General features: G+C 47.5%; 54 protein-coding genes, 3 pseudogenes and 1 riboswitch. Of the genes and pseudogenes, 16 read left to right on the top strand and 41 right to left on the bottom strand.

Annotated elements, in window-relative coordinates; genetic code table 11:
* Window positions 1–21: 21 nt before the first annotated feature.
* Entirely contained in the window at window positions 22–828 is an 807-nt protein-coding gene (locus ACNFN4_RS21295) for an EcsC family protein (RefSeq protein WP_012116852.1), read from the bottom strand.
* A 166-nt stretch (window positions 829–994) separates the two neighbouring features.
* Between ACNFN4_RS21295 and ACNFN4_RS21290 the strand changes: the two genes are divergently transcribed.
* The 3 genes and pseudogenes from ACNFN4_RS21290 to ACNFN4_RS21280 form a co-directional block, all read left to right on the top strand.
* On the top strand, window positions 995–1,360 hold the full coding sequence (locus tag ACNFN4_RS21290) for a DMT family transporter (RefSeq protein WP_017419236.1): 366 nt from the start codon (window positions 995–997) through the stop codon (window positions 1,358–1,360).
* Window positions 1,357–1,764 (top strand): DUF5360 family protein, encoded by a 408-nt coding sequence (locus ACNFN4_RS21285; RefSeq protein WP_014720748.1) that lies wholly within the window; start codon window positions 1,357–1,359, stop codon window positions 1,762–1,764. The genes ACNFN4_RS21290 and ACNFN4_RS21285 overlap by 4 nt, the downstream gene beginning before the upstream one ends.
* A 57-nt stretch (window positions 1,765–1,821) precedes the next feature.
* Window positions 1,822–2,037 (top strand): annotated as a pseudogene (locus ACNFN4_RS21280) (DUF2188 domain-containing protein); the annotation flags it as partial.
* Window positions 2,038–2,095: 58 nt separating this feature from the next.
* Here ACNFN4_RS21280 and ACNFN4_RS21275 read toward each other — a convergent pair.
* Complete coding sequence (locus tag ACNFN4_RS21275; protein WP_007410203.1) at window positions 2,096–2,449, bottom strand: hypothetical protein; 354 nt, start codon at window positions 2,447–2,449, stop codon at window positions 2,096–2,098.
* Window positions 2,450–3,104: 655 nt separating this feature from the next.
* On the opposite strand from ACNFN4_RS21275, the gene ACNFN4_RS21270 reads away from it, so the two are divergent.
* The 5 genes from ACNFN4_RS21270 (at window position 3,105) to ACNFN4_RS21250 (ending at window position 6,820) form a co-directional block, all read left to right on the top strand.
* Complete coding sequence (locus ACNFN4_RS21270; protein ID WP_088056325.1) at window positions 3,105–4,382, top strand: Nramp family divalent metal transporter; 1,278 nt, start codon at window positions 3,105–3,107, stop codon at window positions 4,380–4,382.
* A 105-nt stretch (window positions 4,383–4,487) separates the two neighbouring features.
* Window positions 4,488–4,754: a hypothetical protein gene (locus ACNFN4_RS21265; protein WP_014416946.1), complete on the top strand. Its 267-nt coding sequence runs from the start codon at window positions 4,488–4,490 to the stop codon at window positions 4,752–4,754.
* Between the two features lie 183 nt (window positions 4,755–4,937).
* Window positions 4,938–5,555, top strand: coding sequence for a hypothetical protein (locus ACNFN4_RS21260; RefSeq protein ID WP_021495090.1), 618 nt, complete (start codon window positions 4,938–4,940; stop codon window positions 5,553–5,555).
* 96 nt (window positions 5,556–5,651) lie between these two features.
* Window positions 5,652–6,209, top strand: coding sequence for a hypothetical protein (locus ACNFN4_RS21255; RefSeq protein ID WP_156240259.1), 558 nt, complete (start codon window positions 5,652–5,654; stop codon window positions 6,207–6,209).
* Window positions 6,210–6,589: 380 nt separating this feature from the next.
* On the top strand, window positions 6,590–6,820 hold the full coding sequence (locus ACNFN4_RS21250) for a hypothetical protein (RefSeq protein WP_242523510.1): 231 nt from the start codon (window positions 6,590–6,592) through the stop codon (window positions 6,818–6,820).
* Window positions 6,821–7,214: 394 nt separating this feature from the next.
* Here the strand turns inward: ACNFN4_RS21250 and ACNFN4_RS21245 are convergent, their stop codons facing one another.
* The 3 genes and pseudogenes from ACNFN4_RS21245 to ACNFN4_RS21235 all read right to left on the bottom strand — a co-directional run.
* The gene (locus ACNFN4_RS21245) at window positions 7,215–7,349 is read right to left on the bottom strand and encodes a hypothetical protein (RefSeq protein ID WP_254926347.1); all 135 of its coding nucleotides are present in this window, start codon (window positions 7,347–7,349) and stop codon (window positions 7,215–7,217) included.
* Window positions 7,349–7,579: a hypothetical protein gene (locus ACNFN4_RS21240; protein WP_224462987.1), complete on the bottom strand. Its 231-nt coding sequence runs from the start codon at window positions 7,577–7,579 to the stop codon at window positions 7,349–7,351. The genes ACNFN4_RS21245 and ACNFN4_RS21240 overlap by 1 nt, the downstream gene beginning before the upstream one ends.
* Window positions 7,580–7,938: 359 nt before the next feature.
* Window positions 7,939–8,395, bottom strand: a pseudogene (locus tag ACNFN4_RS21235) (response regulator aspartate phosphatase); the annotation flags it as partial.
* 660 nt (window positions 8,396–9,055) lie between these two features.
* Here ACNFN4_RS21235 and ACNFN4_RS21230 point away from each other — a divergent pair.
* Together ACNFN4_RS21230 and ACNFN4_RS21225 are read left to right on the top strand one after the other, a co-directional pair.
* Window positions 9,056–9,505, top strand: coding sequence for a hypothetical protein (locus tag ACNFN4_RS21230; RefSeq protein ID WP_025649977.1), 450 nt, complete (start codon window positions 9,056–9,058; stop codon window positions 9,503–9,505).
* Between the two features lie 63 nt (window positions 9,506–9,568).
* Window positions 9,569–10,126, top strand: a complete 558-nt coding sequence (locus ACNFN4_RS21225; RefSeq protein ID WP_025649978.1) for a hypothetical protein — start codon at window positions 9,569–9,571, stop codon at window positions 10,124–10,126.
* Between the two features lie 35 nt (window positions 10,127–10,161).
* Here ACNFN4_RS21225 and ACNFN4_RS21220 read toward each other — a convergent pair.
* The 11 genes and pseudogenes from ACNFN4_RS21220 to ACNFN4_RS21170 all read right to left on the bottom strand — a co-directional run.
* Window positions 10,162–10,425 (bottom strand): annotated as a pseudogene (locus tag ACNFN4_RS21220) (peptidoglycan-binding domain-containing protein); the annotation flags it as partial.
* A 504-nt stretch (window positions 10,426–10,929) separates the two neighbouring features.
* Window positions 10,930–12,651, bottom strand: a complete 1,722-nt coding sequence (locus ACNFN4_RS21215; protein ID WP_017419241.1) for a pyruvate oxidase — start codon at window positions 12,649–12,651, stop codon at window positions 10,930–10,932.
* A 57-nt stretch (window positions 12,652–12,708) separates the two neighbouring features.
* Entirely contained in the window at window positions 12,709–13,155 is a 447-nt protein-coding gene (locus ACNFN4_RS21210; protein ID WP_109566708.1) for an NUDIX hydrolase, read from the bottom strand.
* 53 nt (window positions 13,156–13,208) lie between these two features.
* Window positions 13,209–15,029 carry an APC family permease gene (locus ACNFN4_RS21205; RefSeq protein ID WP_014416941.1) on the bottom strand — a complete coding sequence of 607 codons (1,821 nt, stop codon included), beginning with the start codon at window positions 15,027–15,029 and terminating at the stop codon, window positions 13,209–13,211.
* A 156-nt stretch (window positions 15,030–15,185) separates the two neighbouring features.
* Window positions 15,186–15,332: riboswitch (cyclic di-AMP (ydaO/yuaA leader) on the bottom strand.
* A 134-nt stretch (window positions 15,333–15,466) separates the two neighbouring features.
* Entirely contained in the window at window positions 15,467–17,572 is a 2,106-nt protein-coding gene (locus ACNFN4_RS21200; RefSeq protein ID WP_115940453.1) for a cellulose biosynthesis cyclic di-GMP-binding regulatory protein BcsB, read from the bottom strand.
* 5 nt (window positions 17,573–17,577) lie between these two features.
* On the bottom strand, window positions 17,578–18,840 hold the full coding sequence (locus ACNFN4_RS21195) for a glycosyltransferase family 2 protein (protein WP_017419244.1): 1,263 nt from the start codon (window positions 18,838–18,840) through the stop codon (window positions 17,578–17,580).
* The gene (locus ACNFN4_RS21190) at window positions 18,833–20,560 is read right to left on the bottom strand and encodes a DUF2334 domain-containing protein (protein WP_065180963.1); all 1,728 of its coding nucleotides are present in this window, start codon (window positions 20,558–20,560) and stop codon (window positions 18,833–18,835) included. Before ACNFN4_RS21190 ends, ACNFN4_RS21195 begins: the two co-directional genes overlap by 8 nt.
* Entirely contained in the window at window positions 20,550–21,398 is an 849-nt protein-coding gene (locus tag ACNFN4_RS21185; RefSeq protein ID WP_014416937.1) for a diguanylate cyclase domain-containing protein, read from the bottom strand. Before ACNFN4_RS21185 ends, ACNFN4_RS21190 begins: the two co-directional genes overlap by 11 nt.
* Window positions 21,379–22,455 (bottom strand): lipoprotein YdaJ, encoded by a 1,077-nt coding sequence (locus ACNFN4_RS21180; protein ID WP_448200463.1) that lies wholly within the window; start codon window positions 22,453–22,455, stop codon window positions 21,379–21,381. The genes ACNFN4_RS21185 and ACNFN4_RS21180 overlap by 20 nt, the downstream gene beginning before the upstream one ends.
* A gap of 233 nt (window positions 22,456–22,688) precedes the next feature.
* A complete protein-coding gene (locus ACNFN4_RS21175; protein ID WP_215797307.1) occupies window positions 22,689–24,875 on the bottom strand; it encodes a DNA topoisomerase III in 2,187 nt (728 codons plus the stop codon).
* A gap of 63 nt (window positions 24,876–24,938) precedes the next feature.
* Window positions 24,939–25,373 carry an Lrp/AsnC family transcriptional regulator gene (locus ACNFN4_RS21170; protein WP_007410180.1) on the bottom strand — a complete coding sequence of 145 codons (435 nt, stop codon included), beginning with the start codon at window positions 25,371–25,373 and terminating at the stop codon, window positions 24,939–24,941.
* A 175-nt stretch (window positions 25,374–25,548) separates the two neighbouring features.
* Here ACNFN4_RS21170 and ACNFN4_RS21165 point away from each other — a divergent pair, with 175 nt between their 5' ends.
* Entirely contained in the window at window positions 25,549–25,839 is a 291-nt protein-coding gene (locus tag ACNFN4_RS21165; RefSeq protein WP_007410179.1) for a DUF3817 domain-containing protein, read from the top strand.
* Window positions 25,840–25,876: 37 nt separating this feature from the next.
* Here ACNFN4_RS21165 and ACNFN4_RS21160 read toward each other — a convergent pair whose 3' ends face one another.
* The 9 genes from ACNFN4_RS21160 to ACNFN4_RS21120 form a co-directional block, all read right to left on the bottom strand.
* Window positions 25,877–26,686: a lipid II flippase Amj family protein gene (locus ACNFN4_RS21160; protein ID WP_014416933.1), complete on the bottom strand. Its 810-nt coding sequence runs from the start codon at window positions 26,684–26,686 to the stop codon at window positions 25,877–25,879.
* 495 nt (window positions 26,687–27,181) lie between these two features.
* Window positions 27,182–27,604 carry a pyridoxamine 5'-phosphate oxidase family protein gene (locus tag ACNFN4_RS21155; RefSeq protein WP_003156270.1) on the bottom strand — a complete coding sequence of 141 codons (423 nt, stop codon included), beginning with the start codon at window positions 27,602–27,604 and terminating at the stop codon, window positions 27,182–27,184.
* 6 nt (window positions 27,605–27,610) lie between these two features.
* Window positions 27,611–28,234 carry a GNAT family N-acetyltransferase gene (locus tag ACNFN4_RS21150; RefSeq protein ID WP_115940450.1) on the bottom strand — a complete coding sequence of 208 codons (624 nt, stop codon included), beginning with the start codon at window positions 28,232–28,234 and terminating at the stop codon, window positions 27,611–27,613.
* Window positions 28,235–28,321: 87 nt separating this feature from the next.
* Window positions 28,322–28,825 (bottom strand): D-lyxose/D-mannose family sugar isomerase, encoded by a 504-nt coding sequence (locus ACNFN4_RS21145; protein ID WP_115940449.1) that lies wholly within the window; start codon window positions 28,823–28,825, stop codon window positions 28,322–28,324.
* A gap of 12 nt (window positions 28,826–28,837) precedes the next feature.
* Window positions 28,838–29,698 carry an SDR family oxidoreductase gene (locus ACNFN4_RS21140; protein WP_007410307.1) on the bottom strand — a complete coding sequence of 287 codons (861 nt, stop codon included), beginning with the start codon at window positions 29,696–29,698 and terminating at the stop codon, window positions 28,838–28,840.
* Between the two features lie 158 nt (window positions 29,699–29,856).
* On the bottom strand, window positions 29,857–31,371 hold the full coding sequence (locus ACNFN4_RS21135) for a class I adenylate-forming enzyme family protein (protein ID WP_014416929.1): 1,515 nt from the start codon (window positions 31,369–31,371) through the stop codon (window positions 29,857–29,859).
* A gap of 222 nt (window positions 31,372–31,593) precedes the next feature.
* The gene (locus ACNFN4_RS21130) at window positions 31,594–33,678 is read right to left on the bottom strand and encodes a BglG family transcription antiterminator (RefSeq protein WP_094296384.1); all 2,085 of its coding nucleotides are present in this window, start codon (window positions 33,676–33,678) and stop codon (window positions 31,594–31,596) included.
* A 299-nt stretch (window positions 33,679–33,977) separates the two neighbouring features.
* Window positions 33,978–34,880, bottom strand: a complete 903-nt coding sequence (locus tag ACNFN4_RS21125; RefSeq protein ID WP_021495104.1) for an aldo/keto reductase — start codon at window positions 34,878–34,880, stop codon at window positions 33,978–33,980.
* Window positions 34,881–34,994: 114 nt separating this feature from the next.
* Window positions 34,995–36,998, bottom strand: a complete 2,004-nt coding sequence (locus tag ACNFN4_RS21120; RefSeq protein WP_020955335.1) for a penicillin-binding transpeptidase domain-containing protein — start codon at window positions 36,996–36,998, stop codon at window positions 34,995–34,997.
* 156 nt (window positions 36,999–37,154) lie between these two features.
* Here ACNFN4_RS21120 and ACNFN4_RS21115 point away from each other — a divergent pair, with 156 nt between their 5' ends.
* Window positions 37,155–37,475, top strand: coding sequence for an antibiotic biosynthesis monooxygenase family protein (locus ACNFN4_RS21115; RefSeq protein ID WP_007410301.1), 321 nt, complete (start codon window positions 37,155–37,157; stop codon window positions 37,473–37,475).
* Here ACNFN4_RS21115 and ACNFN4_RS21110 read toward each other — a convergent pair.
* The 9 genes from ACNFN4_RS21110 to ACNFN4_RS21070 all read right to left on the bottom strand — a co-directional run bounded on the left by ACNFN4_RS21110 (window position 37,446) and on the right by ACNFN4_RS21070 (window position 44,857).
* The gene (locus ACNFN4_RS21110; RefSeq protein ID WP_369719110.1) at window positions 37,446–37,661 is read right to left on the bottom strand and encodes a YczI family protein; all 216 of its coding nucleotides are present in this window, start codon (window positions 37,659–37,661) and stop codon (window positions 37,446–37,448) included. The two genes, ACNFN4_RS21115 and ACNFN4_RS21110, sit on opposite strands and share 30 nt — an antisense overlap.
* Before the next feature lie 195 nt (window positions 37,662–37,856).
* Window positions 37,857–38,498 (bottom strand): GDSL-type esterase/lipase family protein, encoded by a 642-nt coding sequence (locus ACNFN4_RS21105; RefSeq protein WP_007609458.1) that lies wholly within the window; start codon window positions 38,496–38,498, stop codon window positions 37,857–37,859.
* Window positions 38,499–38,562: 64 nt separating this feature from the next.
* Entirely contained in the window at window positions 38,563–39,312 is a 750-nt protein-coding gene (locus ACNFN4_RS21100; protein ID WP_007410299.1) for an IclR family transcriptional regulator, read from the bottom strand.
* Between the two features lie 17 nt (window positions 39,313–39,329).
* Window positions 39,330–40,337 (bottom strand): 5-oxoprolinase subunit C family protein, encoded by a 1,008-nt coding sequence (locus ACNFN4_RS21095; protein ID WP_014720726.1) that lies wholly within the window; start codon window positions 40,335–40,337, stop codon window positions 39,330–39,332.
* A 2-nt stretch (window positions 40,338–40,339) separates the two neighbouring features.
* Complete coding sequence (pxpB, locus tag ACNFN4_RS21090) at window positions 40,340–41,071, bottom strand: 5-oxoprolinase subunit PxpB (RefSeq protein WP_014416921.1); 732 nt, start codon at window positions 41,069–41,071, stop codon at window positions 40,340–40,342.
* A gap of 29 nt (window positions 41,072–41,100) precedes the next feature.
* Window positions 41,101–41,895, bottom strand: a complete 795-nt coding sequence (locus ACNFN4_RS21085; protein WP_448200462.1) for a putative hydro-lyase — start codon at window positions 41,893–41,895, stop codon at window positions 41,101–41,103.
* Between the two features lie 4 nt (window positions 41,896–41,899).
* Window positions 41,900–43,114 (bottom strand): NRAMP family divalent metal transporter, encoded by a 1,215-nt coding sequence (locus tag ACNFN4_RS21080; RefSeq protein ID WP_014416919.1) that lies wholly within the window; start codon window positions 43,112–43,114, stop codon window positions 41,900–41,902.
* Window positions 43,115–43,136: 22 nt separating this feature from the next.
* Complete coding sequence (locus tag ACNFN4_RS21075; protein ID WP_342005228.1) at window positions 43,137–43,901, bottom strand: 5-oxoprolinase subunit PxpA; 765 nt, start codon at window positions 43,899–43,901, stop codon at window positions 43,137–43,139.
* A 206-nt stretch (window positions 43,902–44,107) separates the two neighbouring features.
* Window positions 44,108–44,857 (bottom strand): Cof-type HAD-IIB family hydrolase, encoded by a 750-nt coding sequence (locus ACNFN4_RS21070; protein WP_014416918.1) that lies wholly within the window; start codon window positions 44,855–44,857, stop codon window positions 44,108–44,110.
* A gap of 127 nt (window positions 44,858–44,984) precedes the next feature.
* On the opposite strand from ACNFN4_RS21070, the gene ACNFN4_RS21065 reads away from it, so the two are divergent.
* Window positions 44,985–45,149, top strand: a complete 165-nt coding sequence (locus tag ACNFN4_RS21065) for a hypothetical protein (RefSeq protein ID WP_003156294.1) — start codon at window positions 44,985–44,987, stop codon at window positions 45,147–45,149.
* Between the two features lie 38 nt (window positions 45,150–45,187).
* Here the strand turns inward: ACNFN4_RS21065 and ACNFN4_RS21060 are convergent, their stop codons facing one another.
* The 5 genes from ACNFN4_RS21060 to ACNFN4_RS21040 form a co-directional block, all read right to left on the bottom strand.
* The gene (locus tag ACNFN4_RS21060; RefSeq protein ID WP_448200461.1) at window positions 45,188–45,583 is read right to left on the bottom strand and encodes a 3-hydroxyacyl-ACP dehydratase FabZ family protein; all 396 of its coding nucleotides are present in this window, start codon (window positions 45,581–45,583) and stop codon (window positions 45,188–45,190) included.
* Window positions 45,584–45,651: 68 nt separating this feature from the next.
* Window positions 45,652–46,773 (bottom strand): mannitol-1-phosphate 5-dehydrogenase, encoded by a 1,122-nt coding sequence (locus ACNFN4_RS21055; protein ID WP_025649989.1) that lies wholly within the window; start codon window positions 46,771–46,773, stop codon window positions 45,652–45,654.
* 1 nt (window position 46,774) lies between these two features.
* A complete protein-coding gene (locus ACNFN4_RS21050; RefSeq protein WP_012116817.1) occupies window positions 46,775–47,206 on the bottom strand; it encodes a PTS sugar transporter subunit IIA in 432 nt (143 codons plus the stop codon).
* A 25-nt stretch (window positions 47,207–47,231) separates the two neighbouring features.
* Window positions 47,232–48,671 carry a PTS mannitol transporter subunit IICB gene (locus ACNFN4_RS21045; protein ID WP_014720723.1) on the bottom strand — a complete coding sequence of 480 codons (1,440 nt, stop codon included), beginning with the start codon at window positions 48,669–48,671 and terminating at the stop codon, window positions 47,232–47,234.
* A gap of 175 nt (window positions 48,672–48,846) precedes the next feature.
* A complete protein-coding gene (locus ACNFN4_RS21040; protein ID WP_003156306.1) occupies window positions 48,847–49,188 on the bottom strand; it encodes a hypothetical protein in 342 nt (113 codons plus the stop codon).
* Window positions 49,189–49,364: 176 nt separating this feature from the next.
* Between ACNFN4_RS21040 and ACNFN4_RS21035 the strand changes: the two genes are divergently transcribed.
* The 3 genes from ACNFN4_RS21035 to ACNFN4_RS21025 are packed head-to-tail and all read left to right on the top strand — an operon-like array spanning window position 49,365 to window position 52,222.
* Window positions 49,365–49,937 carry a DeoR family transcriptional regulator gene (locus ACNFN4_RS21035; protein WP_007609432.1) on the top strand — a complete coding sequence of 191 codons (573 nt, stop codon included), beginning with the start codon at window positions 49,365–49,367 and terminating at the stop codon, window positions 49,935–49,937.
* Between the two features lie 32 nt (window positions 49,938–49,969).
* The gene (locus tag ACNFN4_RS21030) at window positions 49,970–51,598 is read left to right on the top strand and encodes a copper resistance CopC/CopD family protein (protein ID WP_014416914.1); all 1,629 of its coding nucleotides are present in this window, start codon (window positions 49,970–49,972) and stop codon (window positions 51,596–51,598) included.
* A gap of 12 nt (window positions 51,599–51,610) precedes the next feature.
* Window positions 51,611–52,222: a YcnI family copper-binding membrane protein gene (locus ACNFN4_RS21025; RefSeq protein WP_007410287.1), complete on the top strand. Its 612-nt coding sequence runs from the start codon at window positions 51,611–51,613 to the stop codon at window positions 52,220–52,222.
* A 45-nt stretch (window positions 52,223–52,267) separates the two neighbouring features.
* Here the strand turns inward: ACNFN4_RS21025 and gdh are convergent, their stop codons facing one another.
* Window positions 52,268–53,053, bottom strand: coding sequence for a glucose 1-dehydrogenase (gene gdh / locus ACNFN4_RS21020; protein WP_015416819.1), 786 nt, complete (start codon window positions 53,051–53,053; stop codon window positions 52,268–52,270).
* Window positions 53,054–53,073: 20 nt separating this feature from the next.
* Window positions 53,074–53,937, bottom strand: a complete 864-nt coding sequence (locus tag ACNFN4_RS21015) for a RhaT/GlcU family sugar-proton symporter (protein WP_060563085.1) — start codon at window positions 53,935–53,937, stop codon at window positions 53,074–53,076.
* Between the last annotated feature and the right edge of the window lie 131 nt (window positions 53,938–54,068).

Here is a 54,068-nt window from a genome sequence, read left to right as displayed (position 1 = left end):
GTGTTTTCGGGTGGTTTTTTATTATTCTGTATCCTTCATGCGTTTTAGAATCCGGCGTTTTTTATAAAGCATGATGCCTGTTTCCGCGATGCTTTCTAAAGCTGAACGGTTGGCGGACGCGCCGAAGATGATGCCTGCGGCCGGAACCATTTGCAGCAGTTTTTTCGCGGCGAACGTATCGCGGTAGCTGTAAACGACTTCCCGCCAGCCTTGGATCTGCGAGGCGACGCGCTGATAGGCGCGGTCGTTTTGATCATATTGCCGTAAATCTTGCAGGATCGCTTTTTTTCCGATGACGTCACTGGATGCAAGCTGAAGCAATTTGACGATAAACACGCGTTCTTTTTTGTCTTTCGGATCAAAGCCGTAAGCAACCGCGATATCTTGCAGCGTCTTTAAGGACAGGCCGAGCATCGCCGGAATGTCTGCCGCCAGCGTGAATACACCGCCGACTCCCGTTGCGGCTCCCTGCACCGTCGCGGCCTTTACGCTTGTACGCGCTATGGCTTCTGCGATTTCGTCCATGACGGCAAGCGGCGCATTGCGGATGTCGTGAAGCGTTTGACATGTACCGTGCGGCAGCCGTTTTTGAAACTTTTTCATGATGCGCTTTTCTGATGTAAGGTACTGTCCGCCTGACTGAATAAACGTTCCCGTTTCATCGAGAATGAGTCCGATTTTCCTCTGAATAAATTGCGGTGTCAGCTTGTCCAAAAGCTGAAACGGCAAGCGGGTGAATGTTTGCCAGAACATCACCCTCTGCTGCGCCTTTTCCCATTTTTGAATGTCTCTCAGTTGTCTTTCCAGGTCTGTCCGCTCTTCTGTCACCCGTCCTGCACGTCCTTTCTGATTTCTTTGTTCATAGTATACCTTTATGGCGTTTTCTTTTTACACCCGGCCGGATTTTTTATCCGGAAAACATTTCATTGTTTAATTTCCTTCAAATTCTATATATTGTATAATTCTGAATAATACGATTGAAGGAGAATGTTGAATGCAATGGATTTATTTAAGTTTAGCGATCATTTTTGAAGTATTGGGTACGGTCAGCATGAAATTATCAAATGGATTTACAAAACTTGTCCCAAGTATTTTATTATTATTGTTTTATATCGGCAGCCTTTGTTTTCTTACTTTGACTTTGAAATATATAAGTGTCTCCATCGCGTATGCGGTCTGGTCGGGAATGGGGATCGTGCTGATTTCCATGATCGGAATTTTTTTCTTTCATGAACAGTTCTCTGTCATAAAAGCTGTCTCTGTTCTTCTGATCATCATCGGTGTCGTTTCCTTAAACTTTATTTCTGAAAGTGAAACGTCATCAAACGGCATCAGCGTTCATACGGACAGAAACAGATGATGAAAGGGTTAAAGGTTCTCTTCCTCATTACAGATATTGGATTTATCGTTTATTGGATTGTTACTTTTTTTGAGTGGATTCCAAAAAACATGGTGTTTAAAGATTATGATAACGCCATGATCATGGCCTGGAACTGGTCATTCTTTCCCTTAGATATTTTCATTTCGATAACCGGGCTGTACAGCTTGTTTCTTTATAAACGGAAACATGCGTTATGGCGCCCTTTCGCATTAATATCACTTGTGCTGACCTTTTGTTCAGGCCTGCAAGCGATTGCCTTTTGGGTATTTATCGGTGATTTTGATCTTATGTGGTGGGCATTCAATCTGTACTTGCTTCTTTATCCTTTATATTTTATTCGGAAATTGCTGGTCTCTCATAAAAATAGCTGTCATTCTTTTTGATGAGGCGGTTTTCTTTTTCTTCAGGCGGGAAACACTTTTCATAAAGGAGTGATAGACATGCCTTGGTCTATGAAGGATTATCCGCAATCATTGAAGAATCTCGAGGAACCTGTGAAGAAAAAAGCGATCGAAATCGCGAATGCGATGATAGATGAGGGTTATGAAGAAGGACGGGCCATTCCCATTGCGACAAGTCAGGCGAAAGAGTGGAAAAAAAACGCTTCTAAGGAAGAAATCGATCAGCTGATGAAACACGATGATGAAACGAAACGCGGAAATTGAATCGGAATAAAGGAAAAACCCCGCTCTCAAGAGAACGAGGTTTTTCTGATTATAAACCGTAATAATAAGATAGTGTGGTGACTGAAACGTAGCCTGTCGCTCCTGCATACGTGACTTTCAGCCATTTATTAGAATTAGTGTAGTGGCCTTGAACATATTCTCCGGTTACCCAAGAACCTGTAATTTTTTTACCGCTTGAGAATGTTGTGATCGTTGAACAGCTGACCTTAGAGCATGAGCGCATATTAGCACCGTAAATACCGACTGTACCCCCGCTGGCTAAAATGGAAACGTCCGGTTCAGCTTTAGGTTTGAAAGCTGCTGCTGATGCAGAGCCGCCAAAAGCGAATAAAGAAACAGCAAAAATCATGGCTAAAGAAATGATCGACAAACGACGTACCAAGAAAATTCCCCCTCTTTTATCATATGGCTGGAAAGCTTTCCTGACGTTATTATACTTTTTTGCCCGGGAGACTGAAATAAGTCTAATGCTCCAACTTCTTTTCTTCGCAAGTGGCCATGCCGATTCTTTAATTGATAGATAACAGCGGTTTATTGGACTGGAATCACTGATATATCGTTGATTCAAACGTTTATTCAGAGCGGCCGGAGTTTTTCCGGAGGTCATTTGAATGGTACAGAAAGGTTTTATCTTCCAATGGAAAGAAACATTATTATTCTATTTACCCGGGAAAACGGAGGAAATACAGCGTCTTTTTCTCAAATCAGTTGGGCGGACAGAAAGTTGTGAAGTTATATGGGCAAGTGTCCTCTTTTCACCTTTTTAAAAGAACGCTCCACGCATCCGCGCATGATCGGACGCGGAAACACGCTTTGCGAACGGCATCGCTTCTTTCCCGGAACGATGCCGTTTTCATTTTCGGACCTTTCTTCGGCGGGATACATATCATAGATAAAACAGGGCATCAATGTACCGGTTTATTGAACATAAAGAACTTGACATCTCATAATAGCGGATTTATGATGTAGATAAAATAATTTGCATCTAGGAAACTTTTTGTTATTTAGCTAAAAATCTATCGGAATTTAGGTGAGACATAATGAGCAAAGACATCTCAGCACAATCACTGCAATCAAAAGCCGTGCAGGATGCACTTGACGGCAAAAGCAAGGGATTCAAGCGGCTTCTGCCTTTTTTAGGCCCCGCCTTTATCGCGGCGATTGCCTACATTGATCCGGGAAACTTCGCTACGAATATCTCAGCTGGTTCGAAATATGGGTATATGCTGCTGTGGGTCATCCTCTTTTCAAACTTGATGGCTTTTTTAATTCAAGTTCTTTCCGCGAAGCTCGGCATTGCCACGGGTAAAAACCTTCCGGAAATCGCCAGAGACCGGTACCCGAAATGGGTATCCGCCGGGCTGTGGATACAGGGTGAACTGGTAATTATGGCAACTGATCTGGCAGAATTTATCGGGGCGGCGCTCGGGCTCAACCTGCTGTTCGGCATACCGATGGTTGAAGCGGCCATTATCGCGGCGATCGGATCATTCGCGATTTTAGAGCTGCAGCGCAGGGGTTACCGGGCGCTGGAAGCGGGCATCGCCGGACTTCTGTTTGTCGTGGTGATCGCCTTCGCTCTGCAAACCTTCTTTGCCAAACCTGACGCCGCCTCCGTTCTCGAAGGGCTGTTTATCCCGAAAATTGACGGAATGGACAGTGTGCTCCTGGCAACCGGGATACTCGGCGCAACCGTGATGCCGCATGCCATTTACTTACATTCCGCACTGACACAGCGCCGTGTCGTCGGAAAAACGGATAGTGAGCGGAAAAAGATTTTTAGATTCGAGACGATTGACATTCTCATCGCGATGGTGATCGCCGGGGCGATTAACGCAAGCATGCTCATCGTCGCTGCTGCGCTTTTCTTCAAGAACGGGCTGTATGTAGAAGATTTAGACGTGGCTTATCAGCAATTCGGCCACTATATCGGACCGGCTTCAGCCATTCTCTTCGGGATCGGGCTGCTGGCCGCAGGGCTTTCAAGCTCTTCTGTCGGCACATTGTCAGGCGATATTATCATGCAGGGCTTCATCCGTTACCGTATCCCGCTTTATTTGCGGCGTTTCATTACCATCATTCCGCCGATGATCATCATTATCTCGGGGGTCAACGCCACAGAAGCGCTCGTATGGAGCCAGGTCGTTCTTTCATTCGGCATCGCCTTTGCGCTCGTGCCGCTGATTATGTTTACAAGCAACAAACGCCTGATGGGCGCCCTGACGAACCGAAAATGGGTGACGGCTCTCGCCTGGCTGATTGCGGTTTTGGTGATCGCGCTTAATCTGTTTGTGATCTACGATTCATTCCGTTAGAAAAAAACCGGCCATAGCGGCCGGTTTTTCTTTTGGCGCCGGGTGCCGTTCGTATCTTTTTCCGGGCGTTTTTGGTATGATAGAAGAAAAATCGGAGTTTTGCTTATGTCAGTATTTATCCTTTTTTATCTGTGGATTGTGCCGATTGTCATCGGCATCTTCTGTTCTCTTTTTGCTTATCGGACAACGGGTAAGAAACGTCTGATTCCCGGCTTTTTGATGATCGCATTAAGCATCGTTTCCTTAATCACGGGGCTCTGGATCGGCGGGGTGAACTATCATGTGTTCATCGGGGGCATGTTTTTATTCGGTACGTTATTGGCCGGCTCCGCCTTCCCGTTTTTCTTCGCTCTTTCACGCAAACGAAAATAAACAGGCATGCCGCCTGTTTATTTTTATTCATTAACCCTGAATTATAAACCGCTCCGATAATGTGATTCCGCCTCAATCAGCCTGTACATGTGTTATATAGGCTTCAGCACATGTCCCATCGTCGAAACTGCAGCCAAAATGAATCCTGCTAAAGAAGATTTTGAATTATAAGAAAAATACTGTATGAAAATCCTATTTACCCCAAAAATACCTATTGATAGAATGGTATCTGAGAGGGGAAAATGTTCAAAGCGGATAATAAAGGTCCCGCCTAAATACATAGTCTTTCATTTCTCTCTACACTACATTTCTAAAGGAGGATTTCCCATTAGACACGCAGCTAAAGGCATTCTGTTTGCCGCATCTTTAGCCCTTGTAACTACTACTTTTGTCCCCGCATCCTTAGCTAAAGAAAATCATAATAATACTGCCAATGCCACTGGAACGACCAAATCATTTTTTTATCAGACTGATACGCAATTTTCCTACGGACTTAAAGCACAAAGCGATGCATCTGTGTCAAAACCAGTCAAAGATGTAATCAGAGAAGTGCTGAAAAATAAAACAAAATTATTCAATCTTGTTGAAAAATTAGCAGGAAAGAAAATAAGAAATGAACTTGAATCCGTTTTCAATCAACACATAGAACCGGTTTTAAAGAAAATGCTGAACGAGTATGTCGCCTTAAGCTGGACTGACGTGGAAAAGAATCTTTATCTTTCACTTAAAAAGTCCGGACTTTCTGACAGCCAGGCTAAAAACCTCGCTCATTTGACAACTTTAGCAATGAAAGCATTTTAAAATCATTCATAAATGATCATCAGGAAAATACGTATGAAGTAAATGCAAAGTGCTGTTAGATTCACTCTAATAGCACTTTTTCATTGGAGATGTCACATGACTGTCTTTTTTACTGTTTTGCTCACTTTCTTATGCTGCCTTGTGATTTCATCTCTTATTTTTATGATTCTATTAAAAAAAGAGATCGTGGATACACCGCCAAACCGCTTAGCTCATGCAGCATTCATCATACTTATTGGATTCGCCCTGTTCTTCGCTATAACTGTACCTAGCCTAGTTATTTATTTTGTAGCTATAACTGTAAATCATTTTTTCGGAGAGTATATCATCTATGGTTCACTTTCAGACTTATACATATTTTCTGTCGTCGTCAGTATTTTAGCTTTAGTTTATATGCTTATCCTTACGGCAATTGTAAAAGGAATGACTCATGTTTTGACATTGCCTGCTTGGTCAGCCTATATCCTTGAATTCATTTTTGCATGGGCTGCTGTTTACTTCTCAATTCAATACGTTTCCAATCATATCATTGAGAACATATCTATATTTCAAGGTGGAGAAGTGCTTCTTTCATTCTTCATCACTTTCTTATTTTCGGGATTGGATATCCTTTTCACTAATTTGGATAAGATCACAAAAGAGAAATTAGGCTAAGGGGGTAACAAATATGAGGATCATGACATATATATCTTATTTTTCTATTTCTTTAGTTTTGCAGGTGGTATGGCTGCTATTAATAAAAGATACTCCTAATATATTTCTGATAGATATGATTACGGTGTCCTTCTTATTCACCCTCTTTATGTTCATCTTAGATCAAATTTTCAAAAAAAAGCGGACAACTTAGGGACTGTTTTTTAATAATCCTCGGGCTTCTCTTTCGTTTTGAAATGATTCCGGATCTGGGGATGTTGCGGAGAACCGTTCATTAATGAATAACACCAGCCTCTGTAAAATACTTCTCCTTTTATATAACATCCTGACTTTTCCGTCATATATTCAAACGAAAAAACTGCAAAAGGGAGTAATGAAACATGATATTGTTTATTGGCAAGTTCATGTTGCTCTTTTTATTCTGTTCGCTGGCATATTATTTGTTTAAAATTGTTTATTACAATATAGGGAAGAACATTGCGCTTAAAACCCCGAAAGGGACAAAGACAAACCGGACGGCACTTGTGTTTATCAAAAATGGAACTACACTGAATGATGGAGATTACTTTATGATCGCTGTTGTGACCGCTCTCTGGCTGTTCTTGAGATGAATTGCACTGAGCACTGGTCCTTCATAAGTTTCTTGATCAGCTATCGCCCGCCAGCTGTGGTTTTTCACAATCTCCGTTTCCGTTTAGGGCGGCTATATGCAAGCCAAGTCGCTCAACAAACAAAAAAAATAAACAGGCATGCAGGCTGTTTATCAAGGTCGAAATCTTCTCGATAGCTCCTTTGTTTTTCCTTGAATGATTGAAGAAAGGCTTAAAAATGGACGGCGTCTTTCTCATGCATGCATAGTTCAAGAAAACACTTCACAGCAAAACGGAAAGGTGAACGCAATACACTCAGCGGTTAAGAACCATATGAGGCTGCGTATGTTGATTACTGGATAAGAAAAAGAAATCCCCCAGTCTTAAAAGGTGGAGGTCAAAAATTGGAGAACACTTAAATATTTATAGCTTTTTCAGCGATGTGGAAAGTTCCAGAATCACTCATTTCAGCAGTATAAACATTTGTTACACTTAATAATCCAGTAAAAAGAATACCGATTAAAGCGGAGCTGATTATAACCTTCTTCATTATATAGCCTCCGTAACCTTAAGTATTTGTGTTTGGGCATGTATGGTTTTCTTTAAAAAGTTTCTTCCCTCTGCATAGTTTCTCTTCTCAAAATGAAAGTCACCTAATTGTTCAGTTAGCTCTGCGAAATCAGACCAAAGGCGTTTCTCTTCTAAGTAGCCTAAGCTTTGTTTCACTGCTGTTTCATTATATTCTTCGTATAATGAATTAATGATTTTTAATTTCGCCAAATATTCTTCTTCATTAGAAGTCCGAGCACGATTTAAAGCCGTTTGTATCAATATGTTCTTTCACGTCTATTGCCTTTTTGAAATTCTCTTCAGCAGCAATCAAATTTTCCCCTCTTAAATAAACTAAGCCTAAGTTATGAAAGATCACCCGATAATCCTTTTCACTTTTTCCTCTTCCAACCCACGGGCGATACTTAATGCTTCCCGATAATATGATTCTGCTTCCGTCAGCCTGTACATATCGTACATGTTAGCACCGACCATCATATTACAGCCAATCACTTTCACTTTGTATAATTGATTTTTTTCAAACAATTGCTTGGCTTTTTTCAAATGATTGAGGGAAACAAAGTGCTGATCAATTTGATAATAGGCATCAGCTATTTTGTAATGAAATTCAGCTTGCTCCATTTCATCTGATACAGCATTCAACTCTCTCTCTGCTTTGCGATAATAGCTTATCGCATCAACATACTCTTTATGATCAAATTCATACATTCCACGAAAAAATAATGAGTAATACTTCAAGAGGCCTGTAAGTCTTTTTTGCGGCTTTTCTATTTTTTCAAGCAGTTCGTCGACTGTGGGGCGATCTCGATATCTGTCTTCCGGCTCCAAGGAATCTAACATCAATTGGTGACGAAAGCACATCAATGAATAAAAAACAAGCAAATCCTGATCCTCTTCCATCCCCTCTATTTCCTGTTCGACCTCAGCCTTTAAAATCTCAGCATCAGGCACACTGAACTGGCGAATCATTTTGTACCATTCATTGATCTTGACACCAACTTGGGACGACGGCAAAACTTGATCCATATATACCTCTCCCTCTAATCACTATTTTTGTAATATTATAACTATTTGAACATAAAGTGAAAACGAAAAAAAACCGCAATTTACTTTTGCGTCATACTCACCTGATTAACTTGTTTTTAAGACACAGGGAAATTATACCTCAACATAAAAATACTGTATAAAAATACTATTTACCCAAAAAAATACCTATTGATAGAATGGTTTCTGAAGGAGGTGGAAAAATATTCAAAGCGAATAATATAGGACTATCCTAAATACATAGTCTTTCATTTCGCTGGCAGATTACATTCCTAAAGGAGGATTTTTCATTAAACACGTAGCTAACGGTATTCTATTCGCCACATCTTTAGCCCTTGTAACTGCTTCTTTTGTCCCCACATCCTGAGCTGAAGAAAACCGAGATATCACTACTAATGCCACTGGAATTACCAAACCAATTTTTTATAATAATTGATAAGCCGTTTTCCTTTTAGCTTAAACTGGTTTTAAAGAAGCTATTAAACGAATATGTTGCCTTGAGTTGTATTGACGTGGAGAGAATCTTTATCTTTCACTTAAAAAGTCTGGACTTTCTGACAAGGCTAAAAGCCTCGCTCATTGGACAACGTTAGCGATGAAACATTTTATTGTTATTCATAAATTATTAGGAGGAAAATATATATGAAGAAGAAAGTAATCCCTGTAGTTTTAAGCGCAACTCTACTTACATCATTCTTGGGTACTTCAGGTGCTTTAGCAGCTGAAAACAGAACCACAACTCCTGTACCGGTAACGAAAACTGCACCAGGTACTATTCCAACTGGAATGCCTGGCACTATTCCAACCAAAGCGGCTCTCAATGGTGACTACCAAACCCAAGGTGTAGTTTCGTGGTCCTATAAGGCTTTCAGAGCTGCCTGCCGTTCAGGTGGATGGCTTTTATCAAAAGCCTTAAAGCCATTCTCCCCTAAAGCTGCGGCATGGATTAGAAAAAACTCTAAGAAGGTTGCCGACATTATGGATAAAGGTGAAAATTGGGGTGTAAAACAATTTACAAAAGCTTTTAAAGCTATCGGAGCTCCTACAGATGTAGCTACCACTTTAGCTAAATTCATTGTTGCTTTGATTTAACATATTTAAAATTTAAAGTGCTGTTAGATTCACTCTAATAGCACTTTTTCATTGGAGGTTAACATGGCTATCTTTATTACCGTATTGCTCACCATACTATGCTGTCTTGTTATTTCATCTCTTATTTTTATGATTCTATTAAAAAAGGAGATTGTGGATACACCACCCAACCACTTAGCTCATGTAGCATTCATAGGGCTTATTGGATTCTCCCTGTTCTTCGCTATAACTGTACCTAGCCTAGTTATTTATTTTGTAGCTATAACTGTAAATCATTTTTTCGGAGAGTATATCATCTATGGTTCACTTTCAGACTTATACATATTTTCTGTTGTCGTAAGTATTTTAGCTTTAATTTATATGCTAATCCTTATGGCAATTGTAAAAGGAATTACTCATATTTTTAAATTACCTGCTTGGTTAGCCTATATACTTGAATTCATTTTTGCATGGGCTGCTGTTTACTTCTCAATTAAATATGTTTCCAGTAATTTCATTGAAAACATATCTATATTTCAAGGTGGAGAAATTCTTCTTTCATTCTTCATAACTTTCTTATTTTCGGGCCTGGATATACTTTTTACTAATTTGGATAAGATCTCAAAAGAGAAATTAGGCTAATAAAAAGAAAAGCAGGCAATTTAGAGCCTGCTTTTTTATTCCCTTTTTAACATTTCTCCAAGCCTTGCTTTCGTTTTCGGCCCGTAAATGCCGTCAGCAGGCAGTCCATACATGGACTGGAATCGTTTGACCGCGTTTGCTGTTTTCGAACCGTAATAGCCATCTATTCCGTTGTTCTTTGCCCCTTTGTCCGGATAATAATAGAGAGCTGCCAAAGCTGTCTGGATCTGTTTCACGGCCGTTCCCTTAGTTAAGGGGCTTGTCACTTTAAAAACGCCCGATGGCAGCGTGTAAGATGATTTTTTTCCTTTTGTTGGAGAGCTGGCCGAGTCCGTCAGCTTTAATACTTGGCCGACTTTGATAAAATTCGGGTCCTTGATACTGTTCAATCTCTGGATGGTGGCCATGTTTACGGCAGTTTTCTGTGCAATTACAGGGAGGACATCTCCCTTCTTGACGGTGTACGTCGCCACGCCAGTCTTTGTTCCTGTTTTTGCTGATAAGGGCTGTGCGATGCTAATGTGCGAACCACGTTTGTTATGAACTGTCCTGGCCCTCCAAAAGCTTTTTTATCAGCCATCGCTTGCTAGCTGCAGATTTTACGATTTTCTTTACCGTTTCCGCAGATTTTAATACGATATACTTTCGGTTACGGTTCCCGTCCTCTAAGCTTCCAAGCGGGTTCAAACTGCTGACCACTTCCTTACCATGGAAGGGGTCAGTAAAGAAATAATCATCAATAAGAAAGCCTAAAAAAATAAACAGGCATGCTGCCTGTTTATTTTTTTATAACCGCCGGCTTCTTAAAACAGCCGTTTTAAGCTTTTCTTGAGTGACGGCATTTCGATTTTTTGGTTTTCAAAGAAGTTTTTCAGCATGTATTTGCTGAAGCCCTTCGCTTGGCCGTAAGTGATTTTTCCCGGAAGCGGCGGCTCGTCGCCGATGACGGCGTCGATGACGACCGGCTCATTTGAGTTGAGCGCTTCATGAAAAGCGGGAGCCAATTCCTCGTGTTTCGTCACTTTGATGCCTTTTGCTCCGCAGCTTTCTGCAAAGGCGGCGTAATCCATATTTTGCAGCTGGGTGACGTAGTCAATGTTGCCTTTGACCCGCTGTTCATATTCAATCATGCCTAAATTTTCGTTGTTTAAAACGACAACCGTAATCGGCAGTTTGTATTTAACAGCCGTCGGCAGATCCTGCATCACCATTGAAAATCCGCCGTCTCCGCAAATGGCGATGGACTGCCGCTCAGGTTCAGCAAGGCTTGCGGCAATCGCTCCCGGAAGCCCGCATCCCATCGTGGCGAGCCAGCTTGAGACGATAAAGTCCTGCTTCTTCATCTTAAAATGGCGGGCCATCCACACCGTAACCGTTCCGACATCCACTGACAGGACGGCGTTCTCTGCGGCCGCATCCTGAAGCCGGGCAATGACCTGCTGCGGCTTGAGCGGATGAGTCGCTTCGGTTTCATCCTTTTCGATTTCCTTCCACCAATGCTTCATGTGCTCGGTGCAGGCGTCCAAAAATCTTCTGTCTTCTTTATATTCAATGTATTCCGTCAGCTCTTTCAGCCCCAGAGCCGCATCACTGACGATTCCCGCATTGACGGGATAGCGCTTGCCGATTTTCGCCGGATCCGAATCAAGCTGAATGGCAGGCGTATCATCCGGGAGATAATCCCTGTATGGGAACGATGTGCCGAGCATGATCAGCAGATCGCATTCCTCCATTGCTTCGTAGGCGGGCTTTGTGCCGATTTGCCCGAGATTCCCGAGAAAGTGGGGATGGCTGTCAGGCACGACACCTTTTGCCGGAAGGGTAATCACAATCGGAGCGGCCGCTTTATCAGCGAATGCGAGCAGCTCCTCTTTTGCCGATTTTAACCCTTGGCCGGCGAGAATGACCGGTTTTTTTGCGTTGTTAATATATTGCGCGCATGTCACGAGATGTTCTTTTTTCGGCTCTATATCAGCTTTGAGGTATATCGGCGATGTGTAAACCGGCTCCCGTTTGATTTTTTGCGCGAATAAATCATCAGAAACGGTTAAAACGGCAACGCCTTTTTTGCTGTAAGCCGTGCGGATCGCCTGATTCAGAAGATCGGGCAGCGCTTCTGCCGTATGTACTTGCTGGTTGAACACCGCCACGTCCTCAAACATTTGCTCTAATTTGATTTCCTGAAAGCTGTCACGGCCGATTTCATCTGAGGCAACCTGTCCCGCAATCGCCAGCACCGGAACACCGTCCGCTTTGGCGTCGTATAAACCGTTCAGCAGATGAACGGCCCCCGGTCCTGCGATTGAAAGGCAGACACCGATCTGCCCGGTCAGTTTTGCCTCAGCCGCGGCAGCCAGGGCTGCGACTTCTTCGTGCCGGGTTTGGATGAATGTCAGGTTATTTCGTTCATGTCTCAGTTCTTCGATAAATTCATTAATGCTGTCTCCGGGAATGCCGTATATATGACCGACTCCCCATTGTTCAAGCAGCTCCGTCATTACGTGTCCTGCTGTTTTACTTGGCATACTGCATCCTCCTTTTACCTGTATTCATCCCCTTTTTCATACGGGTTGAAACACGGGCTATACTCCCAGCTTTTTTCTCAGCAGATCAAGGATGGATAACAGATTTCGGTCTTTAAGGACTGCCTTACGATTTGCCGCCCCATTGAGTCCGTCTTTTATTTGCCGTTTTCTGTTCGGCACCATGAACAGCGGCAGCCGGTTTGGGGAAAACCAGCGTAATGCGGCGGTTTCCGGCCCGTTCATCAGCGGTGTTCCTCCGGTAATGGCTCCGATGAAGACATGTTGTGTATCTTCAAATGCCGGCCTTTCATACTCACCGGCTTTTTTTATGATGGTCACGTTATAACCGGTTTCTTCGAAGGCCTCTCTTACGGCTGCGGATTCAGGTGTTTCACCTTCTGCGATCCTGCCCCCGGGCAAATCCCATAAGGGAATGTCTTTTCGTTTTACGAGCAATATGTCCCGCCCGTCATTTTGAATGATGACAAAAGCGCCTTGAGCCATGGCGTCCTCCTTTACAAAAAAGACCGCGGCATTAAAGCCTGCGGTCTTTGCCGTTACTTTTTAAAATGATACGGCAGGGTGGCGACGATTATGTCCTTCTTCCAAAACAGCCGGACTCGGAGTAAAAAGGCTGATTGGTTGTGAAGGATGGTCTGCCAGCGTTTTTTCGTAATGAATTGCGGAAACAGCACCATCACGGAGAACTGTTCTTTTTTCGCTTTTTGTTCGACCGTTTCTAAAAACTTATCAAACGGGTGAACCAAACTGCGGTATGAGGAATGCAGGGTGACGAGGCGGACGCCGTTATGAAGCTCTTCCCAGCGCTTTTCCACCTTTTTTTCGTTTTCTTTGTCAAAGGAAACATGAACCGCAATGACCTGATCCGATAATGATTTCGCATACTGAATCGATTTTTGGACGACGGTGGTGACACCAGCGACAGGCACGATGACGACGGTTCCCCTGATTTCCTCAGGCTGCTGATCAACGACCCGCAGCTGTTCGCCGACCGCGGTGTAGTGATTTTTAATGACGAAAAACAGCATGACGACAGCAGGCATGAATAACAGCACCGGCCAGACAAGATTGAACTTCGTCGCGAATAAAATACACAGCACCATAAATGAAATGGCGGCGCCGCATGAGTTGATCAGCATTTTTACCGCCCAGCCCTTCGGCTTCTGCCTGATCCACTTGATGCACATTCCCGTCTGCGACAGCGTAAACGGAATGAACACGCCGACGGCATAAAGCGGAATTAAATGTTCCGTGCGGCCGCCGAATAAAAGAATGAGCAAGATGGACGCGATACCGAGAAAGATGATTCCGTTTGAAAATCCTAATCGGTCGCCTCGTACCGTAAACATTCTCGGCATATACTGATCGCGCGCTAAATTAAACGCCAGCTGCGGAAAAGCGGAAAAGCCCGTATTCGCCGCAAGCACGAGAATCAAGGATGTAACGCCTTGAATGAAATAATACACCGTATGCCGTCCGAAAGTTTCCGCGGCGATTTGCGAAATAACGGTTTCGTCATGCTTCGGTCCCGTGCCGTATCCGTACGCCAGCACCGTAATCCCCGTAAATAAGATCGCCAGCAGAATCCCCATCATGGCCAAAGTGCGGGCCGCGTTTTTTGCCGGAGGATTTTTAAAGGCCGGGATCGCGTTTGAAATGGCTTCCACACCGGTCAGTGCCGAACAGCCGGATGAAAAGGCCTTCAGCAGCAAAAACAGCGTGATGCCCGCCACGGGTGTGCCGATCGGCGTGTGTTCGGCCGGATGAACCTGGCCCGTCATGAGCTTAAACAGTCCGACGACGATCAAAAGGACAAGCGCCGCCACAAACAGATAGACGGGATACGCCAAAATGGACGCCGACTCTGACAGTCCTCTCAAATTTAAAATCATAATCAGAATTACAAGCAAAACAGCAATGAGCAAATGATACGGGTGCAGGGCCGGAAATGCCGATGTAATGGCGTCAGTTCCGGCAGAAATGCTTACCGCCACCGTCAGAATATAATCAACAAGCAATGAGCCGCCCGCAATCAGACCCGGCTTCTCACCAAGGTTTTCTTTTGAAACCATATAAGCGCCCCCGCCTTGCGGATAAGCGTAAATAATCTGTCTGTAGGACAGAATCAAAGCTAGCAGCAAAATGAGAACACCGGCTGCGATCGGAATGGAATACCAAAACGCGGCCGCGCTTACCGCAGCCAAAATGATCAGAATCTGTTCCGTTCCGTAAGCAACTGATGACAGCGCGTCTGAAGAAAGCATGGCGAGCGCCTTGAGTTTCGTGAGTTTCTGCTCTCCGGCCGCCTGTGATTTCAGCGGTTTCCCAATCAAAAATCTTTTGATTGAATGGTACATTTGTTGTTTTCCCCTTTTTTTCATTTTCCGTTTGATTTACAAACCCTTACTGCTATGATGTCTCCGAATAACGATTGCATGCCATATTTCAGCACAGCAAAAAGACACAGAGGCAAACGGATGCCCCTGCGCCATAATCGTGCACAGGTTTCATTCATCTCCTCTCATGAACGCTTACGAGGTTAGCTGTCGGATTCGGGCTGATGAGAGTTGGCCCTACCTGAAAAAGGATTCACCCCAAGCGGCATCACGCGCCGCAAATTGGTTCCCCCGCTCTGATTACAGATTAAGCGATATAGATTATAAAAGAGATCATACTCCCGTCCCGTTCAGTTGTAAAGGGGCTTTTATGCTGTTTCAAAAATAAAAAAATCACCGCCAAAAATGGAAATGAAAATACAAAAAAAGAGGCCTGTTAACGGCCTCTTTTTCCTTCATTACTCTTCGCTTTTTTCATGATCCGTTTTTCTTTTTTTCCTTCTTGCCGTCAGCCAGATCAGACCGGCCGCAATGATCATAAGCGCCGCGAAAACAGCAATATACGTAACGTTCAGTGGTGCGGAACGGCTTTTCGTATCAGCCGATGGACTGCTGTCATCGGACTTGATTTGCTGATGATTCGAAAACAGCTGCCGGCCGGCCGTTTCGTTAATGACGGTTGCGGCATCGCTTGTGCTGTCTAAAAAGCTGATCAGCTCTTTTGTGACAGACGCGCCGCTTCCTGATAACGGAGCAAAAACAGCGATGCTCCGGCCGGAGTCCCAAGGTGATTCCTGGGTAAACGCGACTTGTTTCGTTGTCTCATTCAGCATTTGAAACGAAGAAACATCGTACGCGCCGCTGCGGTCTGAGGACACGAGAAGCTTAGAAGCGTTTGATTTCAAAAGCGGAATTTGCGGCAGGCCTCCGATAAACACAACATTCCGGCCTTTGGCATCCGCTTCCTTCATGTCTGATGCCGTCTTTACGGTAAAGCCGTTTCCGAATGAATCCGCCACCAGAGAAAGCTCTTTCAGTGTCTGCATGTTTACGTCATCCGGGATGACGATCACTGTTTTCTCTTTCCCGCCGCCCGCAAACGGGAGCGGCCATTGCCCGAAATCAGCTTTCTGCGCCGCATCGCTTACCGGATACGTCAGCGTGCTGCTTTTATCAATATAGACCCATTTGTTTTCGTCACGGTCGATACACGGATTGTTATGTTTCAAGCCTGATGTGACAAATTGCAGATCAATGTACCTGCTGCTTCGCAAAAGCTTCGGATCAATCGGGATTGAGACGTGGTAAAAGCCGTCTTTATCTTTATTGCCGAGATCATCAAGACGCACCGCATTCGGCTGTCCGTTGACCATGACGTTCAGCTCCGCTCTCTCGGCGTCATTTGCTGAATCCGCCTTCGTCCGGATCGATTCCGACGTTTTTAATGTAAGTGAAAGCTTGACCTTACCGTCTTTATCAACAGCGGCCGCCGCAGGGTAAAAGAAGTGCTCTGACGCCGTTTTGTTTGATCCGATCGTTACATTTCCCGCGCCGAAGTCCTCTAATGTCAGTTTATTGCCTGTCTTTTCCGCAGCGGGCTGAAGGCGGCCGATTGTCAAAGTATCTCCGCCCAGCTGAGCTGAATAAGCGCTGTCTGTGATGACGCGGATTTTATCCGCCAGCGTTTTGTCTGATTGCGCCGTGACAAACAGGACGGGCTGCCGTTTGTCCCCTGATGTCAGAACCCGTTCAGCGAGAAGAAGTTTGTTGTCTTCCGCTTTGATGTTCCCCTGTTCGAAAAGTTCTTTTATTTTCCCGTTCCAATGCTGATCAGCGCCGATGACAATTGACGGATTGCTGATTTTGCCGGCGTCGGATTCTTTTACATAGGATACCTTCAGCCTGCTGTCTGCCGTTTTCAGAAATGCTTCTGTTTTGACTGCGGCTTCAGCTTCCGCCGAGGTCGGTTTGTCAGGAAGAATAATATCGGTTTCTTCACCCGTATTGCCTGATTGGGCAAACGGATACGGGAAATGGCCGAGATCCGCTCCCTTTGACTTGCTTGCTTCTGAAAGTACAAGGCGGCTGTCCGGATAAATTTTTATCCAGTTGCCTGACGTATCCTGCCTGACGCAGACGCCCTCTTTTAATACGCCGTAAAATCGTAATGATACATTGTGATAGCCTTGGGCGGATTGGCTTTTGCTGAGATTGAGCTTCACCGTTTTCCGCTTGGAACTGCCGTCAAGCTTTATAGATTTGACGGGTTCATCATCAATGGCGATGGTTAAAGAAGACGGGGCAATTAATAAGTTTGACGCCTCGTAATCAATCAGAAGCGACTGATCGGCATTCGAAGCTCCCGCAGGAATCTGATAGGTCAGCTCTGCGCTGTCTTTCGCCCCGTACAGTGTCATCAGATCGCCAGTCAGCGCCTGCTGCTCTTTTGCGCCGGCGCTTGTTCCGAGGGCGGAACCGTCCGTTTTCAGTTCCCGGGCCGCGGCCGCCTGCCCGTTATACATCAATAGCAAAAGGCCGGTTATCAATATGATCGCTTTTTTCAAAAAGGTCACCCGCTTTTATTTTGATTGTATCGCTCCGTTTTGTACCACTTGACTTCCTGCTTGAACAAGCGGTGCTTGATCTCTGTGAATAATGACCAGATGACGAGCACGATCCAAGCCTGAGAGTATGTAAAGTACATCAGAAATACGATAAAGAAGTTTTGTTTGTTCATTTCTGTTTTTTCAATGCTTAAAGTAATCATGACCTCAGTCATAAACAGGAAAAAGGCCAGTATCCACAAAATCATCGCCAAAAACCCGACTGCCAGATGCAGGTCGTAAAAAAGATTGATGATAAAAATCGTGTTTGACATGATCACACCGAAGAAAAACAAAAAATACGTAAAAAAGAAATAAAACAGATCGAAGATGATCCGCTTGCGTTTCAGCTTGAAAAATTGGGATAAAAACTTGAGAACGACGTATTGGTTGCCGCGCGCCCATCTTGTCCGCTGACGCCACCACACCTTCCATGTCTCAGGCTCCTGCTCCCATGTCACGGCCGCCGGGAAAAAGCGGATATGGTAGCCGAGATTATACACGCGGATGGTCAGCTCGGTATCCTCCGCCAGCGCCTTATCATCCCAGCCGCCGAGCTGTTCGATAATGCTCCGCCTGATCGCGAAGTTCGTCCCCGGGATGGTGGCGATTTTGAACCATTTCCATCTGCCGCCCTGCGCCATCCACTGAAAGCAGATGGTTTCAATATTGATAAACTTTGTCAGGATCGTTTTGGCCGCGTTGATGACACGGAATTTCCCGACAACCGCTCCCGCTTTCTCATCATTCATCAGACCGAGAACCAGGTAGTACACCGCCATTTTTTCCGGCGTATTGTCCGCATCATACACGCAGATCACGTCTCCGTTCGATTCCGCGAACCCTGAGTTCAGCGCCGAAGATTTTCCTTTTCCGGCGTTCGGAGGCTTTGTGATGACCATTTTAATGAAGTCATACTGACGGGAAAATTCATTGACGATGTCTCCCGTCCGGTCGGAGGAATTATCGTTAACGACGATGATCTCAAGCCTGTCTTTCGGATAATACAGGTTCACCATCGCCTTCAGCGTCTGCCTGATGACGACCTCCTCGTTATGCGCGGGAATGAGCACGCTGACCTTCGGGAGCTCCCCCATCTTTGCGCGCCATTTCGGAATGTTCCGTTCGAAGGTCATATAATGCCTGAATCCGCCCTGCATCAGAAACATGTGATAGAGAAGCATCACCCATATTAAACTTAATGAGATAAAAAACAGAATGTTACTCAAGGCTCCTTCTCTCCTTAAAGATTCGTTTTTTTAATGTGGCGCGCAAATAAAGAACGTAGCAGGCGAACATGATGATAAACAATAACACCACGCCGGAGAGAATCCAAAGCGCTTTTTCCAGAGGCGTCTGCTGATGGTGATTGAAAAAGGCCGTTATCGGATGAATCTTGTTTTCCACATGAATGGTTCCGTCTCCGTCCGTTTTGATCCTGACGCTGTCCGACGTTACCGTTTGCTTCGTTTTCTTCAGATCGAGCCACTCGCCGCCGGGAATCCGCTCCATCTGATTGACGAGCTCGGGGAGGTATTTCATGCCGAGATACGGATGGTAGAAACCGCCCGCCGTTCCGCCGCCGAAATCAATCATCTGCGAAATATGATTCTCCATATCTCCGAGCGGATTTTCCTTTGAGTTATCGGCATAACCGATTGTTTCAGGGTACAGCGTCATCCCGTCCAGCATAGCCGGCTTTGAGACGAACGGAGGGGCGCCCGAGGTTTTCCACGTCGTGCCGCTGAGCTGCACTTGTCCGAAAATGCTGGAGAAATAAGAAGATGCGATTTTGTAGCCTTCTTCAGACATCGTATAGTGCGGCGCTTCGAATGACAGCGGGTAAAGGCCGAGCTCTGTCAGATCGTCAATCGCCTGCTCCAGCTTCGTTCTCGTGTAGATGTTTTCTTTTTCACGGAAAGGCTTCACATACGCCCGGTACGCTTTTTCATTCGGAAAATCCTGTTCCTTTTCAAGCTTGACCGGAGTATCATCCGCATTTTCTGACGTAATCGGCTGATCCGCTTTGGCATCCCAAAATTCAAAGCCTTCTCCCGTTTCGCTGTATCGGTATGCGTGCGTGTAGCCGTGAATAATGATGCTGCCGCCCATTTGCTGAAGTTTTTTCAGGACGCTGACCATTTTCGGTTTGTCCGCCAGGTATACTTTTTCTCCGTTTTCCGGATTGAGATAGACCGGAATGACCGCCAGAATAAACGGAATGTGTCTTTTATGCAGGTAAGCGCCCGCTTCGTAAAGCAATGTTTCATCTGACATCGGACTGATGTCTTCAAGCCGCAAATAAAGGAGGGTGCCGCCCGCTGATTCTCCGAAAGCGCTGCGCAGCGCTTTCGCCGTCAGAAACGAATCATTTAACAGGCTCGTCACACCGAAATAATAGTCAGAGCGCGCCGTTTTCCACATAAAAGGGCGGGTGCCGCCGTCACCGGACCGGTATGTATAAAGGGGCTTTCCTTTTACTCCCGATACGCCGAGCACGGACATTCCTTTTTCAAGCGGCATGTCTGTTTTTTCTTTCTTGCTGTAAATGCGGTATACCGTTTCTTTTTCTGTCAGGGACAAACCCGCAAATTGGCGGAACTGTCCGGCGTTATAGCCGATGCTGATAAGCTGCTGCGGCATGCTGCTGATCAGAGACACAAATGATGTGCTGAGCTTTTTTTTCGTGACGCCGTAATAGATGACTCGCCGATTCTTTTTGAGGTCCGCGGCTGTGATGTCTCCGTCGCTTTTCACGGTGACGGCTGATGAGAAATGGCCCGCGGTCAGATCAAGCATTTTGACCTCAGCGGTTTCTTTGCCGTCCGTGCTTGTATAAATAATGAGAATGCCGTCCTTTTTGTCTTTTGCTTCCGCCGTAAGGGGAACATAAACCGCCGAAATCATGAAGAGCGCCGAGAGTAAGAGACGTATCCATTTAGAGTTCATTCATCATCATCTCGTTTTCCAGTTCATTTAAAAATTGCTCGGCCGTTTGTAAATCCTTTCGGTACGCCAAGTAACATACACGGAAGGTGATGGAGACGTATTTACCGTTTTGCAGCCGGTACGTATCCAATTCCTTTTTCAGCTTCGCCAGAACGGCCGGCATGTTTTCTTCAGGCGTATGGGTCAGCACGATGCCGAACCGTTCGGCGGACGGCCTGAATTTTTTGTCTGTTTCCCGAACGCTTGACCGGATTTGGCGGCTGATAAATGCCAGCAGACGGTCGGTCTCTTTTTCTCCGTAGAGGGATTTGAATTCCTTGAAATAATGCATGTGCAGCAGCAAAAAGACGAAGGAATTGCCGTAGCGTTCCGCCCGCTTGATTTCCTCAGAAAGCTCCAGCTTCATCCGCAGATGGTTGTCAAAGCCGGTCACCCTGTCGACGGCGACAAAGCTCGTAATCTCTTCACGCAGCTGTTTCACTGAGCGCTCAAGCCCCTTCGCCAACTCGTGAATCCTTCCCGCTATGTAAGAAAAGAGCAGCAGTGCAATCCCCCAAATGACCAGCACCTGCAGACTTTCGGCACCGGCAGACGCCATAAAGCCCCCGGTCTGAAACCACAGGAGCAGGCTGCCGAGAACAAATAAGACGAGTAAGGTGATGACGAGCGCGTAGATTGCCCCGAACCATATGCCGGCTCCCGTGACAAGCAATGTGATGCAGGTTATCAGAAGCCCTGCGGATTGCTGAGACGCATAGTAAATAAAAAAAGACAGCAGCACCAGCATAACTGCTGTGTAGCTGCACAGTTTTTGTGATTCATTGAATGATATTTTCATTAAACAATTTCCTTTCAGCCAGAAGCGGCAGCAGGTTATCGAAAGAATGTGTATCGCCCCCGCTCATATAGCCGCCGTAATCAGGTTTCAGCGTGTCCAGTGTTTCAAATGAAGTCATTCTTTTATAAAGCGGCTTGATGACAGCCGGATCAGCTTTTTGTTCTGCTAAAAAAAGAACGGCCAGGGCGTAAACGGACGGTGATTCGTATTGAACCGCCGGCTTCTTCGTGTCTGCGATGTACCGTCCGTACAGCTGTCCGCGCGACTTCCATTCTTCTATGATCCATTTTGACAGCACGGCGGCTTTGTCATCGCCCCGCTTCAGATTCACGGCGGCGTACAGCTGGTCGATGACATTCACTTCGCTGTCATATTTGTATTCCTTTGTTTCAGTATTGAACGATTTCGGCAGAAAACCATTTTTCAGGGGCGCAAGATTGAGAACATCAAGGTTCCGGTTTTCCGTTTTCTCATCGATAATCCCCTTTTCTCTGAGCATCTGTAAGGCGCCGGGGTCGACATAGGACAACGTCACGGTCTTTGATGCGGCATTTGAAGCGGCATCATAATAATCCGTAAAATACCCGTCATTCGTATTGTATTTTTCCAGCGCCTTCCCGATCTGCACCGCTGTTTTCCCGTATTCACTGTTACCCCACAGGGTTCCGGCCTCATTCAGACAGTTCATGATTCTGAAATCATCAATTAAGGCATTGATGCCGCTCGCTTTATTCCCGTCAATCTTCCACGACACGAGCCCGTTTTTCGTCAGAAACGAATCGGTGAGAAGCTGATATTGCGCTTGAAACTGCCGTTCATCTTTCCTGTTCAGCAAAAATGCCATCCATAGTCCGAGAGACTCAGATAAATATTCCGGCTCACCGGATATGTTCGTCCGGATCATCCCCCGCCCGTTCATCAATTTATGATAAATAAAATGCTCTGCGGGCTGAAGCGGTTCGGCCGCCGCCTGTTTTTCAGTGCCGGCCTCCGCGCACCCCGCCGTCAGAACGATCGAAATCAAAAGGATCATCAGACGAAAAACGAATTGCTTCACAGTCTATCCTCCTATTTTACAAATCCTTTTTTAGACCCATATCTTATTTTTTCACAAAGTATTTTTACTATATAGGAAACGATAAAAGAATACTAGCATTTTTTCACATTGGGAAATTTTAAATGGGAGCACCGCCTGCTCACCTTTTCCCTCTTCACATGGATCGTATTCCCATTACAGTAAAAAACACAAAAAAAGGCAGCATTTCGTTACAAATGCTGCCTTTCTCTGATCTATTTATCCAGGCCGAGTTTTTTCAGCTGTTCTGCCAGCGCGTTGTTCATCGGCTCCTCTTTGTTTTGGCTTTTCATATAAGAGTTGATGTCCCGCTTGGATGCGCGTCCGGATTTATCTTTCGCCTTGCGCTTTTCAAAGACGGACAGTTTCTCCCGGTGGCCGCATACACATGCGAAGGTTTGGCCTTCGCCCTGGCCGCGAAGCTCCATTTTCTTATGACAGTTCGGACAGCGGGCGTTTGTTTTTCTTGCCAGCGTTTTCCGGCTGCCGCACTCACGATCCTGACATACGAGCATCGTGCCGCGTTTGCCGTTGACTTTAAGCATCATTTTGCCGCAATCAGGGCAGGCGGTGCCTGAAATGTTGTCATGTCTGAAAGTTTGGCTGCTGTTTTTGATTTCCTTCACCGTTTTGCCCGCATATGTTTTCATGTCTTTAATGAACACGGCGGATTTCAGTTTGCCCGCTGCGATGGCGGAGAGCTTTTGCTCCCACTCAGCGGTTAAGGCCGGCGATTTTAAATCTTCCGGGACGAGCTGTAAGAGCTGCTTCCCTTTTGACGTGATGAAAATATCTTTTTCTTTTTTCTCGATTAAGAAACTGTTGAACAGTTTTTCAATGATATCAGCGCGGGTGGCGACTGTTCCGAGTCCGCCGGTTTCACCCAATGTTTTCACAAGGTTCTTCTCTTCTCCCTGCATAAAGGCGCTTGGGTTCTCCATTGCGGATAACAGCGTGCCTTCATTAAAGCGCGCCGGCGGTTTCGTCTGTCCGCTCGTTTCTTTCAATGATGAGACAGTGAGGCGCTGACCCTGCTGAAGATCCGGGAGCGTCTGGTCTTTGTCTTCCTCGTGATCGTCGTCATCCTCGTACATATCATACACGGCTTTCCAGCCAGGCGATTGAACCGTTTTCCCTTTTGCGGTAAATGTTTCGCCGCCGATATCGGCTGTAACCTTTGTTTCTTCGTATTCGAACGCCGGCATTAACACGGCGAGAAAACGTTTGGCAATCAGATCGTAAAGCTTTCGTTCTTTGTCGCTGAGGCTTGAAAGGATCAGCGGCTCCTCTGTCGGAATGATGGCATGGTGATCCGATACTTTCGCATCATTGACGAATCCTTTATGCGCTTTGACGCCCCGCTTCAGTATTTGATTGACGTACTGTGCGTACGGCCTAACTTCCATGCCGTTTAAACGGTCTTTTAAAGTCGGTACGATGTCTGCGGAAAGGAATCTGGAATCCGTCCGCGGGTAAGTGACAAGCTTATGCTGTTCATACAGCTTTTGAAGCACGGACAGCGTCTCTTTTGCGGAAAAACCGAAGCGCTTATGAGCGTCCCGCTGCAATTCCGTCAAGTCGTAAAGACCGGGTGCGAAGCTTTTCTTCGCCATTTTTTTCAATTCTGAGATGACTGCCGGCTTTCCTTGCAGATCTTTTGCCAAACGGCCGGTCACCGTCTGATCGAATGTTCTTGTCTGCTTTGTTTTTTTATCCTGCCATGTCAGCGTCATCTGATCAGCCGCCGCGCGGAGACCGTAATAAGGAACGGGTTTGAACGCCTGAATGTCCGCTTCACGCTTGGCGATCATCGCCAGTGTCGGAGTCTGGACGCGTCCGCATGACAGCTGCGCGTTAAATTTCGTGGTCAGGGCGCGGGTCGCGTTGATGCCGACGATCCAATCCGCTTCCGCTCTGGCAACCGCGGAATGATACAGGTTTTCGTACTCTTTGCCGCTGCGGAGCTTCTGGAATCCTTCTTTAATCGCCTTATCTGTCACAGAGGAAATCCACAGCCGCTTAATCGGTTTGCGGACGTTTGCCTTTTCGATAATCCAGCGGGCCACAAGCTCCCCTTCCCGTCCTGCGTCTGTAGCGATTACGATCTGGCTGACGTCTTTCCGGACAAGCTGAGCTTTGACCGCATTGAACTGTTTTCCTGTTTTTTTAATGACGACGAGCTTTAAAGGCTCCGGAATAATCGGCAGATCCTCAAGCCGCCATGATTGAAATTCTTTGCCGTATCCTTCAGGGTCAGCGAGCGTTACCAGATGCCCGAGCGCCCATGTGACGATGTAGCGGTCGCCTTCAAGATATCCGTTTCCTTTTTTATGACACTTCAGCACGCGGGCCAAGTCCCGGCCGACTGAAGGTTTTTCAGCTAATACAACTGTTTTTGACATGCTTTTCACTTCTCTTTCTTTCACAATCATCCTGTTATTATAACAGACTTCCTCACGCTCTCTCTAATCGAGGACGTTTTTTGTGTCAATTTCTGAGAAAATGACGTGGGTCACGGTTTGGGCATACGGAGAGGTGCGGTTAATGAAGTGTTCGATCGTTTCCAGGCTGTCCGCGTTCATCTTCAGCATATAACACGCCGCGCCGGCGACCCGAAAACAAAATTCAATGTTGGGAATGGATTGAATGTAGGTTTTGAATTGATCGTATTTTCCGTTTTTCACCGTCGCTTCGACAATGCAGGAAACGGGAAGTCCGATCTTTTTTTGATCAATGTCCAATGTATAGCGCTTAATAACACCGAAGGATTCAAGCTGTCTGACACGCTCTGTGACGGACGGGGCTGACAATTTGATTTTTCTGCCAAGCTCCCGCATGGACAGGCGGCTGTCCCGCTGCAGCTCTTTAATGATGCTCAGATCAACATTATCTAGTTTCATGACTGTAGTCCTTCCTTACCCTTTTGGCTATATTATCAAGAGAAATCCGAAAAATGACAAGAACAACAGGCTGAAATCATGCAGGTTTTTTAGGAACAGACGCGAAATGGTCATATTAGGACTGCCCTTTGCTTATAGTATAGAGGAAAAAAGATGTCCGACAGGAGGGAGCTGTATGTTACACACGCCGATCGGCAGACTTCGCACGATGGGGTTTATTGAAGGAATGTCGCTTTTGGTGCTGCTGTTTATCGCGATGCCGCTGAAATATTGGGCTCATCATCCGCTCGCCGTCACCATTGCCGGTTCCATTCACGGCGGTTTGTTTATCATTTATCTGGCGGTGCTGGCGTATGCGGCGTTTACTGTCAAATGGCATGTGAAATGGTCAGCCGCCGGTTTTATCGCGGCCTTTATTCCGTTCGGTAATTTTATTTATGATCGCGGCCTGAGACATTATCAATAAAAAAGCTCCTCTTCTGCAGAGGAGCTTTTTTCATGCGTTACATCCATTTCGTCACCCAGGCGATATAATAAGCGCCGGGGATGAATACGAGCTGAGCGAGAAGCGTGCCCGCGACCCTTGATGTCACCATCGTCAATGATGTCCATTTTAAGGAGACGTAGCTGCGCTTGCCCTTCGCCACATCGTCTGCCAGTACGGAGACTTTCGGGTCAACAAACACAGCCAACAGCATAGTCGCAACTCCGTTGATTAAGCCTGATGCCATCACGGCCGTCGTGCTGTGCTCAGGCGCCAGAAGGCCGGCGTACAGAGCGGACAGAACACCGATCGTGTAAATAGACGTAATGACCATATTAATGACAAACAAGCGTTTCGGGATCATTCGGAATTGAAGCCCTTTTAAATAGGAGACTGACGGCAGTCTGATATAAGAACGCGCATGCTTCAGCCCGTTCAGTGAAAATCCTTTTTTAAATACCTGCATGACGGAGCCTCCTCCGTCCGCCAAGTGTATAATCGCCCTGGTGAATAACGCGACGAATGTCGGCAAAAGACAGATGCCGAGTATCGTTCCGACCGTGGAGCCGAATATTAAAAATCGAAACTGGGCGCCCACAAGAGACAGGGCGTTTGATCCGGCGGCATCAATCAAATGTCCGGTAAACGGCTGCTGAACCATGTTTGACATGCGCGACACGATGACCATGACATTAAATAATGACAGCGCGGACGCGATAAATCCGACTCTCGCGCCGGAAAGCCGTGTTGCATAGGCAAGCGTTTCAATCGAATGTATCAGCAGCAGAAAACAGAAGATAAACAGTACTTGTGAAGTAATAACGTGCAATGTATGATTCCTCCAAATCTTTTCTACTGATTAGACTCTGCAGACTGCGGCGAGGTTTCGGCCGGTTGCATAAAAAAACCGCCCGGATGCCCGGCGCGGTTTTGTCTTATTCTTTTCTTACGCAAATAAATAATATATGGTTGCCCGCCTTAGCCCGCGGGTGATTCGTATTAACAGTTCCGATAGAATCATTCTTCGAAAGTAAACACCATGGAAGTTCTTGAACACAAGACAACGAAAGCCCTACCTCTCAATCGTCACTGCGGCTCCGAAGCCGCGCCGGTGTGAATTGTAAAACAAAAAGTCTTTTTTCCATCTCTTCGTTAGGGGCGAATGTCAGAAGGAAAAGAATAAGCTCAGCTTTTTTCAAGCTGTCCGTTGAAGCCTGAAGCTTCTATATCAAAACAGAAAAAAGAAGTTTACTTTCTTTTTTATTTGCATGTTGTCACTTAGCAATTAAGTATAACAGATTGCCCCTGAATGATCAAATGATTTTTAAAGTTCCAGCTCGGCCGGCGTTTTTTCACCCGCGTTCATGAGCTTGATCTGCTTCGGTTCAATTTCAAGAATCACCAGGTTCGGATCGTCTTTTCCGTCAAACCAGCGTTCCAGTTTCGGATCCCACAGCTTTTCTTTTAAATCGGCTGAGTTGTTCAGTTTGGCGGTTCCGGCCACTTCCACATAAGCGTCTCCGAATCCTTCACAGTCATACCCTAACAGAATATGAACATTCGGATTGTTTTCAATTTCTTCCGCTTTATGAGTGTCTTTGCTCGTCGGCGTGTAAATCGTTAAGCCGTCATGGAAAAATGTCATGTAGCGTGAATGCGGTTTGCCTTGCTCTACCGTCGCAAGCGAACCGACTTTATGATGATCCAGTACTTCAAGCACTTTTTCTTTGATTTCATTTTGATTCATGAAGAATCACTCCTTTTTAACGTCTCCGCTGTTACTTTTCCACATTGGGGAGACATTTAAACCAAGAAATGTGCTCTTCTGCCGATCTTCGCTCCATTCCCGCTTCAGCATGCTGTAGGTCACCGTGTCATGATAGGCGCCCTGTACGAAAATGCCTTCTCTCGTCAGTCCTTCTTTCTGAAATCCGAGCCGCTCCGCCACCGCCCTGCTTTTCGTGTTTTTTTCAGCCGCGCTGATCATGATGCGGTTCAGGCCGAGATCCTGAAATGCATGGGTGATGACCGCCCGGCAGCTTGCGGTGATAATGCCGAATCCTTCATGCTCTCGATCCAGCCAGTAGCCGATCTCTGCTTTTTGATTGACTGTATCGGCATTATGGATGCTGATCATGCCGCAAAACCGGCCCTTCACAAAAATTCCGGCGTCAAACCCATTCTCTTCCGCGTATTTATAGCGCCATTCGGGGATGATCACATCGCGGTACGTATCGATATCAGCCAGTTCTTCCGCCCAGCTGAGCCATTCGCTGAGATGGTTTTGATTTCGCTTCATAACAGAATACAATTCGTCCGTATCTTCTTTGGCAAGCAATCTGATCGTCAGATGTTCCCGGATTTGACAGGAAAACACGACCACACCTTCTTTCCTTTATTAGCCATTATACAGGTAAATTCATTTTTTTCCATACAAAAAAAGATGAGGCGTGCAGCCTCATCCTTAAATGCGCGGGTCGGTGAAAACATCGTGATCATCCGTGCTTGTCGATGACATTTCCGTAATGACCGCCCCTTCTTCTCCCGCTTGAAACCAATGCTTCGTATCCGGCGGAATGGTGTATTGTCCGCCCGGCTCAAGCACAATCTCATGCCAGACGGTGTAGTATTCCTTGTCTTCTTCCGGCGGGAGGACGCTTGGGTTCTCTGTCTTTTCACCTTCCACGTAGAGATACACCTTCCCCCAGCGGCAGCGGAAAGTCTCTTGTTTTCCCTTCTCGCCGCCGACCGGCGGATGGCGGTGTTCCGGACACGTCTGGCGCGGGAAGAGCACCAATTCTTTCGAACAGTAGCGGTCGGTATTCACGTAAATAAACAGCTGAAGCCCGGTTTCCTCAAGCTTGTCTAAGCCGTAATCCATGATTTGAATGTCTTCGACTTCATCATCAGTCAGAACGATTCCCGCTTTTTGATAGTATGCATTCACGTCATGTTTCGATATCGTCATGCTTCAGCCCCCTTATGTGGTCACAAATTTGCCGCCGTTGACATGCAGCGTCTGCCCGGTCATATAAGATGATTCATCTGAGGCCAAGAGCACATAGCAGCCGACATGTTCAACAGGCTGGCCTGCCCGGCCCATCGGCGTAGTCTGACCGAAGGAAGCGACTGTTTCTTCTGAGAATGTCGCCGGAATAAGCGGTGTCCAGATCGGCCCCGGCGCCACGGCGTTGACACGGATACCGTCGTTGACGAGTGCTTGCGCCATGGATCTCGTAAAACCGTTAATCGCGCCTTTCGTAGCCGTGTAGTCAATCAGCTGCGGATTGCCTGTGTAAGGATTAATGGATGTCGTATTGATGATCGCGCTGCCCGGCTTCATGTAATCAATCGCTTTTTTAGTCAAATAAAATTGTGAGTAAAAGTTTGTCTTAAAGGTTCTGTGAAGCTGCTCGCTTGTGATGTCTTTAATGCTTTCTTTCGGATGCTGTTCCGCGGCGTTATTCACGAGAATATCAAGACGCCCGAATTCTTCAACCGTTTTTTCAACGGCTTCATTACAAAAGTCTTCCTCACCGACATCGCCAGGGATTAACAGACATTTTACGCCTTCTTCTTCCACTCGTTTTTTTGTATCTTCCGCATCACCATGTTCATCAAAATAGACGATCGCGACATTTGCGCCTTCCTTCGCGTAAGCAACCGCTACGGCGCGTCCGATACCGCTGTCGCCCCCTGTGATAAGTGCGGTTTTCCCTTTTAATTTATCAGCGCCTTTATATTCTTTGTATTCGTAAACAGGCGCCGGATTCATTTCGCTTTCAATGCCCGGCTGGCGGTTTTGTGATTCCGCCGGGAATTCCTTCGGATAGTTTTCCATGTCAAGTTCCTCCTTCTTGTTCGATCTCATATTTCTTGTCTACCTCGGCTGTCTTTTGGATAAACATGAATGAGACAGTTCAAAACGTTTTCGGAGAAAAATGTTTCACATGGAACGCAAGAAAAAAACCCGGCTGGCAGCCGGGTTTTTATTTTCTATTATGAACGTACCGCTTGTTTGCGGAGCACGTCTTTTCTCACTTTTCCAAGGTTGTTTTTCGGAAGTTCGCTGACGAACTCAATTTCCGGAATTTTAAAGGCGGCAAGACGTTCTTGAAGGAATCGGGTCACTTCTTCTTCTGTCAGGCCTTCTCTGCCGTTTGTCACGATGAACGCTTTCGGCTTTTCGCCGTAGAGCGGATCAGGGATACCGACAACCGCCGTTTCGAGAATTCCCGGCACTTGCTGAATGACCTCTTCAATCTGGTCGGGATAAATATTGTCCCCGCCGTAGATGATGACATCTTTATAACGTCCGGTGATAAAGATAAATCCGTCTTCATCCACATAACCGGAATCGCCGGTATGGAACCAGCCGTCTTTCAGCACTTTTCGTGTCGCTTCTTCGTTACCTTCGTAGCCTTTGAATAAAAACGGACTTGTCACAACGACTTCTCCGATTGAGCCTTGCGGAAGGACTTCACCTGTTTCCGGATCTACAACGCGGACGTCCACTTCTTCCATCGGTTTACCCGCGGAAGCGGCTTTATCCATTCCCATTTGCGGATTCCAAGAGCTGATGCCCCACGCTTCCGTGCTTCCGTATCCGTGCATGAGCGGGATGCCGATGTCGAGATACTGCTGGATCAGACTGCTTGGCACCTTTGTGCCTCCCGTCATCATATAAACGATAGAAGACATGTCAGTCTGATGCGTTTCCCATGCTTTCAGCAGGTATGTGTAATAGACCGGAAGCGCCATCACGGTTTGAATTTTCTCTTTTTCGATGAGCTTCAGGTTTTCCACAGGGTCCTGATTGTCTGTCATAATGAATGTCGTTCCGCTCATCGTGCCGACCATCTGGCAGATAATCGCGCTCGTATGGTAATTCGGATGGCATGCTAAGAAGCGGACATGCTGCATTCTCCCCGTGTATGCCAATGTCGCGTTTACGTAGTTGTATATGCCGCCGTGAGTGATCATGCAGCGTTTCGGATTGCCGGTTGTACCTGAGGTAAACATCAGCAATGCCGTATCGTTTTCAGACACCGTTTCGACATCCGGTGTATCACCGGAGCCTGTCAATAAAGCGTCAAACTCAGGCGTTGTCTCCGCAGCTGTTCCTGTTACGACCTTCAGTTTAAGAGAAGATGCAAGCGCAGGAAGCACTTCTTCCATGATCTCTTTAAATTCAGTGCTGTAAAAAACAGCTTTCGGTTCACAGGCTGCTAAAATGCCTTTCATTTCGTAAGGTGTTAATTGCCAGCTGACCGGCACAACCACCGCGCCGATTTCGAGTGCCGCAAACATGACAATGGATGCCGCGTGGCCGTTTTTGCAAAGCATCGCCACTCTGTCGCCTTTTTTTATTCCTTTATCAAGAAGCGCTTGTGCAAGCTGGTTGATTCGTTTTCGATATTCCGCGTAGGTCAGGGTATACGCACCGCTTTTTACAGCTTCGATCTCTTCGCTATTTGAAATGTCATGCAGAATCAGATGCTGTAATGTCTCCATATTTTCATCTCCCATAATGATAAATCACAAAAAAACTCTGTCAGATTTTCTTTCTCACGCAACCCATTTTAAACCAAAAAATATAACTTGTAAAACTATTTTGTTTTAGAACTATTCCATCAGTGAATGATACAATAGTCCCGTGTTTTTAGTTTCTTCCCTTCCCCTTACCCTCATACATGCACAAAAAAACACACCCCACATGAGGTGTGCGCTTCCTGTTTACCGCTGTCCTTTCTCCTGAATGAAATGATAAAACAGCTTGTTTAAACGTTTGTATAAATCGGCCTCATCCTCCGTCTGGAAGGCTTTTATACTGTCTTCAGACTCGATAATGGCCGAGCTGACCGCACTTAGTATTTCCGACCCTTCAGCGGGCATATCAGCCGGCGCCATCATCACCAAAGCGCGGTCGGCGGTCAGGGAATTTCCGTCCATGCCTTTGACACTGCATGGAGCTGTCAAATCATAAATTTTGAAAAAAGGCGTGACAATTTCTTCATTTTTGAGATGGTACAGGGCCATCGCCGTTCCCGGAATGCCGAGTCCGCCCTGTCGTTCACGCTCAGCAAGGCGCTGTGCGGTTTTTTGGGCATTATGAACCAATCCTTCTTGCTCCAGCATGTCAAACATACGGTTCAAAAACAGCTCATACGCCGTGTTTGAATCAATGGATTTGATCGAAAAGTTCCGCAGCACGCTTTGGATAACCGCCGCGTAATGCGCCATACGGCCGGCCGCTTCCAGCATATCAGGCGTCTCCGGCTGCTTCTCTTCTCTTTTACCGTTTCTTTTTTTGTCAAGAATCAGCGGAATTTTTCTTTTGATGTACTGCTTGACCTGATCAGCGTCTTCTTCGTTTAAAAGCGGACTGACCATGACGTAATCAATGTTTTCATACGGGATCGGAACAGTGGATACGATCATGTCATACGCAGCGGTGTCTCGGTCCTTCAGTTCGATGAGGGAAGACATATCAAAGGAACGGATTTCCGGAAGCTCTTTTTTCAGCCTGGATGCGAGCATTTTGGACGACCCGATGCCGCTAGAACAGACGATCAGCGCTTTGATCTTCGCTTCTTCCCGTTTGATTTCCAGAGCGGAGCCGAAGTGAAGAACGATGAAAGCGATCTCATCATCAGAGAAAAGAAGCCCCGGAAAGAATTTTTCCATTCCTTCTTCTACGGCCATGTACAGCAGAAAGTAGTCGCGTTTAATTTGCTCGGTCATCGGGTTGTACATGTCGATATTTTCTTTTACCCGGTTGATCGCAGGCTCCAGATGGGCGATTAAACCGTCGTATAAAGAACCGTTTTCCGTCAGATCAATTTTAATTTTTTCAGAAATGAAGCCGATCAGCTGCTTCGTTTGCAAGGCCGTTTCAACCTCTATGTCTTCCGGTTTGAATTCCGTTTTGTATTTGCGGTTGGCGCTCCGCAAATGAATGGTGATATAACCGATCTCAGCTTCCGGAATTGAAACGCCGAACGCTTTTTCAAGCTCTTTTGCCATTTCCAGCGCAGAGCCGTACTCCCTCGTCTGCTGCAGCGCTTTTAGTTCCGAAGCCTCCATTGTGATGGTTTCTCCGAGCCTGATCCGGTCCATCGCAAAGGTTAAATGAACCGCAAGCGCCATGTATGAGCTGTCAGATAAGGCGATCGCGATTTTTTCCTTGAGCTGAATTAAGAGCCGGTCCATTTTCAAAAGTTCCGCTTTATTTACGACGCCGAACATTTTTTCAGCATCGTCCGGTTTTCCTTTAATATTCAATTCAACCGCTTCCAAAAAGCTTTGAATATCAAGGCGGTTGACGATGAGATTGCCGACGATTTTCCGTTTCGCATTTTCCGGCCCCGTCAGCTGAATGCCGAAGCCCCTTTTTCGGATCAGCGTCAAGCCGAAGGGCGCAATCCAAGTCTCCAGCTCATCCAGGTCATAGCTGATCGTCGCGTTTGTCACTTGCAGTTCGTTCGCCAGACTGTAGAGCTTGATCGGCTCTTGAGACTCTAATAGTGAACATAGAATTAAAAGTTTCCGCTCCTCAGCGCTGTATTCATGCTGTTCATAGGACAGGTCTGACAGGAGTTTTTGTTTGTCCTCCGGGTTTCCTACCGCTTTCAGTCCTTTGCCGGGCTGTTTATCAAGTGCCAGACCGAATGATTCCATCATCGGTTTGATTGTTTTCAACTCGCGGTGAACGGTTCTTGTGCTGACTTGTAAAGCTTCCGCCAGTTCATGCACTGTCTCGTACCGGTTCTGCAGTAATAGATGTTTCATTAATTTTTGTTCTCTCGCTGTCATATACATGAAACGCGCCTCCAGATTTTCTAGTTGTGAGAAGTATGGCATATGGGGAGTGCTGCCGGGGAAAGTGGTGTAAGTTATAATATAAAACGCTTTCAATGATTATTCAACCATTTTCAAATGGCAATTTGGCACTGGGCCGTGTGACAGTATTGAAAAAGAAAAATGTGTCAGATAATATGCCATGACGCTTGTTACTCTTGATCCGCACGGCTATACTTCAAAGTGACCTTACTTGTTTTTAGACATTGCACACCACATAAACAAACGCCCGGAAGATAGCTTCCGGGCGTTTGTTCTGTTTATGGAATATCGCAGCCTTGGACACCGGTATAAATCCGGAACCACTGATCATGGCTGAGTTTGTACGCGGAGGCACGCACCGCGGCGGAAATGCGGTTCTTTTTTCCGCTGCCGACAATCGGCATGATGTCCGCCGGGTGGGTGAACAGCCATGCGTACATGACTTCGTCAATGGAAGCGGCGCCGATTTCTTCCTGTACGGAACGAAGCGCGGCACGGATACGGACGTCCTTATCTGATTGTCCGGTAAAGACGCTCCCGCCCGCAAGCGGTGACCACGCCATCGGCGGAATGCGTTTTTCCTGACAGAAATCCAGCGTGCCGTCATGAATATTTTCCAGCTCGTACGCCGAGATTTCAATTTGGTTTGTGATGAGCGGATCATCCAAATAGGATTCGAGCATTCTGTACTGGTGCGCTTTAAAATTCGACACCCCGAAATATCTGACCTTTCCCGAGCTTTTCAGCGCGTGAAACGCTTCAGCCACAGCCTCCGGGTCCATAAGCGGGTCCGGTCTGTGAATGAGCAGCACATCCAGATAATCCGTATTCAGATTCAAAAGCGACTGCTCCGCCGACGCTAAGATGTGAGACTTCGACGTATTATAATGATGCGACTTGTTTCCGGGCCGTTCCGGTGATTCAATGACAATCCCGCATTTTGTGACGATTTCGATTCGCTCCCTTATTGAAGGCGAAAGGGACAAAGCGCCGCCGAACAGCTTTTCGCACGTATAACCGCCGTATATATCGGCATGGTCGAAGGTGGTGATGCCTTGGCTGATACACCATTCAATCAGATTCAGCAGCTCTCCGTCTGAAACATTCCATTCGTTCAGACGCCAAAGCCCGTGTATCACTCTTGAAAATTCCAGGTCTTCAGCCAATTGAATGCGCTGCATGTGAAATCCCCCTTTTTCTTAGAGCCTCTTGTATCTCTGTTTTCAGGAATTGCCCATGCTGTTTCATTCTGCTTCGGCGGCCGATTTTCCTTTCAGCCCGCAAAAAATCGTCATTTAATGATTCTGAAACTGCTTTTTCGCTTTTTCAACGACGTAATGGCTTCCGCCGCGTTTTTTGACGTCTTGAATCATCATCGCGATCAAGAGGTCTTTCTTTTTATAATCGTAACCGACAAACCAGCCGTTTTCTTTGCCGTCTTTATCTTCTTTAGACGTTTTCAGCTCGGCTGTACCGGTTTTCCCGGCTACGGTAATGCCGCTTACGGCCGGCTGATATGCAGAGCCGCGCGGATCTTCAACGACGCCTCTCAGCCCTTTTGTGATTTCTTCGGCATTGGCTTTCGATACCACTTGCTTATGCCAGATTTGCGGTGTTTTTTCTCCGTCTTTGATCAATGTCGGTTTGACGAGATTTCCGTCTGTTACAAATGCGGTATAGTCAGCCGCTAAGTGCAGCGGAGACATCAGCATCTGCCCCTGGCCGTAGCCCGTATCTCCGAGAAGGATCTCGGAATCAAGCTTGCCGTTAGCGATTGAAGACTTTTCAATCGGAAATTGGTACGGAATCTCTTCATCAAAGCCAAATGTTTTTAATCCTTTTGTAAACGCGTCCGCTCCGGCATCTATGGCATTTTGCGCAAAGTAGATGTTGTCTGATGTGATCAGCGCGTTTTCGAGATCCACTTCATTCAGGCGCTCTGATACGCGTGTGACATGGTAACCGCCCCAGCTCGAATTTTTCTGCCACTCTTTTCCGGTGATTTTTTTCTTTTCTGACGCTTTCAATGTGCCGTTTGTCAGGCCGACTGCCGCGGCAATCGGTTTAATCGTTGATCCCGGCGCATAAAGTTTGTTGAATTTCGCTGAAAACGGATTGTTTTTATCTTCATTCAGCTTTTTCCACTCTTTTCCGCTCCAGCCGAAAAGAAAGCCATTCGGGTCATAAGACGGTGCGCTGACGAGCGCGAGTGTCTCTCCCGTTTGCGGTTCGAGGGCGACTGCCGCTCCGCTGTCATCTTTCATAGAATCATACAGCTTCGTCTGCGTTTTCATGTCAATCGTTACATGAATATCCTGCCCGCTTTCGGCTTTCTTTTCAGCAATGACCTCACCTGTTTGCGGGACGTAAATTTTCCAGCCGGTCGTGCCGCGCAGCTTGTCTTCATATACATTCTCAAGGCCGGCGATGCCGATTTTGGAAGTATCGCTGTATTGGCCGTCTTTCGCTTTTTTCAGCTGCTCCGCTGTGATGGTTTTAATATAACCGGTCAGATGGGCCGCTTTTTCGCCGTACGGATAGTAGCGGGAGCTGACTTTCGTTTTCGTCACGCCGTCTAATGCGAGCAGGCTTTTGACCTTGCTTTCATCATCCGGTCTGATTTTTTGAAGCGGGACATAGGAGTCGTCTTTTACCCAGCCCTGGTTCAGTTTGCTTTTGATATCGTCTTCAGAAAGGTCCAGTTTTTCAGACAGTTTTTTGATCACGCTGTCTTTATCCTTGCCGAGTTTTCCAGGGATAATGCCGATTTCCGGCACCTCGGTATTCACGGCGAGACCTTTTCCGTCTTTGTCGTAAATTTGTCCGCGCTTCGGTTCTTCATTTGCGATCTGCACGGTTTTGTCATCGGAAAGCTGTTTGAAAATAAAAGAAGGATTCCAGTCGATGTTCCATGATTCTCCATCGTCTGTTTTTTCTTTTTTCAGGACGGCCGTGTTTTCAAAAGCGACCTTCCCTGCTTTTGTATCCATGCTGACTTTATAATCGATGTGCTGGAGGTCATCTTTTTTCTTGTCGTCTTCGTCCTGTTTTTCGGCAGTGACTTTCAGATTTTTGACCCCTGCTTGTTCATAAACGGTTTCATATCGCTTTACAAAATCCTTTTTGGATCGTTTTTTCTTTTCATCCTGGGTGAGGCTTTGGTACATCTTATCGTAATGACCGCCGTTCCAGTCTTTTACGAAATCTTTCATTCTGTCTTCGGCCGATTCCGTTTTCGAGCAGCCGATCAAACCTATGATTCCTGCGAGTAAAAGTAATAGGTATAACCCTTTTTTCACTGTCTATTCCCCTGCCTTCCAACTGTTATTTTCTCCTAAACCAAATCAGGCTGGCAAGGATTTTTTTCTCATATTGTTTAAAATTTTTTTGTTTTTCCTGCCGTCACGGGCCATATTCTTATACAATGTATCTATTAAAAAAAGGGGGAATTTCAGATGATCAGAGAAGCAGCCATGCTGTATGTAAAAGAAGGTCTTGAGGGGGAATTCGAAGAGGCATTCCGCCGGGCGGAGCCGATTATCGCGGGCATGAAAGGTTATCTGTCCCATTCCTTGTCCAAATGTATGGAAAAGACGCATAAATATTTGCTGCTTGTGGAATGGGAGACATTGGAAGATCATACAAAAGGCTTTCGCGGATCGCCGGAATATCAGGAATGGAAAGCCTTACTGCACCGTTTTTATTCACCATTTCCCGTTGTGGAGCATTTTCAGGATCTATCAGCCTCAGATCGCGTGAAGCGTAAAACCGATTAAGGAGATCGACCATACAAAAACGGCGGTATAGATATTGAATTTCCCGGAGCCGTCGTTTTCTTTCCGTTTTTCCTCCAGCCCCTGAATGAACATGACCGCACCGAGAAACACGAGCATAACCGGCTGTATGACAGAGGTATGTTCCGCATACGTAAATGCGGCGGCCGCAAGTATAATAATCAGCATCGCGAGTGACAGTTTTAAGGCGCGCAGCAAAGCAATCCATCCTTTCTGTTATCATTTTTTGAACACAATTCTATTTCTGTCTTTATCCCCCATTATTCTAGCGTATTTTTTGCGCGGATAGAACGAAAGTCGGACAATTTTAAGTTTGTTTTAAGGAGCACGAAAAGCGCGCTCCCGATGAAAAGGAGCGCGCGGTTATGAGCGGGCGAGGCTTCCGTATCCGAGCCCCCGCAGGACGCATGCCATGACTTCATACCCCTTGCTGTTGGGGTGTACGCGGTCATGAGAGAGATATTCATTCATTTTTCCTTTGAAAGCGCTGTGGACGTCGGCAATTTTGACGTGCGGCGCCGATGCGAGTGTGCTGAGGTGCGCATTATAAGAGGATATCCATTTTTCTGCAATGGAGATGCCCGGGAAAGGATTGTATAAATTGAAGACGCGGATCTCATAAGGAGACGGGTGCGGCCCTTTTAAGGCAGCGATCTTGGCAATCATCTTTTCAAAGTTCTCATGGCAGTGACTGGACACGCTGGTGAACACCGAAGCGTCCGATGTTTGCTGATATGCCTGAACCGAATCGATCAAATCGTTGCCGCAGCCTGTAATCGTAATCATATCAGCAGCCTGAATCCGCCTCTGAATGTACGGCAAGGACATAAGCCCGAGAATTTCTCCCGTCTCAAGGCCTGATTTGGCAAAGATGGATACGTCGGTTCTTGTCTGTAAATCTTCTGCCATCATACGCCCGAACCGCTGGACAAAACCGGCGGAAAACGGCCCGGATCCCCTCCCCGTCGTCAAAGAATCCCCCAGCGCCGTATAAACAAGTCCCATTTACTTTCCTCCACTCGTTACTATCGATATTGTAATGTACGCGAGTGAAGAAAAATTGGCTCGGTCAATAACCCAATTTCTCAGAAATATGCTGTGCGGCGGTTTTGACCTTTTCGGTTAAATACGGCAGCCTGTCCTCTGAAAACCGGGCTTCGAAGCCGGCGATGCTGATTCCGGCAGCCACCTTACCTTCGTGATTGAAAATCGGCGCCCCGATCGCCGCCGTGTAATCTTCTAATTCCGAATAGCTGATCGTATAACCTGATTGTAAGGATCTTTCAATGGATTGAAGCAGTTCAGCCCGATCCGTCATCGTGCCTGAGGCGATTGCGGCAAGCTTTGTCTTCTGAATGTATGTGTCAATCTCCTCTTTTGGCAGAAACGATAGAATGCTTCTGGCGCACGCTCCCGCGTACAGCGGCGACCGGCGGCCGATTGCCGTATACAGGCGGACGGTTTGAGTGCCTTCAATTTTTTCGACGTAAATGGCTTCATCTCCGTCCCTCATGATCAGCTGAACGGCCTCATCCACTTCGCCGCACAGCTCTTCCATAATCGGTTTAGCTATTTTCCTGATGTCCAGACGTTCAGAGACGAGCTGGCCGAATTGTAAAAAGATCAGACCAAGCTGATAACGGCCGTCCGCTGCCCGGGTGAGAAATCCCGTTTCCTCCAGCGAGCTTGCCATCCGGTGAACCGAGGTCTTCGGCATTTCCGATAGAGAAACCAGCTCATTTAAGCTCAGGCTCGGTTCAGTCAGAAACAAATGAAGCAGTTCCATTGATTTGATGACGGTTTTGTTTTTGTTTTCCATGATCTTTAGCCCCTTTGTCAGATCAGCCATTCCATTTTGAGCCTTGCTTTCAGCTCCTTCAGCTGCTGTTCCTTCTCTAAAAGCAGCATTTCCGCTTCCTCCAGCGAAACGGCCCGGAACGTGATATGTTCCCCCGGCATCGTTTGGGCGACGAGAGGAAGATCGGCGGATATGATATGCGCCATCCGCGGATAGCCCCCCGTCGTCTGTCTGTCAGCCAGCAGAATAATCGGATTGCCGTCCGGCGGCACCTGCACCGTTCCGAACGTCACGGCCTCTGATACCATCTCCAGCGGCTCCCGCAATTCAAGCGGAGCGCCCTTCAGCCGGTAGCCCATTCGGTCGGATTGAGGCGTGACCGTATATGACTCTTGGTAAAAACGCAATTTTGCTTCTTCTGTAAAAGCATGAAATTGAGCGCCTTCAAGCACTCGTATGACCGGATTTTTTTTCAGCGGCAGAAATCCTCTGCTGCTGACAGACCAATCAGGCGCTGAGAAACCATGCTGTCCGAAAGAATCGCTCAGACGGTACGCGATTGATTCCGAACATGGCGTCATACGGCCGAGCGGCAGCTCATCATCTTTTTGCAGCGCTCTTCCGCAAAAGCCGCCGATCCCCGCTCTGACATACGTGCTTTTGCTTTCCATGACGGCGGGCACGTCAAATCCCCCCGCGACGGCGAGATAAGCGCGGCTCCCCATCTTGCACGGCCCGAATGAGACGACGCTGTTTTCCTTTATCAAAACCGGTTTCCACAGAGGGGCGGGCTCCCCATTAATATGAAGGGCGAAATCAGCTCCCGTGACGGCAATAACCGCAGGTTCTGAAAATTCAAAGGAAGGCCCGGGCCCCATAAGCGTAATTTCCAGCCCCGCCTCTTTTTCTTGATTTCCGGCAAGAAGATTGGCGATGCGCAGAGAGATCGTATCCATTGCGCCGCTTCCCAGTACACCGTATTTCTGATACCCCGTCCGCCCCGTGTCCTGAACCGTCGTCAAGAGACCGGGCTTTACCACTTTCATACTCATTCGGCTCCCTCCTTGATGCGGCTGTACTCCTCTGCCGTGATCCGGACGAATTTCACCGTATCGCCCGCTCTCAAAAGACTCGGCGGATGTTCTTCCGGCCTGAAAAGCCGGAGCGGGGTGCTGCCGATCAGCTGCCAGCCGCCGGGAGTGGATATCGGATACACACCGGTCTGCATTCCCGCGATTCCTACTGAACCGGCCGGGATGGACGGCCTTGGCGACGCCTTTCTCGGCGCTCTGATCCGCTCAGACATTCCTCCTAAAAACGGAAATCCCGGCGCAAATCCGAGCATATAAACGAGATATTCGCCTTCAGTATGAATGCGGATGACGTCTTCCGGGGTCAGATCGTTCATCTCAGCGACCTCTTCTAAATCGGGACCGAAATCACCGCCGTAGCAAACGGGGATTTCCATCACCCGGCGCTCTTCTTTGCGGTCGGTCATTATATGGCTGAGACGTTCCGTCACTTCTTTCTTGACCAGGGCAAAAGGAGAGACGCCTTTTTTTATGTTTGAGACGGCATACACATCATAAAAGATCGTTAAGCTTGTAAATGCCGGAATACATTCAACGAAGCCCGGAAACGGCCGTTCTTCCATACAGGCTGCCGCCGCATGCACCCGGCTGTTGACCTCTTCGCTGATGTGCCCGCCAAAGCGGATGATAACGGCGGAATCACCGTACGGCTGTATATCAAGCGCTGTATTTCCGCTATACTGCATCATTGTCATCACCTCGTTGTATTCTTTCTCACTTACAGGACAGCAAGCGATTCATTTCGTATATCGGTGATCAGCATGTGCCCCGGTGAATGTGTTATTACGATGTCAGGCTTTGCTTCCATGATCACCGCCTGGGGTGTAACGCCGCAAGCCCAGAATACGGGAACTTCACCTTCCCGCACCGTTACGGCATCTCCGAAATCCGGCTGATGCAAATCGCTGATGCCGATGCTTTGCGGATTTCCGATGCGGACGGGGGCGCCGTGCACGGCGGGAAAACGTGACGTGACCTGCGCCGCGCGGACTGCCAGTCTTTCCGGAATCGGTCTCATGCTGACGACCATCTTTCCCGAAAACGGGCCGGCGGGAACACAGTCAATGTCTGTTTTATACATGGGGACATTCACACCCTCATCGATGTGCCTGATTGAAATTTGCTGATTGATAAGGGCTTGCTCGAATGAAAAACTGCAGCCGATCAAAAACCCGACATCATCATCCTTCCAATACGGCGTAATATCCGTTACCTCTTCAGTAAGCACGCCATGCCGATAAATCCTGTATTTCGGCAAGTCCGTCCGGATATCAGCTCCCGGCGCCGCTATTGCCGGAACGGGTGAACCCGCATCCGTCACGTCAAGCACCGGACAAGGCTTTTGATTGCGCTGGCAGAATAAGAGAAAATCAAAGGCAAGATCCTTTTGCAAAACGACGAGATTGGCTTGTGCGTAAGAAGCGGCCACCCCCGCCGTCGGCCCGGTCATCTGCCCCTTCCTGATCAGCTGTCTGATTTCTTCGGGGCTCATGTCTCTCATATGTTTTTTCATATCATCAGCTCCATAGCTGCGGCATCTGCGTGAATAATGTATAGATGCCCATAACCGCCATGACAACCACTACGATCGCCCCTGCAATCGTGAGCCAGATCGGATGCTTGTAATCGCCGACGATTTTTTTCTTATAAGCGCCCAACAGAATCATCGCTAATGCAAGAGGCAGAATTAAGCCGTTAAGCGAACCGACCGCGACCAGAATTTTGGCAGGCTGGCCGATCGTGACAAAAATAAGAGTGGATACGATGATAAAACCGATAATTACGCCATGTGAGTGCTTTTCGATTTTTGTTGAAAACGATTTGAAGAATGACACCGATGTATAGGCGGCGCCGATGACAGACGTGATAGCGGCAGACCACATGATGACGCCGAAAATTTTATAGCCTACATTTCCCGCCGCAAGCCGGAATACAGAAGCCGCGGGATTATCAGGATCAATGCTCAGGCCCTTTGAGACGACGCCGAGCACGGCGAGAAACAGGGCAATCCGCATAATCGATGTAATCAGAACGCCTGTGATGGAGCTTTTCGTAACCTGGGGGATGACTTCTTTCCCTTGGATGCCTGAATCAAGCAAACGGTGGCCGCCGGCAAATGTAATGTATCCGCCGACCGTGCCGCCGACAAGCGTCACGATCGCCAGCACACTGATATGATCAGGCATAAAAGTTTTCACAACGGCGTGTCCGACCGGCGGAGCCGTCGTTACGGCAACATACACCGTCAATACGATCATGACGATTCCGGCGATCTGCATAAAACGGTCCATGACTTTTCCGGCTTCCTTTATGACAAAAATCAGCACCGCGACCGCTGCGCTGATTAAAGCGCCGATCTCCGGTTTGATCCCGAATAATACTTGAAGACCGAGACCCGCGCCGCCGATGTTTCCGATATTAAACGCAAGTCCGCCGAGCACGACCAGAAAAGCAATGGCATAACCGGCGCCCGGAAGCACCATATTGGCAATCTCTTGGCCGCGCTTTCCGGAAACCGCGATAATCCGCCATACATTGGTTTGCGCGAAAATGTCCAAAATAATAGAAATTAAAATGATAAAGCCGAAGCTTGCCGCCAATGTATTGGTAAACGTGGCCGTTTGCGTCAGAAAGCCTGGCCCGATTGATGATGTCGCCATCAAAAATGTCGCGCCTAAAAGAAGCGACCATCTGCCGGAAGCCTTTCCGGCTGTTTTTTTCTTTTGCTCCATGCTGTCTTCCTCCCTCTGCTGCTCAGTCTTTTGCAAGCGCGCTGATTTGAATGTCTGCCGCTTTTAATTCTTTTTTGATTGTTTTTGCGAATGTGAGGGCGTGGGCTCCGTCTCCGTGAATGCAGACCGTGTCCGCTTTCAGGCTTACAGCTTGTCCCTTACGTGATGTCACCGTGCTGTCTTTCACCATTTGAATCACTTGACCGACCGCTTTTTTGTCATCCTGAATCAGCGCATCCGGCTCTGAACGCGGCGTCAGCGTGCCGTCTTCCTGATAGGTGCGGTCCGCAAACACTTCGCTTGCCGTCCTCAGTCCGATTCGATCTCCCGCTTTAATCAGCTCGCTTCCGGAAAGCCCGAAAAGAATAAGCGCGGGATCAAAATGACAGACCGCCTGAGCGATGGCTTCTGACAGGCCGGGATTGACGGCGGCCATATTATATAAAGCGCCGTGCGGCTTCACATGCTGCATTTCGACACCTTCTGCTTTTAAAAACCCTGACAGCGCGCCGATTTGGTACAGCGTCAGATCATAAGCTTCCTCGGGTGTAATCGCGATCTGCCGCCGCCCGAATCCCTGAAGATCGAACAGCCCGGGATGAGCGCCGATTTTCACGCCTTTTTCCGCCGCAAGCGCAACCGTTTTGCGCATCACGCTGGGATCACCCGCATGAAAGCCGCAGGCGATGTTTGCAGATGTCACATAGTCCAAAATCTCTTCATCCAGCCCGATTTTATAAGCACCGAAACTCTCTCCTAAATCACAATTGATGTCAATCTGAAACATAAGATCCCTCCTGTATTGTAAACGTTTTATATTATTATCATTCCGCTATTCGGAATGACTATTCCGAATTGTTGGATTTCTCTTCATTATATTTAATTCTGACAGGTTTGAACATCCTTTTGTCAGAAAACCTACCATGGACCTAGTCACAAATCTGACAAAACAAAAAAGAGAGAGTCTCATACTGAGACTCTCTCTTTTTTCTATTATAATACCCAGTGGCGGATCGCTTTGGCGACCCCGTTTTCCGTGTTGAGATCAGTCACCCAGTCAGCTGTTTCTTTCACAATGTCCTGCGCATTCCCCATGGCGACGCCGACACCCGCTTTTTCAATCATGGCAATGTCATTCAGACTGTCACCCATGGCCATCACATTTTCCATCGTGAAGCCGAGTTTTTCCGATACCTTCGCAAGCGCAGCCGCTTTGTTGATACCGAGGGCATTGACTTCGATGTTGATCGGACTTGAGTTTGTGATCTCGAGCTCCTTGTATTCCTTGAGCTCTTTCAGCACCTCATTTCGCACTTCGTCATCCTCGATTTCGAATCCGAACTTGAGCCACTGATGATCCGTAATCGTTTCCGGGAATTCCCCTCTCCACACTCTATCGACGGTAGAGGCCCAGAAATTCGTGTTGTGCTTATTCCTCAGATCCCATAATTTTTGAATATGATCGGTATGAAGAAGCTTGCGCTCAACCAGCTCAAAGTTGGAATCCCAGATTTCGCTGCCGTTTGCCGTGATTAAAAAGGATGACAGCTCGAGAGACTCAGCCAGTTCGCGGCAGGTCATCAGCGTGCGTCCTGTGCTGATGACGACGTGAATTCCTTTCGCCTCCGCTTCCTTGATCGCCCGCCGGTTTTCCTCCGGGATGAGCTGCTCGTCATTGAGCAGGGTTCCGTCCATATCAATCGCGATCAGTTTAATATCTGCGTCTTCTCTTTGTATCGGCATATATGTACCTCACTTTTTATAATGTAGTCGTCTCTATTTTAATACATATGACCCGCAGGAACAAAAAACCGCTTCCTGCGTTTGGCGGGGAGAACGTTGAGGAAAAGAAATATTGAGGTGATGGAGGATGAAAGAAAGAAAACAAAAGAACAAACCGAATGAAAATCCTGAACATCATGATTTAACCGATCCGATTCCGCTGGAAGAGCTGAAAGAAAACGCCAATGACGAAAAACACAAACATGACCAAAGGGACAATTCACAAAGTGAAAGAGATTATGATACAAAATAACAGACTTGTCCGAAAGCCGCCGCTGGAGGCGGCTTTTTTTACGATGGCTGGATAAATATGCTGAGCTCAGCTTCCGCCACAGGCTTCCCGGCAACGGAAGCTTTCGCCCGGCCGAACACAAAACCGCGTCTGATTCGCGTGACCTCAAAAAAAAGATCCAGACGGTCTCCCGGCAAAGCGGCACCTAACCTTTCCGCTTTCTTCACCGCGGATAAGAGACCGAGGCCGTCACCGCCGGTAATTCCCGCGCAAGCCGCCGTTTGGGCCATTGCTTCAACGACGAACGAAAATGGCATCTCTCTTTGGGATTCAGTTATAAACCAGTCATTTTCACTGATGTTTTTGTAAGCAACCGCCCATTTTCCGGCTTCACTGTTCGTCGTGCCGTCAATCAAAAGAAACGGAAAACGATGGGGCAATAGCTTCTGATTCATCACGCAGCCTCCCTTCTCTCTCATTATAACGCAAGAAAAAACCCGCGTCCCCCGACGCGGGTTCATTTTTATTGATTGAGCTTTTTGAGCACGATGCCGTGCAGCGGTTCATGCGGCTGAATACCGCAAATGTCTTGAAGAACGCCGCTCGTGCCTTTTTCCGCGATAAGCTTTTGCAGCTCAACCGCTTCCGGATCATCCTGATAGTCAAAGCGCAGGGCGGCGGCGATGCCTTCTGCCAGCGCGTTCGGTTCTTTTATTTTTTTGGCCGGCCCTACTAATCTGTCATTCGCTCCGAGTTTTCTGAGCGGTGATCTGGCGACTCTTGTCACATCATCCGTGATGTATTCATTTTCAAAGCGGCCGATGATTTTCTTCATGTACTGCTCGTGTTCGGCTTGCTTAAAGCCGTACGCTTTCACCAAGTACTCGCCCGTTTCTGAAAGTGCATCGTACACGACACGCCGGATTTCCGGATGGCCGATGGCCTCTTTGACGGTTTTTAATCCGCGCTGATAGCCGACGTACGCCGTAACGGCATGGCCGGTATTGACGGTAAACAGCTTTCTCTCGATGAAAGGCGTAAGATCATCCGTAAACAACGCACCTTCCAGTACCGGCTGGCCGCCGGCAAAGCCGGTTCTGTCTATGACCCATTCAAAAAACGGTTCTACGGATACTTTCAGCGGATCTTCATGGTGCTGAATCGGCACAATCCGATCCACCGCAGAATCCGGGAAGCCGACCATCCGGTTCACGAGTTCCCGCTCCGCTTCCGTCAAATGTCCGAAAACTTCTTTTTTCAGAAAACTGCTGCCGCCGATCATATTTTCACAGGCAATGATATTGAGAGGCTCAGAGGACGTTCTGCGCTTCAGCCCTTCCGCGATGGACGGGGCGATGAGTCTGAGGACGTTCGGGCCCACCGCCGTCGTAATGATCGCTGCTTCATTGATCAGCCTGTACAGCTCTTGTTCTTGCACCGCGCTATTGATGGCTGAAACGGGGCCGATGATTTCGGTCTGCCGGCCGCCGTCGGCAAGCTCCACGGTATATTCCTTCTTTTCATTGAGAAGGCTGACCATCGTTTCATTCACATCAGCGAAAACTACGTCATAGCCGGAATGATGGAGCAGGGCGCCGATAAAGCCCCGCCCGATGTTTCCCGCTCCGAAATGAAGGGCAATCATGTCAGTTCACCTCGCTGAAAATAGCGGCCAGTTCTTCTTCCGTCTTTGCACTGATCAGCCGTTCGATGTTTTCTTCCTCTGAGCAGATGATGGCGATGTTTGACAGGATGTCTAAGTGTTCATTGTTTTTTCCGGCGATACCGAAAACGACCTTTGCCGTATTGCCTTCACCGTATTCAACACCGTCCGGAATCTGGATGACGGAAATGCCTGAATGAAGCACCTCATCCTTTGCATCTTCCGTGCCGTGCGGGATCGCGATGAAATTCCCCATAAACGTGGATGATGTTTCTTCACGTTCGAACATTTTTTCCACATAGCCGTTCTTCACGTAGCCGTTATCAATCAATGTCTGTCCCGCGAGACGGATGGCATCCTCTTTTGAGTTCACCGTCTGGTTCAGTTTGATGTTCGCTTTAGCCAATACTTCCATGATGAAGATCCCTCTTTCTGTTTGATTAGTTTTTAAGCTTTTCAATCAGTTCATCGTATTTCGGGCTGTTCAAGAAATTATCAACCGAAATGTGCACCGCCTGCGGCAGCTTCGCTTTCGCGCGGTCAGTCAGGTCCTTATGCGTAATGACGATATCCGCGTCATTCGGCAGATTATTGATCGACGTATTTGTCACATCAATATCCAGGTCTGCTTTTTTCACTTTGTTTCTTAAAATGGAGGCGCCCATTGCGCTCGATCCCATACCTGCGTCGCACGCGAAGATAATGCGGCTGACTTGGTCGGCGGAAATATCAGCGGCGCTGTTTTCCGGCTCTTCCTCTTTGTCCGCCAATGCGGCCGCCGCTTCGCTTTTCCTGCCTTTCATTTCCTGCATTTTTTCCGCCGCGGCTGTCAAATCTTCTTCACCCGCTTTAGACGATTTCAGAATAAGCGCCGAAACGATAAACGATACGGCCGCGGCAACGATGACGCCCGCCAGCACGCCGAGATAGCTTCCTTTCGGCGTCAGCGCCAAAATGGCGATGATGCTTCCCGGAGATGATGCGGCAACAAGACCCGCGTTAAAGATCGAAAATGTAAGCAGCCCGCTCGCTCCCCCGGCGATCGCCGCGAGGATCAGCATCGGTTTCATTAAAATGTAAGGGAAATAGATTTCATGAATCCCCCCGAAGAAATGAATGATCGCCGCTCCCGGAGCCGTCGATCTTGAAGAGCCTTTCCCAAAGAACATATATGCCAGTAAAATACCGAGTCCCGGCCCGGGGTTCGCTTCCACTAAGAACAGAATGGATTTACCCGCTTTGGCGGCCTGCTCGATTCCGATCGGACTTAAAATGCCGTGGTTGATCGCGTTATTCAGGAACAGGACTTTCGCCGGTTCTACGAAAACGCTTGCAATCGGCAGCAAATTCGCGTGGACAATGACTTCCACACCCGCCGCCAGCAATTTGTTAAGAGACAGGACGACCGGGCCGATCGCATAAAACGCGATAATCGTCAGCACCGCGCCGATAATTCCCGCCGTGAAGTTGTTGATCAGCATTTCAAAACCCTGTCTGACTTTATCTTTAAACACACGGTCTAATTGTTTAATGAGATAACCGCCCAAAGGCCCCATAATCATTGCCCCTAAGAACATCGGAATGTCCGCTCCGACAATGACTCCGATGGCCGCCGTCGCTCCGACGACTCCCCCGCGGTGATCGTAAATCATTTTTCCGCCCGTATATGCGATTAAAAGCGGCAGTAGATACGTAATCATCGGGCTTACCAATGTATTCAGCTGCGGATTCGGAAACCATCCCGCTGGAATAAACAGCGCGGTGATAATTCCCCATGCGATAAATGCGCCGATATTCGGCATGATCATACCGCTTAAATAACTGCCGAACCGCTGTATCTTCACTTTCATGCCAGCTTGCTGTTCTTGCTGCATGTTCATTCCCTCCCTGTTTGCTTGCCTTCAGATGAAAATAAATAAGACACGGGGTTTCTCTCTCCCCTGTGTCTTCATCATAAAACGCTTACAATCCCCATTCAATGAAAAGTAAAGAGGAGTTTGGCACAGAGACTGTGACAAATCCTTAACAAAAAAAAGACACCTCATCAAAGGTGTCTTACCGCTTTCTGTATATAATGTGTCCTTTTGTGACAACGAGTTTGGCAATGAGCCGCTCACTGACAATAAACACCGGATACGCACATACGAGCGCGAAAATGGCGGCCGGCACATACCGCGCTGCCGGAAACATCGGCATGACGGCGGTTCTGGCCATCTGCACAAGATAAATCAAAAGCACCGTGATCGCAATGGCCGCAGCCATAATCGGAGCTGATACTTTATATTCACGCAATTTCACATGGCAATGCCCGCACTGAAACTGGCACGGGATCATGGATGATCTGACCATGTCGCCTGTAATCGGCTTGCCGCAGTTCGGGCAGGTCGTTTCTTTCATGTTTATTCCTCCATTCAACTCTTCTATTATAACAGAGTCTGACTACGTCTTTTACATTTGTGATTGTTCAACATTTTTTCACATATTTTATCATCAGGCTCTTGTGTGCATTTGTGAAAACATCTACTCTTAGAGGGAGGTTCATCACTCATTCGCATAAAAAGGAGGATGCAGAATTGCTTCCGATTCACAGACAGCAAACCTTGCTTGAATGGCTGAAAGAAGAGGGCGCGCTGAAAATCTCTGACATAAGCGAGAGATTCGGCGTCTCCGAGATGACCGTGTACAGAGATGTCAATCAGCTGGCGGATGCAAACCGGATTATCAGGACACCCGGCGGCATTACGCTCCCGCCCGCTTCAGAACGAAGCGCCAATCAATGCGGCTATTGCCTGCGGCCGATTCAGCATTCGTATTCTGTTCAGCTTATTACCGTTTCACAAGCCGTTGAGCAGATGTGCTGCATTCATTGCGCGATTTTGCGGTATGAGGATAAAAAGGAAGAAGTGTCCCACGTCATTTGTAAAGATTTTCTTCTTCAGACGACACTGACGGCAGCTTCCGCATACTTTTTAGTCCATGCCGATATTGACCTTCACTGCTGCCGGCCTCAGGCGATTCCCTTCTCAACGCTTGATTACGCAGAACGGTTTCAAAAAGGATTCGGCGGGGTCATTTGCACCTTTGACGAGGCGGCGGACATCATCTTACACGACAGGCAGAAGGGATGCACCTGCAGCAAGACATAACAACAACCAACCGGAAGGCGGTGTCATCATCCATGAGACAGAACAAACGCTGGCTCATCTTTTTGCTGTTCCTTGTTTTGATTCCGAAAACAAGCTTCGCCCACGCCTACATCACAAACTCAAATCCGGGTGAGAACAGCGAATTAAAACAAGCGCCGAAGCAGATTGAAATTGAGTTTAATGAACAGATTGAAGAAGGCTTCCACTCCATTAAGGTCTATAATTCATCCGGCGAACGGGTTGACGCGGGCAAAACGGTGATTCAAAAAAATGATGCCCGCATCATGACCGCGGCATTGAAAAAAAACCTGCCGCATGATATTTACAGAGCGGAATGGAACGCGGTATCGGCCGACGGACATCCGGTATCCGGCGTCATCCCTTTCAGTATCGGAAAAGCCGGCGGAGAACTTCAGGAGCAGACATCATCGCAAGCGGCGCTTCATCCCGAAGCGGCCATCGACCGCGGTATTTTGTACACCGCTCTCTCCCTGTTTATCGGCACGGCTTTTTTCCATCTGTTTTGGTACAGAAATAATAAAGATTCATCAAAAGCAAAACGAACTGTAAAGCTGCTCGTGATTTCTTTGTGTTTAACGGGGCTCGCGCTTATCTGCCAGCTCCCGATCCAGACGAAAGAAAACGCGGGCGGCGCTTGGAGCGCCGCGTTTCAGCCGGACTATGTAAAAGAAACGCTTCTGAAAACGGCAGGCGGGTACGTCTGGATGATCCAGATCAGCTTATTTATCCTGCTCGCCCTGTCCATGATCCCGCTGTTGAAGAAGAAAGCATTCCGGTCATTTGCGTACTGGACGGCGCCGCTGTTGTTCTTCTTCGCTTCGCTTTTGGCAAAAGCATTCGCCGGGCACGCGGCGGTTATCGACGAAAAAGCGGTCGGCATCGCAATGGACTTTCTCCATTTATCGGCCGCGTCTGTATGGATGGGCGGTATCGCCGCGCTTGTGCTGCTTCTTTCATCAGAGTGGAGAAAACCCGATAAAACCATCGCTTGGGAAACGGTCAGACGGTTTTCTCCTTGGGCGTTCGCCTCTGTCGGCGTGCTGTTATTTTCAGGTGTGCTGAACGGATTTTTCATTATCCGCACGTTTGATTCACTCTTTCACACCGCTTACGGTAAGACGCTCCTTTTGAAAATCGGACTGTTTGTCATCATGCTTGCGCTCGGCGCCGTTCACGTATGGATGACGAAGTTCAGCAGAAAAAGGAGCATCAGCGCAACGATAAAGGCCGAATGGGCACTAGGCATTGCGGTGTTATTTACAACCGCCGTCTTCACAAGCCTGCCCAGCCCGCCGCCGCCTGCGCCATTGCCTTTTAACGGCTCAGAAACGATCGGAAACGGGGAAACCCTGTCCTTGCACATTACGCCGAACCAGCCGGGTAAAAATGAATTTCAAGTCATTGTCACCGATCACAACGGCAGCTTGGTAAAAGACATTCAGCAATTTACGGTCACTGTTTACCAGACGGGCTTCAGCGGCAAACAGCATGAAAGCACCTTTGATTTGAAGAAGACGAAGGAAGGCACATTCGAAGCCGCCAACCTGTCCATCACCGAAAAGGGAAACTGGAAGATCAAAGTCCACGGGCTGACAAACGATTTTAATGAAATCAACCAAATATTCTCAACGACAAACTAAGGAGTGTATCTCATGTTGAAAAAAAAGGCTTTATTATTCATATCCGCCGTGACCCTGTCACTCGTCGGTTTTACGGCGACAGCAAGCGCCCACGTCTCAGTCAAACCCGCGGAATCCGCGGCCGGTTCTTGGGAAACGTACACGATGAAAGTGCCTGTGGAAAAGAATGAGCCGACAACGAAAGTCGTACTGAAAATGCCCGCCGGCGTTGAATTTCAGCAGTATCAGCCGATTCCGGGCTGGAAAACATCCGTATCCAAACATGATGACAAAGCGGTCTCCGTCACTTGGGAAGCAAAGGACGGCGGCATTCAGCCCGGCCAATTCCAGCAGTTCACGTTCGTTGCGAAAAATCCTGAAAAGAGCGGAGATGCCGCTTGGGACGCTTACCAATATTACAAAGACGGCAGCATTGTAGAATGGACGGGTGATGAGAAAGCCGACACGCCTCACTCAATTACGAAAATCACGAAATCGGCCAGCGTGACGGATGCGCACGGAGCTGAACAGTCAAACGAAGAAAGCAAATCCGGCGTATCAGCGCTTGATATTGCGGCCATCGTTCTGTCAGCTGCGGCGATTATCCTTTCCATCGCGGCGCTTGTAAAGAAAAAACGCGCGTAAGCAAAAAGCGATCCGGCTCTAAAGAGCCTGCGATCGCTTTTTTTCTTATCCGCGTCCTGCCTGGAATGACGGATATTTTGTCATTCCGCCGTCAGCAAACAGCGTAATGCCGGTCACATAGCTTGATTCCTTTGAAGCAAGCCAGACGGCGACAGCCGCGATTTCTTCCGGCTCACCGATATATCCCATCGGAATCATGCTTTCCACATCTTTTCTCTGAACGGGATCTGCAAATTTTTCCGCGTTGATCGGCGTATTAATGGCGCCCGGCCCGATGTTGTTGACACGGATGCGCTTCGGCGCGTACTCAAGCGCCAGCGTTTCCGTCATCAATTTGATGCCGCCTTTACTTGCCGCGTAGTGAACAAACAGCGGCCATGGAATCATTTCATGTACGCTTGACATGTTAATGACGTTTCCTTGAATATCATTCTCTACGTAATATTTAATGGCTTCGCGGCTTCCTAAGAAAGCGCCGGTCAGATTGGTATTGATGACTTTGTTCCAGTCTTTGAGCGGCATTTCATGCGACTGAACCGGATTTTCCATGCCGGCGTTATTGATCATGACATCCAATGTGCCAAATTCCTTCACTGCGGTCTGCACGATGTTTTTGACATCTTCTTCTTTTGTGACGTCTCCTTGAATGATGACCGCTTCGCCTCCCGCTTTTTGAATCTCTTCTTTAACGGTTTGGGCGTCTTTTTCATTACTATAGTAGTTAACCACGACTTTCGCCTGCTCCTGTCCGAAGCGGATCGCCATCGCTTTTCCTAATCCTGATGAAGCTCCCGTAATGGCAACGACTTTTCCTTTTAAATCCGTGTACATGTTCAAACCTCCTGCATATGTTATGAATTTGATTTCGCAACGCCTAAGAATACCGCGGCCACAATGATCAGGATAATCCCGATGGCAATGGCGACGAGCTGACGCTTCGTTTTGCTCTCACGGAGAATGAAGATTCCGCCGAGCGTGCTGATGACGATCCCCATTTGAGAGAGGGAAAAACTTGTCGCAACTCCGACGCGCGGCTGTGAGATGAACAGAAACATATTCCCGAGCGCCCAGATGATTCCCGGCAGAATGTTCTTGAGGGCGTACTTATTAAACGGTTTATGCTTGTACGTCAGGAGCAGTCCCCCGATGACCATCCCGATCGCCTGCGGCAGAAGCGCTGACCATCCGGATACGCCGAACAGCCGGGCCACAACGACATAGACCAAATAACCGAGCGTGGAGATCAGCAGGATGACAATGCCTTTTTTAAAGTTTCCCGGTTCTCCGTCCGCCCGCCCCTTTTTATCTTCTAAAGATGTGAGCACAATCCCGATGATGATAAAAATAAGGGCGAGAATACCCAGCGTAATCGCGATCGGGGTTGACCATTCTTTGAATACGATCACACCGAACAAAGAAGTCGAGACGAGCTGCATTCCCGTTGATATCGGCATCGTTTTTGAAACGCCCATCAGCTGTATGCTTTTAAGCTGATTGCTTTGGCCGAGCGACCAAAACAGTCCCGAGATGATGCCGACAATAAAAATGCGCCCAGACAGCACCGGGTGGACAAACAGATACAGCACAAACGAAACGATGAGCGCCCCGATTGTCGTTCCCAGCGTCTGGCTGTAAGGCCCGCCGCCTAATTTGACGTTAAATAACACGATGCTCCCCCAAAATAAAGCCGGGAGAAGAGCCAGTAATATATCCATGATGGCGACCTTCTTTCAATCGTATTTGCTGTTATTTTGTCTGGAATCGAACCGATTATTCCCGCAAGATCAAAAAAGCCTGCCGGCGATATTCACCGGCAGACTGCTCAATAAAAACAGCCCCGCTTAGA

The organism is Bacillus sp. N1(2025), from assembly GCF_053470005.1.
The sequence above is the reverse complement of the archived record's forward strand: the minus strand, read 5'-3'. Positions and strand labels throughout refer to the sequence as shown.

Bases quoted from the DNA above. Each gene is read 5' to 3' on its own strand.
- ACNFN4_RS21290 (WP_017419236.1), top strand. From the start codon at position 995: ATGCAATGGATTTATTTAAGTTTAGCGATCATTTTTGAAGTATTGGGT.
- ACNFN4_RS21285 (WP_014720748.1), top strand. From the start codon at position 1,357: ATGATGAAAGGGTTAAAGGTTCTCTTCCTCATTACAGATATTGGATTT.
- ACNFN4_RS21265 (WP_014416946.1), top strand. From the start codon at position 4,488: ATGTCAGTATTTATCCTTTTTTATCTGTGGATTGTGCCGATTGTCATC.
- ACNFN4_RS21260 (WP_021495090.1), top strand. From the start codon at position 4,938: ATGAAAATCCTATTTACCCCAAAAATACCTATTGATAGAATGGTATCT.
- ACNFN4_RS21255 (WP_156240259.1), top strand. From the start codon at position 5,652: ATGACTGTCTTTTTTACTGTTTTGCTCACTTTCTTATGCTGCCTTGTG.
- ACNFN4_RS21250 (WP_242523510.1), top strand. From the start codon at position 6,590: ATGATATTGTTTATTGGCAAGTTCATGTTGCTCTTTTTATTCTGTTCG.
- ACNFN4_RS21245 (WP_254926347.1), bottom strand. From the start codon at position 7,349: ATGAAGAAGGTTATAATCAGCTCCGCTTTAATCGGTATTCTTTTTACT.
- ACNFN4_RS21230 (WP_025649977.1), top strand. From the start codon at position 9,056: ATGAAGAAGAAAGTAATCCCTGTAGTTTTAAGCGCAACTCTACTTACA.
- ACNFN4_RS21225 (WP_025649978.1), top strand. From the start codon at position 9,569: ATGGCTATCTTTATTACCGTATTGCTCACCATACTATGCTGTCTTGTT.
- ACNFN4_RS21215 (WP_017419241.1), bottom strand. From the start codon at position 12,651: ATGCCAAGTAAAACAGCAGGACACGTAATGACGGAGCTGCTTGAACAA.
- ACNFN4_RS21210 (WP_109566708.1), bottom strand. From the start codon at position 13,155: ATGGCTCAAGGCGCTTTTGTCATCATTCAAAATGACGGGCGGGACATA.
- ACNFN4_RS21205 (WP_014416941.1), bottom strand. From the start codon at position 15,029: ATGTACCATTCAATCAAAAGATTTTTGATTGGGAAACCGCTGAAATCA.
- ACNFN4_RS21190 (WP_065180963.1), bottom strand. From the start codon at position 20,560: ATGAACTCTAAATGGATACGTCTCTTACTCTCGGCGCTCTTCATGATT.
- ACNFN4_RS21185 (WP_014416937.1), bottom strand. From the start codon at position 21,398: ATGAAAATATCATTCAATGAATCACAAAAACTGTGCAGCTACACAGCA.
- ACNFN4_RS21175 (WP_215797307.1), bottom strand. From the start codon at position 24,875: ATGTCAAAAACAGTTGTATTAGCTGAAAAACCTTCAGTCGGCCGGGAC.
- ACNFN4_RS21170 (WP_007410180.1), bottom strand. From the start codon at position 25,373: ATGAAACTAGATAATGTTGATCTGAGCATCATTAAAGAGCTGCAGCGG.
- ACNFN4_RS21165 (WP_007410179.1), top strand. From the start codon at position 25,549: ATGTTACACACGCCGATCGGCAGACTTCGCACGATGGGGTTTATTGAA.
- ACNFN4_RS21155 (WP_003156270.1), bottom strand. From the start codon at position 27,604: ATGAATCAAAATGAAATCAAAGAAAAAGTGCTTGAAGTACTGGATCAT.
- ACNFN4_RS21145 (WP_115940449.1), bottom strand. From the start codon at position 28,825: ATGACGATATCGAAACATGACGTGAATGCATACTATCAAAAAGCGGGA.
- ACNFN4_RS21140 (WP_007410307.1), bottom strand. From the start codon at position 29,698: ATGGAAAACTATCCGAAGGAATTCCCGGCGGAATCACAAAACCGCCAG.
- ACNFN4_RS21135 (WP_014416929.1), bottom strand. From the start codon at position 31,371: ATGGAGACATTACAGCATCTGATTCTGCATGACATTTCAAATAGCGAA.
- ACNFN4_RS21130 (WP_094296384.1), bottom strand. From the start codon at position 33,678: ATGTATATGACAGCGAGAGAACAAAAATTAATGAAACATCTATTACTG.
- ACNFN4_RS21125 (WP_021495104.1), bottom strand. From the start codon at position 34,880: ATGCAGCGCATTCAATTGGCTGAAGACCTGGAATTTTCAAGAGTGATA.
- ACNFN4_RS21115 (WP_007410301.1), top strand. From the start codon at position 37,155: ATGATCAGAGAAGCAGCCATGCTGTATGTAAAAGAAGGTCTTGAGGGG.
- ACNFN4_RS21110 (WP_369719110.1), bottom strand. From the start codon at position 37,661: ATGCTGATTATTATACTTGCGGCCGCCGCATTTACGTATGCGGAACAT.
- ACNFN4_RS21105 (WP_007609458.1), bottom strand. From the start codon at position 38,498: ATGGGACTTGTTTATACGGCGCTGGGGGATTCTTTGACGACGGGGAGG.
- ACNFN4_RS21100 (WP_007410299.1), bottom strand. From the start codon at position 39,312: ATGGAAAACAAAAACAAAACCGTCATCAAATCAATGGAACTGCTTCAT.
- ACNFN4_RS21095 (WP_014720726.1), bottom strand. From the start codon at position 40,337: ATGAAAGTGGTAAAGCCCGGTCTCTTGACGACGGTTCAGGACACGGGG.
- pxpB (WP_014416921.1), bottom strand. From the start codon at position 41,071: ATGATGCAGTATAGCGGAAATACAGCGCTTGATATACAGCCGTACGGT.
- ACNFN4_RS21085 (WP_448200462.1), bottom strand. From the start codon at position 41,895: ATGAAAAAACATATGAGAGACATGAGCCCCGAAGAAATCAGACAGCTG.
- ACNFN4_RS21080 (WP_014416919.1), bottom strand. From the start codon at position 43,114: ATGGAGCAAAAGAAAAAAACAGCCGGAAAGGCTTCCGGCAGATGGTCG.
- ACNFN4_RS21075 (WP_342005228.1), bottom strand. From the start codon at position 43,901: ATGTTTCAGATTGACATCAATTGTGATTTAGGAGAGAGTTTCGGTGCT.
- ACNFN4_RS21070 (WP_014416918.1), bottom strand. From the start codon at position 44,857: ATGCCGATACAAAGAGAAGACGCAGATATTAAACTGATCGCGATTGAT.
- ACNFN4_RS21065 (WP_003156294.1), top strand. From the start codon at position 44,985: ATGAAAGAAAGAAAACAAAAGAACAAACCGAATGAAAATCCTGAACAT.
- ACNFN4_RS21060 (WP_448200461.1), bottom strand. From the start codon at position 45,583: ATGAATCAGAAGCTATTGCCCCATCGTTTTCCGTTTCTTTTGATTGAC.
- ACNFN4_RS21055 (WP_025649989.1), bottom strand. From the start codon at position 46,773: ATGATTGCCCTTCATTTCGGAGCGGGAAACATCGGGCGGGGCTTTATC.
- ACNFN4_RS21050 (WP_012116817.1), bottom strand. From the start codon at position 47,206: ATGGAAGTATTGGCTAAAGCGAACATCAAACTGAACCAGACGGTGAAC.
- ACNFN4_RS21045 (WP_014720723.1), bottom strand. From the start codon at position 48,671: ATGAACATGCAGCAAGAACAGCAAGCTGGCATGAAAGTGAAGATACAG.
- ACNFN4_RS21040 (WP_003156306.1), bottom strand. From the start codon at position 49,188: ATGAAAGAAACGACCTGCCCGAACTGCGGCAAGCCGATTACAGGCGAC.
- ACNFN4_RS21030 (WP_014416914.1), top strand. From the start codon at position 49,970: ATGAGACAGAACAAACGCTGGCTCATCTTTTTGCTGTTCCTTGTTTTG.
- ACNFN4_RS21025 (WP_007410287.1), top strand. From the start codon at position 51,611: ATGTTGAAAAAAAAGGCTTTATTATTCATATCCGCCGTGACCCTGTCA.
- gdh (WP_015416819.1), bottom strand. From the start codon at position 53,053: ATGTACACGGATTTAAAAGGAAAAGTCGTTGCCATTACGGGAGCTTCA.
- ACNFN4_RS21015 (WP_060563085.1), bottom strand. From the start codon at position 53,937: ATGGATATATTACTGGCTCTTCTCCCGGCTTTATTTTGGGGGAGCATC.